Here is a 53,138-nt window from a genome sequence, read left to right as displayed (position 1 = left end):
TTTTTTCATCAGCCAGTTGTCGCTCAAGTCTTTTTATGATTTGGGCTGGGGTTTCTTTGTGTGGCATTCTTAGGCTCTTTGGCGGTGTATTCCAGTCTAATGTACCATGTTTCCTAAGCCAAGTTAGGACGGTACTACGTCCTTGTATGCCATAGTGCTTTTGGGCTTGTTTGTAGGTCATGTCGCCTTTTTCTACTTGCCCTACCACAGCTAATTTAAAGCCGAGTGTGTAATCTTTCTGTGTTCGTTTAATCCTTGATCTTTCTGCTTTGTCCATTTATAAGCTTCCTTTTCGTAAACTTATTTTAGGACGGGACATACTCATTAAAAAAGCCAAGCTATTAACTAGCTTGGCTTTTATTCAGTACTATTGACAACAAATTTTACTCAAAAATCATGAGTATTAACGGTTTTGTTGACGCTTTAGATAGTCCTGAATGCTGTTGGTCTTAGTCGTTGTCGGCTGAGACGGTGCAGCACTTGGCTGTGGATTACTACTGGTGTAGCTTTGGCCCTGTGCCTTTTGCTGACTGTTAAATGCGCTTGTATGCGTTTTAGGATCAACCGCATGGTTACTGTTAACTGAAGGCATAGGCTGCGGCTTTGGCTGATCTTTGGTTTCATCTAAAGTAAGACCCGTTGCAATAACTGTTACATGCAAATCTTCACCTAACTTCTCATCGATGACAGTACCGATAAAGATATTAGCCTCTTCGATATCTGTGATATCGTTAACCACTTCTGTGATTTCGTTTAACTCATCAAGCGTTACTGACTCAGAAGATACCACGTTGACAATCAGACCTTTGGCGTTTTCAAGCAATAAGTTGTCTAGTAGTGGTGAACGAATCGCCTTTTCAGTGGCTTGACGAGCACGATCTTCACCGCTTGCACGTCCGATACCCATCATCGCATGACCTTTAGCCGTCATTGCCGTGCGTATATCGTTAAAGTCAATGTTAATCACACCTTCGCTTGAGATAGTCTGAGCAATACCTTGTACCGCATGCATCAATACATCATCTGCTTTTTTGAAAGCATCTTGCATTGAGATGTTGCCGTACACTTTTAACAGCTTATCGTTTGGAATAGTGATGATAGAGTCAACGAAGTTAGACAACTGATCAATACCGGCTTTGGCTGCTTTAATACGCTTGCCACCTTCGAATTTAAATGGTGTGGTAACAACACCAACTGTCAAGATTTCCATCTCTTTTGCGATACGTGCCACAACAGGTGCTGCACCGGTACCGGTACCGCCGCCCATGCCAGCAGTGATGAACACCATGTCTGAATCTTCAAGAAGCTTACGGATAGACTCCTCTTCTTGCTCGGCAGCTTCACGGCCAACTTCTGGGTTAGCACCCGCACCAAGACCACGGTTTGTATTGGCACCCAACTGCAATTTATGCTCAGCAGTTAGTCTATCTAAGGCTTGCTTGTCTGTATTTGCACAAACAAAAGTCACGCCTTTAACGCCTTGCTGAACCATATGCTCAACCGCGTTACCGCCGCCACCGCCCACACCGAAAACAGTGAAATGGGCTTGACCGTTATTTAAATCTTGGCTATTAACCGCCATCGTGTATTTAGACATTATCACTCCTTGTGGTCACCTCACCAATTTACCAATAATTTATTCACTTAGTAACTAAGCTATAAGGTAGGTGGTGACTGTGAAATATGAAAATTGGGTTATATAATATTTTTAAGAAAATTGTTCAGACTGTGCTTAAACTTGGCAATTTTACTGACCTTAAGCGCATCCGGCGAGCTTTTCTCACTGTGCTTAAATTGATCACTTTGACTGTATAATAAAGCACCAAATGCCGTTTGCAACTCACGCTGAGTCACTCGGCGATTTAGCTCTTTAAACTTCTCATCATCATCAAAGCAGTCATAGGCAGAGATGGCCTCATGCTGCGTAGTGCTCATTACCGGCATGCCAAGTAGGCGTTTTGAGAAACGTACCATATCTTTTACTTGACTACCACCGCCCGTCAATACGACACCTCGCTGTATATAATCCATAAGACCCGCGTCAGACAGCTCTTGAAACAACACTCGATAAAGCTCAATATAACGAGCTTCAATAATTTGTGCCAACTGCAAGATACTAATCGGCTTATCTTCTGCTTTACCAATACGCTGGAATGTCTCAAAACGGCTAGGATCAACACTGCGTGTATCAACCGTACCTTTTTGGATTTTTAATCGTTCCGCTTCCATCATTGTCAGTCCCAGCTCCGCTGAGATATCCATGGTGACTTTGGCACCGCCGTCAGGAATACAGTGGGTAAAAATTAACTTATTTTCGCGGTAGATACAAACGCTCGTGGTGCTCGCGCCAATATCAATCAAGCAAACGCCTTGCTCACGCTCTTCAGGAAGCAAACTATACTCTGCACTCGATACCGCATCAAATAACATATGATCGATACTAACGTCACATGCCTGTATCAGCTTCTGAATATTTTGTCTGCTTGCCACCGGCATCATCATTAAATGATACATAACCGTTAATTTATTGGCGTGCATACCAATGGCATCATCAACCATCTGATCTTTATCATCTATAAAGATACCTTGTTGGCAATGATGCATTAAGTAATGGGTATTAGGCTGTGAATTGGTCTTGGCAATAGTAAGTGCATTGACAATATGCTGGGTCTCGACCGTACCCTCTGTTAAGTCAACCGTACCAAAGCCATTGGTACTGGTAAGCTCTGGTGTCGATAAAGTTAGCCAAACACTATGGATACGGCAATTTGCCATCTCCTCAGCTTGGTTAATCGCTTCACGAATAAGGCTTTTTAGACGATCAAAGTTTCTGATTTGACCCTGCTGAAAATCCTCTGTCTTAACCTCACCCACGCCTTTAATACGAATATCGTTTACAGCAACAATATCGCCAACGACTACATACACTGCAGTGGCGCTTAAATGAATGACGGCTAAGAGATTTTCAGATTTACTCATAAAGTTTAGAACATATATGTGTACTGTAGTGGACAAGGGGCATAATGAGCGTGCTTTTTGTCTTCATTCAAACAGTAAGGTTAGAATAGGGTCTATTAATAAGATGCTGCCATTTACGGGTACTAATTCATTCAAATACGTCAATGATGATATCTATATAACTACGTCTAGATACTCCCATTAAATCATGTTTATTTTTTTGTCTTTGCAATGCTAACGCTTAGTCCATCTCATTGTGATCAGCATTAACATCAATATTGCTACTAATACTATCAGTATCGTCTTGATTAATCTCAGAAACAGACATTAACTCAACCGGAGCAACCGGCTCATCTTTCCAAGCAATAACAAAACCATTTTTATATCTTAAATCTAACGAGGCAATATTCTCTCGTTTGTCAGCAAGTTGATTTTGCAATAATTGACTGACATTCATCAGCTTTTGCGAGGTATGTTCGTTGTCGACGATAATACGCATACCATTATTAAAGCGAATAACCCACGTCATGCGTGGGGTCAAAATCATATCTTCAACCTGCATATCAAGCGGGCCAAACCACTGACTTACTTGCTGCATCTGCTGCATAATCAAGTTAGATTGATCAGCATCGCCTTGTAGCATGATGAGATTGTCTTGCTGCAGGTCCGCTTCATTCACGGGCTGAAAGACTTGACCTTGCGCATCAATCAGATGCTCACTACCAAACTTCGCAATAGGCGCTCGAGGCAGTGCAGTAATTACAATCCCCTCACCCCATTTACGCTCAATATCAACTTGACTGACCCAGTCTTGAGCCATTACCTCATCTTTGAGCTGTGGCAGTTTAGCGGTAAAGAAGCTACCGGCTTCTTTTTTATCCATCGCCTCGCTTAATACACGATACTCTGCCGGATTTAGACTAGTGGGATTAACCACAATATCGGCCGGCTGCGAATTATAAATTTGACTCGATACCAAGAAGAATATTGCTATAAATAACAATATTCCGATAGCCATCCACGATTTTGCGGATAATAATTTACTTGGATTCAGCGAAACTTTATTCACAGAGGCAGCCATCGTGTCCACTTAGTCTATATCTCTTATAATTGTAACGCATTTGCTATAGTAGCGATAGCGCCTAGGCTTAATGAGCATGTATCAATTTATGACAATATATTACATAAGTATTAAACACTGAAAATTTAAATAGCTTATGACGCTTAAGTAATAAATTTGTCAGGATGAGCTTAAAGGTAACACTCTTAAGCTCGTCTTGCTACTGTGTTCATTAAATAATCAGAAAATGGGTCTAATCTCTACAGCGTTTGCGCTAGGATATGCCAACATAATTGCTCAAAATTCATACCGCGTGCCTTAGCAGCCATAGGTACTAGGCTATGACTGGTCATACCTGGTACCGTATTAATCTCAAGCAGCCAGAAGTTACCTTCTTCGTCCTGCATGGCATCGATACGCCCCCACCCTTTTGCATCTACAGCTTTGAATGCAGCCACACTTAACCCTTGAAGATGTGCTTCTTCTTCCTGTGATAGGCCACAAGGAATATGGTACGCCGTGTCATTGCGATTATACTTAGCTTCATAGTCATAGAAGTTAGAGATATCCGCCGGCTCTAGACGAATAACAGGATACGCTTCATCATCGATAATTACGATGGTGAATTCACGACCCGTAATCCACTTTTCTGCCATAACAACATCACCACAGCCTGCCGCCATTTCATAAGCTTTAGGCAGTTCATCTAAACTATTAACCTTACTCATGCCAATACTTGAGCCTTCATGAACCGGTTTAACCATCAGCGGTAAGCCTAATGTATTAACAATTTGCTGCCAATCGGTATCCGCGGTCAAAATAGAGAAAGGTGCCGTTGATAAGCCGCAGCCCTGCCACAATTGTTTGGTACGTACTTTGTCCATACCAATCGCTGAAGCTAAGACGCCAGAACCCGTTTGCGGGATACCGAACCAATCTAGCAGACCTTGCAATTGACCATCCTCACCACCGCGGCCATGCAATACATTAAATACACGGTCATAACCTTTAAGCTCAGTCATGTCCTGATTTTTTGGATCAAAATGTGTGGCATCAACGCCTTGCGACTGTAGTGCTTTTAATACAGCATTACCACTGTCTAAAGAAACATCGCGTTCATTGCTGTTGCCGCCATAAATCACAGCGACTTTGCCAAATACGCTTGGGTCTTGAGTAGCTGCGTTTTTAGTGGCTTGAGAATCAGAAGAATGTGTCATAGTTATTGGCATCTTAACGGTAAATAGGTGGGAATAAAGGGTAATAAAATAAACGTAAGACTTGCGATTTAAGAAGTAAGATACAACTGGTTCGCTGCTAATTCTTGGCTTAGCTGACCCACATTACCCGCACCTTGAGTAATCAGCATGTCACCTGCTCTTAATACGCGCTGCATAACAGGCGCTAGGTCATCTTTGTCAACTAAAACAGGCTCAACTTCGCCGCGCAGACGGATACTGCGCGCCAATGCTCGCGTATCTGCACCAACGATAGGGGCTTCGCCAGCACTGTAAACATCTAATAATAACAGCTCATCAACTTGCGACAATACCTCAACGAAATCATCATAGCAATCACGAGTACGGCTATAACGGTGTGGCTGGAACAGCATCACTAGACGGCGTTCTGGATAACTTTCACGAGCCGCCTTAATTGTTGCAGCTACTTCTACTGGATGATGACCATAATCGTCAATTAGCAGAATATCGCCATCATCTTTAGCAACAAGAGCTTGCTGTTCAAAACGGCGACCAACGCCTGCAAATTTTGCCAAGGCGCGCTTAATGGCTTCATCATCGACGCCCTCATCCGTAGCCATGGTAATCGCTGCTAATGCATTTAACACATTATGCTGACCGGGAATATTAAGCGTTAGCTGAAGTGGCTCGTGGTCTTTACGTAATACGGTGAAATGGGTTTTGGTACCCTCGACACGTACATTAGTGGCTTGCACATTGTTATGTGGCTCAAAACCAAATGTCTGTACTGGGCGGCCGATGTCATCAATCATAGCGTACAGCTCTTTGTCATCGCCGCATACTACAGCAAGGCCATAAAACGGCATGTTCTGTAGGAACTGAATATAAGCTGCTTTTAATTTATCAAAGCTGTTCTCGTAGGTATCCATGTGATCTTGGTCGATATTGGTCACAATAGCGGCCATTGGATGCAAGGTTAAGAAAGACGCATCGGACTCATCGGCTTCAGCGATAAGATAACGACTCTCCCCTAATGAGGCATTTTTGCCCGAAGCATTTAGCTTACCGCCAATCACATAAGTGGGGTCAAACCCTGCTTCGGTCATCATCATGGTCAACAAACTAGTTGTAGTTGTTTTTCCATGAGCACCAGCAACGGCAATGCCATGACGGTAACGCATTAATTCACCCAGCATATCGGCACGACGTACAACAGGTAGCTGTGCCTTTAGTGCCGCTTGAATCTCAGGGTTGCTGCGGTCAATTGCCGATGACACCACGATCACATCTGCATTGGCGATATTTTTAGAGTCATGACCCACAAAAACGTCAATATCAAGGCTTTCAAGGCGCTTGGTTACTGGACTTTCTTTAATATCAGAGCCGCTTACGCCGTAGCCTTGGTTTTTCATGACCTCAGCAATACCACACATCCCTGCTCCGCCAATTCCAATAAAGTGAATGCTTTTGATTCGGCGCATTTCTGGAATTTCTATCAATCGTTTGGGCAGGGCTGCTTTTGACATAGATATCTCTTTTTATTACTGATAAAGGATTAACGAACTAACTTCTCAAATCAGGCATTGTCCAAATGAATGTATGGGTTTACCTGACTTATATTTTCTATCACCAAGAATGGAGTGATTATAAGACAATACAAATAACTGCACCAGTGGCTGAGTCAGTCAATTTGATAAATATGACTGGTTTAACTCAAGCTATTTTGACAGCTCTGACCAAATATAGTCTGCGGTCATCACTGTGGATCCTGGATTAGCCAGTGCTTTGCCTTTTTTGGCCATGGTCTGACATTTCTCACGATCTAAATCGAGTAGAATCTCTGATAAGTGCTCTGGCGTAAACTTGCTTTGTGGAATTAAGTAAGCAGCATCTTCAATGGCGAGTGATCGAGCATTAGCAGTCTGATGGTCATCTACTGCATGCGGTAATGGCACAAATATCGCGGCTAAACCGACATTTTGAATTTCAGTCACTGTCAGGGCGCCAGCACGGCAAACGATAATATCCGCCCACGCATAGGCTGCTGCCATATTATCAATAAATGGTTTAACCGTTACATCATGCACTGATTTATCGACTATTTCATAATTGGTCTGAGTAGTGGCAAAGTTGTTATGGCCACACTGATGATGCACTGCAATTGGCTTATCAATTTGAGCCAGTGCTGCCGGCACAGTCTGATTAAGTATTTGCGCACCCAATGAGCCGCCCACGACCAATAGCTTTAATGGGCTGTCATCTTCCACATCATAACGCGTCTCTGGCGGCTCAATATTAGAAATCGCTTCTCGAACCGGATTACCGACGGTTTCAAGCTTAGGATTATCCTCACTTTCACTATCCCCAAAGGTATTCGGGAAGGCTTGCAGTACTTTGGTGGACAATTTTGCTAAATAACGATTACTCATACCTGAAATGGCATTTTGCTCATGAATAATAAGCGGCGTACCAGTTGCTTTTGCAGCCAGTCCACCCGGTGCGCTCACATAACCGCCAAAGCCGACGACCACATCAATACGATTGCTTTTAATCACTTTGATACTGGCAAGTACCGCTTGCGACAGCGTAAACGGCATTTTTAGCAACCGCCCCATGCCTTTGCCGCGCAGACCTTGCATATTAATAGTATGAAATGTATAGCCAACAGGCTTAACCAAATTATTTTCCATGCCTTGCGGTGTCCCTAACCAGTGTACTACTGCACCGCGTCTCGTCAACTCTTCCGCAACAGCCAAAGCTGGGAAGACATGACCACCGGTACCCGCTGCCATCATCAATACATTCGGGGCTGCTTTGGTAGTGACTTGAGTGGTCGCCGGTTCAGTAGGACGACTCACAGTTGAGGACTCTGACACAAAAAATCTCCTAAATTTTATACAAGAAAATAGGGCACAAATAAATCAGAAAAATCATAGCATAAATCACATGCTTAGGCGATGACATCCACCGTTTAAAGAGAATTAATGTACAACAAAGTACACAACTGTTTCGATTCTGTAGGGTCTGCCGTTATAAGGATTGTCTAAACGCAAAAAACCAAGCAGCGAAATATCGTTGCTTGGTTCTAAAGTTGCTTGATTATAAAATAGCAGCATATCGTTATGTCTACCGACTTATTTTATAAAGGCTATAGCCTCTATAAAATAGTTAGTTAGCAACTCAAAAGAATCGATAAAATTAACGACGTTTAAGGGTACGGGTCTTACCTAACAATGAAATACCTTTGTAGCCACGAAGCTTTAAAGTATTGCCTTTTAACTCTGCTTTACCTGAGAAGGTCGTACCCGTTTCAGGTTCGATACCTGAGCCATTGATGTATTTATTAGGATTTTTTGGATCGGCTTCTAAATCCCAAATAACCGTTGCTCCGGTTAAAGGCTTGTTTTTGAATTTACCTCTACAGGTATCACACACACTCTTACCTGCGGCGCGTGGATCTAATACTTTAACGATTTTGGCCGATAACTTACCGTTGTTTTGCTCAACGAATTGCAATACTGAGTCAGGCTGACCTTTATCATTGAAGGTCGTCCATTTTGTGTTGTTTAATTGATCTGCTGCATTTGCGGCAAACCCAAAGGCTAAACCGGCTGATAATACTAAAGTTTTCGCTAGCATTTTCATAATACATCCTTGTTAAAAGTTAATTGAGGTTGGTGCCTGTCGTGATTAGACAGGCGGTTATTAATAATTACTTAAAACCACTCACCTCTTTATCCTAAAGAATTGAGTATCGTCTGTCTTATCTGAGCTTGGAATCAAATAAGAAGAATCGGTAATAAATAATTTAATACCAACTATTCATTAAGTCATGTTAATTGACTCTTTCATAATATAAGAGTCTGACAGAAAATCAACTCCTAACACAGCGCTTGACCCATTAATTTGTAAAAAACAGCTCTATTTATTAATAGTTGAGTAATATTAGCGCAATATCACCTATTAAATGGAAATTAGCCCAACTACTGTCTACTTTTAGCGATTAATCAGCTTATTCTCAATCGCAATCATCAAGTCAATGGCGATGTCTGTACCGCACTGATCATTAATCTCACGAATACAAGTTGGGCTTGTCACATTAATCTCGGTAATTTTGCCGCCAATGACATCAAGGCCGACAAACATTAGCCCTTTGTCTTTCACAATCGGCGCTACCTGTTTGGCAACTTTCATTTCAGCATCTGTAACGGGCATTGCCACTCCTTGACCGCCGGCTGCTAGATTGCCTCGAGTCTCGCCTTTCGTCGGAATACGCGCTAGGCTAAAAGGCACAATCTCACCGTCAACAATCAAAATGCGCTTATCGCCGTCTTTGATCTCTGGCAAATAACGCTGCGCCATAATCGGCAGAGTCTCAAGTTCGGTTAGCATCTCAAGTGTTGCACCAATATTAGGACTGTCTTCGGTCAATCTAAAGATACCAGTACCGCCCATACCATCTAGCGGTTTAACGATGACGTCATGCTGCTCTTTGATAAACTGACGAATATGCGACTGTTTGCTAGTCACAATCGTTGGGCTCATCAAATCACTAAACCATGTGGCAAACAGTTTCTCGTTGCAGTCACGAATCGCTTGCGGGTCATTAACCACCAACACGCCAGCCTCTTTGGCATGATCAAGCATATAGGTGCTATATAAAAAACGCATGTTAAACGGTGGGTCTTTGCGCATTAAAATAACGTCATAATCAGTAATCGGCTGAGTTACCTTCTGCTCAAGACTATAGAAGTCTTCAGGGTCACGGCGCACAGTCACTGCTTGAGCATCGATTTTTAAAGCGCCTTCATCAAGCCATAAGTCATGAATCTGACAATAACCCAGCTTATGCCCGCGGTCACTTGCCGCCCACATCATTGCCAGTGTACTATCTTTTTTATAATTGACCGTCTCAATCGGATCCATCACCACCAATACATTAAGTGATTTGCCCATTAAATTTTGACTCATGCTACATTACTCCGTTATGACTACCCTATTATTGAGAATCGTCCCAGCGATTGGCATTGTTATAATATTGACGCTGATGGTGATTTTAACTCTACAATAGTGTTAATGCTTAGATACCGTATTGCTCACGGTAATGGCGCATTTTTGCTAATTGGGTGCTGTCGCCATTTTTGGCAACATAATCAATAATATCATCAATAGTGACCAAAGCTTGTACAGGAACGTTTAACGTTTCAGCAAGCTCTTGAATAGCAGATTGCTCATTTTGACCACGCTCTTTACGATCTAATGCCACGATAATACCGGCCACAGTGGCGCCTGCTTTATCTAAAATCTCCACCACTTCACGCATAGCCGTGCCTGCGGTAATTACATCGTCTAACACCCAAACCGCCTTACCTTTGATATCGGCGCCAACTAGATTACCGCCCTCGCCATGATCTTTGGCCTCTTTACGGTTATAGCCCCATTTGGCATTAATACCATGATTGTTCCAAAGCGCTTGTGCCGTCGCTGCCACAAAAGGAATACCTTTATATGCAGCACCAAAGATAACCAGCTCATCACTGCCCGTGTCTTTTACTTGTTCTGCTAAGACATCAGCATAACCATTGGCCAATAATGATAAGGTTTCACCTGTTGCCAATAAGCCGGCATTAAAAAAATAAGGGCTAATGCGACCTGATTTCAGCACATATTCGCCAAATTTTAATACGTTGTTTGATAAAGCAAGGTCGATAAATGCGTTAGAGCTAAAAGGTTGCACGGACATGAGCATTCCTATAAAAGTAAATAAAATTCAAGATTAAAAGCTTACAGTATATTTAAAGAGGGCTATCTTAGTCATTCAGACCAATAGGTGCAAACTATTTTTATCGCTATCGCACCCATAAATAAACCCATGCACTTAATCACTAATAATCAGCTGTTTATTGTGATTACGACCAGCCGTTAATATAGTAATCACTGATATTTGGATAACGGGTCAACAAAGCAGTACGTGATGAGATATTAAGGTAAATAGGCTGACCTAAATTGGCACTCGGCTTACCTTTAACATTGGTATGTGACGCATGGTCGTGATGCGCAGCATGGGTAATTTTTAGTCCCAGATAATGCGCTGCTACTACCACATGACCCACAAACAAACGTATTTGACGGTATTGCTGTTCATATTGCGGATGAATATTACACTGACTGAGTACGTAGCTGCGCATGTGCTGACAGATTTGCTGCGCGGTGATGCTGCGATTAACCGATTGACGTGTCTGACATTGCTTTAAAATATGCACCGCCACGCTACAGGCTAAGATATCGGTGCTTAGGCTGTCTACGCCATTATCAAAACGCTCTGGATATAAGATAAGCTCCCAATTTGGCGCAAATATATCATTAATCATCTCTGGCATGGTCGCTGATAACTGTGAGATACCCGCTAAGGTAGGCTTAGTCTCTGTATCAGCACTTACCTTGAAGCCATAACGTGTGAGCGATGGATATTGCTGACAGACACGGTAAATATCTGACATATCCAGTAGCGTCATTTCTGTCAAAGGAGACAGCAGCTCTAGTGGCTCTTTAACAGTCGTAGCTTTAGTAGCAATAGCACTAGATGCCGTTGTTGTATTTACCATCTCATGCGCGGCAACTGGTTCAAAAAATGCGGCAGGCAGATTAATCAATCCGCCCAATTGCAATAACTCCAAATGTGAAGCTAGCGCTGGTGAGGCAATAAGCGCCCACCTTGATGCATTATCGTATTGCCCTTGTTGAGACAAATCAGGCTCGGTAAGTTGATTGGCATCATGAATGACTTTGGTTAACGCTTTATTGTCAGCAATCATTTCGTGCAAAAGCTTTTTGATAGGCTGCTGATAACGCGGTGAAGGCGCTGGAATATCGCTAAGCGGTCTATCAGGATCTAAAGCAGAATCTTTGGTTTTGGGGTTAAAGTCTGGATGCGCAATTCGTGGATGTGCCACATCAAACTGCCCGCTAATCTGTGACACGCGGTCTGGTTGCGGCTTGGCTGTTTTATAAGTCGTCGCTTCTTTATTTAAAGCCCGAGAAGTGCGGCTATTAGGATTAACGGCACTGTCTACCGTCGTCCCTAATAATGGCTCATTTAGCTTTTTTGTCACATCTTTGATAGGAAGAGAATCTGTTTGCTCTGCTTTATTGAGGTTTGAGTCCGGTTTATTAGACTTTGTTTGATTGGCGTCTTGTTGACTTGGTTGCTGCTCAGAATTAGCGTCAAGCTTTTTGTCTGTTGATGAGCTTTGTTGCGCATCGTCTTGCGAATTTCCCATTGATGACATACGCCCTCCTACAAGCTTAACCTAAAAATGGTTTTGAGCGGTTTAGTCTATCAAAACCACTTCAATTAGCAACTTAAGATATACAGATTTTGTGTTTATTAGTTTTAATCAAAGTAATTCTATGTGAATTCATTCGATTGGCTATTTTAATGTGCATGCATGATTTATAGCGTTATCTCCACCCTGCCTTTAGCTTATCTTCAATTCTGCCAATATATAACGATATCCACTTTGCCAATCTGGATATCTTAGCCAGTCACGTGGAATATTACTGTGCAAACGTTTACCGCTCATGACATCGCTGCTCTGTTGACCCTCCTTCAATACAGTAGGCTGTGAGCTACCTAACTTATCAGCCAGCCAACAGGTCAATTCAAAAGAGGTAACAGGCGCATAATCTGTTGCCAAATATACAGGTTTTAGTTGTGCATTATCGACCATTAATACTTGCACGATAATATTGACAAGGTCTGTGTCCATAATGCGATTGCTCCATGCATATTTTGGCATCGGCTCTTTATTGCTCTCGCTCGCTTTACGGATACGCATTAAACGCCGCTTACCGTAAATACCGCTAGGACGGATAACCACCGCCTTTTTGCCGTAAGCGAATTGTAGTGCTTGCTCAGCTTGCAGAATATAGCGAGAAGCTTCTCGCTTTGGTGTCTTTGGAATAACTGTCTCATCTATCCATTCGCCATTATCCTGACCGTATACTCCAGTGGATGAAATAAATACCACGCGCTCAAGCTCTGGCAGACTGTCCGCTAACGTCGCAATATGTTCGGCAATACCTAAATAAGTTTGCTGATAATCGATTGCCTGATAGTTATCAGGGGCGACAATAATAGCGATATGAGTAAACTGACTAAGCTGCTCGGCTGTTAGTTCACGAGAATCTGCTTGTATGTATTTAGCCGTATCCGCCAGTTCATATTGATGACGCTCACCGCGTGCTAGCCCTGTGACTTTGACACCTTTGTTGGCTAAGACATTCGTCACTGCCAGACCGATATCGCCTTGACCGATGATAAGTAAGTTGCGCTTGAGAGGTGCGTTCATATTAATCTCGTTATTATTATTTCGATAATAGGGTCTGTTGACAAGGATTGGATATGGTGAAAAGGATTATTCTATTTTCAGAAAAGCTGTCGAATGCTTCGACATCACCTGTTTTATTAAACATCAAGTCATACTTAGGCAGTACAGCAGACTCACTGTCGCCACGTGTCTGTACTAAATCAATGCGGTTTTCTGAGAAAAAGGGAGCGGCAACCCACATTTTCTTATCATAGTCGTACTCTACAGCACATTGTGTCTCTGTATCAAAGTCAGAGAAAAGCTCAAAGTATTGTTCGTGGCCATTTCGACCCACAAGTATAAAATTACCACACTGCGTTCCACAGCTTAATGAGAATAGATAAATATCATCGTTTAACTTTTTAATTCGGGAATGTGACCACCCATATCCGTCGTATTCATCCATAAATTGTGACTCGACAACCGTACCATCACTTAGTGTTTCAACTTTTAATATATAGCCTGCCTCACAATCCATCATATCCAAATCCATATGAACAGGTTTTGTGCAAATCTTAGTTAAATAAAAAGGCAGCGAGTCTGATGTATCTACTTTTGATTTATCAATGTCAGCTTGAGTGGCTAACTGGTTGGGCGTATTGCTATGTGCCTGAAGTAGGCTAATATTAGAGACAGCGACAGCAGAACCAATAAAAAATAAGCGCCAAAACCCTCGAATACTAAGTACATTATCCATCAAGACTTTCGGTAATAATCTTTTAGCGGACATCCGATGAGGCATTTTTAGCATCCTGTAGTCTGTTATATATCATAGGCTTTATAACGTTATTATTAATCCCTAATACACCATATTTACCAGAATCCTCAACGATAAACACGCCGTTATAATCAATGATGTCGTCATAAAAAAACGGAATCAGAACCGTATCGCCATGAAATACGCCATACTTTTTATCGCTACTGGCAATATACGCTTTGGGAGTAACCGCTTCATAATAGTCATGACTTATTGGGTTACCGACAGAATGTATATTATGATTGCCACCACTTATAAGATAGGTCTCCTTTGGAAACGGATAACTTGTATCTAAGACAGCCTCTGCCTCGAACTCTAAGCTCTCTTCATTCCATGTCAGATTTTCTTCAGCTCGCTTGATATCGTCAACATCGACACTCAATGCCGGTTGTAACGTATCAAAATAACGCTTTACCCATAAGGCTGTATCTGACTGATCGACATATACCACACCCAATTTTCCCTCACGCTCAGCCATAAACACCTGATTAGGTTTGACTATAATTCTATTGTAATTAGCATCTAATACTATCCTAGCCCAATTATTAATGATGCCAACCTTGCCATTTTTTGAAAACTGATACAAGTCGCCACGTAAATCTTTTATAGGCTCATCTGAGGTAAGTAGCACTTCTCCTTTCAGCGTTATTAGATTTTCCCTAATCGTATCTTTTTCCTGAGGTCGCCAATAGACAGAGTCCACTTCACCTTGATTGGCTTCAATATGGTTTAGAATAAAAGGCGTAAAGGTTTGAAAGTTGAAATAAATAATCGACTGCATAGGCGCTAGGGGAACACTCCATTGGCCATTAGGCTGAATCAATCCTAGTTTATTATCGATACGTACTTTTAGCGCATTAGTCTTATCAATATCAAAAACAGATTCACATATGTCGTTCATGACACTCATTTCATCATAAATAAGGGGGATAACCATTTCCCCTTGCTGATTAATCACGCCAGACTTATCGCTGTTATCAACTTGAAAATAACCTTGCTGACTTTCAGTATCATAATGAATGGCGGTAATGTGAACCGCTGGATTTTTCTTATCAGCACCAAGATTTATGCCCGTATCCAATTTGGCAGGGTAAATAACGTGTCCGTCATGCGTCATCAAAGTATCGCTTTGTTGCCCTTGGTGTTCTGTGGTTAAAATCGCCAGTTCATCGTCCACCAAATCAATACTTTGATATTTAAAGTCATAAATGAGCTTGCCGGTCGGATCGATTAGTCCATAGTTGGCATCGCCTCTATTGCTGCCTTTGCTATCAACACCTTTTCTATCGTCGTCTTACGGCCTATCACCCTTTGCTTGCTTTGCAATAATGTAGCCGTTGGTATAGACCTCAATATCATATAATCTTTGATATAGCGGCGTTTCTTGAGCATCTTTAACGATGAAGAAATCGCCCTTTTTTTCTAAATAAATATCTTTTAAAGTCTCATTCATATCAAACACAGTATCAGCTGGTACTATAAACTTGTTTTTATTATCACTATAATTTACGCCAAACTCTCGATAATAACAGCTATTGATTTCGGCATAGGTCATGGTGGCAAAACCCATTAATACAGCAGAGACAATCAATGATTTAATAGCCACAAAAACGCTATTTAATTGACAGTTGTTATCATTTTTGATGCTATTGCTTTCGTTGACGTTTCCGCTAATAGTGAAAGTCATAATGAGGGTAAACACCTGATTGTTAGATATAAATTTGAAGTTTTAGCTTGAATACAGCTGTTTTGTTTACAATCAAAAAGCGCTTAGTTACTCTTCCAGCAACCACTCAACAGCCTGACTGATAACACGTTCATTGGTTAATAACGCTAAATGACTTACCTCATAAAACACCGCTTTATGCGCATCTGGTATATCTAGAGTGTGCTCGTTAGTATGCTCTCCCAAAGCAGATGGAATATTAACCAGACCATCGCCCAATAACTGACTCATGTCTGACTCATCCTCCGCCTGACTTAAGCTACCTGCTAAAAAATAACTGCTAATATGCTCAGGCAATGCTGTGAAGTGACGCGCCTCATCAGGCAATACGCTGCGTGTCTGTAGCGACTGCCAGTCCTCATCTCGAATACTACCATGACGCAAATCGATAATCCCCGCACTGCGTATATCACCAAGTTTGGCTAATGCACCCGCAAAAGGCAGTTTGGCGATACTTTGTTGCACAAAATCACCGATACGCTCTAGCACCGCCCCATGATGCGGCGTACCTAAAGTAATTAGCTTATCTACCTTCTTTACCCAGTTGTATTGAGCTTGAGTACCATAATAAAGCGCACTACGTGAGACCAGCCCGCCCATACTATGCCCAACTAAATCAATTTGTGTGATATCAGGATATTGGGTAGTTAATCCATGTAAGAGCTCAGCAAACTGATGACCATTGGTAGAGATACGCTGTCCGGTATTGTAGTTTAAGTACAACAGGGTCACATCCGGCAACTCTTTTAAAATCCTATGTCCTAGCGATTGCTCGCTATCCGGTTGCCAGTTTAGATAGCCCATGCATAAACCATGTAGCAGGATAATGACTCTACCACAGAGCGGCTTGTGGCCTTGGTTAGATGAGGCGTTATCAGTAGGATTTGTTTTGACGTCAGGCGTTAGAGAGAGATAAATAGGCTGAATTTGATGCTGATTATTTAGGCCATACAGCGTCATAGGCAAAGCAATAGGGTTGTTGTGACTAACCAGATGATCGCCCATGACCCCATTGATGACATTTACCACCATGTTCAGCGTCTTAGGTAGCGGCTGAGACGGTGCATGGCGTGCGAGCCGATTATATTGAGTGATACCCATTGCAAGACTATGTCCCACAAGCGAGGTTACCCCTTTGACCACCCCATAAACACGTCCGCTAATGCCTTTATTCCAAAATCTACCGTATCTATGGTTAAGTAGCCCTAAGGGGCGCAGCACTATCTCACGATGTATCGCTTCAACGATGCCCGTGGTTTCAATCACACCGATGACCGCTAGCTGACTAACCCCAGCTAAAAAGTCACTCATCGAGAGCTGACTATTAGCAGTATTAGTATGTGTTTTAATAGTAGCGACCGATACTTCATTGATATTGGCATCAACATGCTCACTTGGTTTCTGAGCGTCTATATCAGAGTCCATGATTTCTTAACATCCTTATTGTGTGGTTAGCCATGAAAGACCCGTCTAACCTTAATACTACCCTGATTTAAAAGTGGCTGCTAAAAATATTTTACGTAGGCCAATTGCACATCATCACGACCGTCAACACGATTTTGCAACTCATAACTACCTTTTAGTCTGATGGCTTGGTTTTGCCCCAAATCATATTGCGCGCCTAGACTGAGTATTGGCTGCCAGTAATGGCCTTTGCCTTGGTCTGAATCCATATCACCGTGGAACCAATAAGGCGCTTCAATCTCGCCCACTAGACGAGCGTTACGAGAGAACTGATAGCGGCAACCGACATTGACGCCAGCTCCAACACGGTAGCCTTTAACAAGTCCTTTACCGATCTGCGCTGCACCTGTACCAAAGGCATAACACAGATGCGGTGGCAATTCACCGGAGCCGGCGGTTGGTGTACCAAAAGCTGCCGAGATACCTTTTTCATAAGTGACGCTACCGACAAGATGGCTGCTGTCATTATTATAGCGGCTCATGCCCGCGTTCGATCCATCCTTTACCTGTTTGGCTTGAACATTTACGCCCCAACTTGATAATAATGAATCGCCTTTTTTGGCGGTATTGATGGGGTTAAATGCACGTCCTCGAAATACAGTTAATTGTTGCAGTTCTACGTTTTTATGATCGCCTTTATTCTTGTCATCATCACCGTAAGCTCGCAGTTCAACCGAACCAGCTTCTAGATGGAAGTTCTGCGGATAGCCACTAGGACTGTCCAAAAATCCATTAAAACCACCACGATACGCCAAACTTAGATAGCCGGTATCGTCTTGCCTACCAGCGCCCACCATCACTCGCTGCAAAGAATGGGCGTTAAGCGGGTTGTTGTCTGCAGCTGTTAAATGCGTTGGCACAAACTTGTGGTCTGGACTGATACTACTATCTGGTAAATTTATCAGCTGAGGGTCATTGAGCTTAGCCTGAGCTAAGGTTTTATCTGCCGGTATATAGTTTTGCTGATTAATCAGCCCCTCTTTTTGCAATAAACGGATGACATCAGAGGGCACCACGGCTACTTTGAATTCATCCAATAAATGACCCTCAGGGCGCACGATATCTATATAGCGCAGAATCTCGGAGGCACAGTTATCCATGGTAAAGTAATAAGGCAGCTCTAAATCTTTGCTCTCATAGACATGACGCATGATTTGCTGTACCTCTTCAGTGCTTAAATCAAGCGCATAGGTCCATACATCGCGGCTGTCTCTTTGCAGATAATCGGCCAACTTGACAGGATATGGCTCGATAGTAATGTCATTTGGATAACCGCCTGTTGCAGATTTTAGAGCATATATCGGCGCTGAGTCGTCAGGATTACCTGCGACTGAGTCATTCAAAGCATGCGCCTTATCAATCGCTTTTGGGTTCGCCAAACTTGCAGTTGAATCAATGAGCATCAGCGTATGACCAAAGGCTGAAACCGCTCGGTTGGGGTATTCTTCAGCAAAGACTACTGACAAACGCTGCGGATCAATCTTTTGTAACCAAGCATCAAAATCTGGACAATTAGGCTGAATCTCCTCCATCCCCAGCTGTGTCTTTAACCAATGTGTACGCGCAGGAAAACGACAAGCAACGCTGTCATCGCCATCAATACCTTGAGTGACTGTTGCTTTGATAAAGGCATCTAGCTCTGCTTGCGGATCGGTTCTGCCTTTTTCGCTGACAAAAAAATCTTTATTATCTACGCTGCTACGATAGTGTTTGTGGTCATCACTGCCACTGTTTTCATAAAAATGTAGGCGTAGCCAAGTAGGATGCTGCGCTAAATTCTTTTGCCGCGCCCTTTCGATTAAGCTATTCACTTGTGCATCTTGCTCGGTATTGCTAACTGCAGTAGAAGAAGACTGCGCTGACCGCTCTGGAAATACTTGAGAGTTGGTCTGTGCTGCATGCGTGGAGAGCGCCACACTGCTGATAGCAGCTACTAATGCAATTTGACCCATGCTTTTTTTGAAGCGCTTATGAGCTGTACTTTGATTTGAGATAGAATGAGAGGCAAACATAGTCAACCTTATTTATAATTGAGTGACGATTAATGTATAGATAGTCAAATACTGATGTATATTAATATCACTTCAATTGCTAAGTCGCTTTGATGATTAAGTTATCTTCATTGCTAAATACATTGAATGACTAAAACAGATAGTCGCTTTTTAGCCTGCTGTGATACGGCTACTATTTTCTTATGTTTATGAGACTAGAGAGCTTAAGCTTACGATGATACCATGTTGGCTATTTAAAGCCATGCTCCCCGCTCACCTTGATACTTTTGATGTGATACCTTTATGAAAAAACCTATTTTCTCTTCAAAATCAGCATCACTCACCTCTTTCACGATTACAGATGGCCGCTTGATGCAAGCCGATTGGTTACCCTCGCCCAACTTCAATCAGCGTCCTGTAGATAGTGAGATTAACGCAATTGTCATTCATAACATTAGTCTACCGCCCAATGAATTTGAGCAAACCGATGCCAATGGGCTGCACTATGTTAAAGCGCTATTTACCAACACTCTAGACTGGAATGAGCACCCTTATTTTAAGAGTATTGAGGGTATGGAAGTATCAGCACACCTCTTTATTGAGCGCAGTGGACAAGCAACTCAGCTAGTCAACTTTGAAGACAGAGCGTGGCATGCCGGCCGTTCAAGCTATCTAGGCAAACCAGAGTGCAACGACTATAGTATTGGTATCGAGCTTGAAGGCTCAGATTTCCAGGGCTTTACTAACAAACAATACAATACACTAGCCGCCGCCGTTGCCGCTTTGCATAAAGCATATCCCAAAACACGCCGTCATCTGACTGGTCATAGCGATATTGCGCCGGGCCGTAAAACCGACCCAGGTGAGTACTTTGATTGGGCTAAATTACGTCAAAAAGTTCATGACTTATTGGGCTAACTATTATTGACGATACTCAAAGCAAATACTGTGTTTGGTAGCGTGTGTGAAAACACACTGCCTTCTCAAACTCTGCTTCATAATATTTTCATCTGAGGTCGTCAAGAACGCATTGAGATAATGCTATAATCTGCACAATTTTTGAACCCATTAAAAACCATAGGCGTTAACATTACATGGCAAAAAGCAAACTGTTTCGCTCGACGATGATTGTCAGCTCCATGACAATGCTCTCTCGAATCCTAGGCCTAGTACGTGATATTGTGCTGATGGGTGTGTTTGGTGCAGGCGGACTAATGGACGCCTTTTTGGTAGCGTTTAAGATTCCCAACTTTTTGCGCCGCTTATTTGCAGAAGGTGCCTTCAGCCAAGCCTTTGTTCCCGTATTATCTGAATATAAAGAGCGCTTTACGCTACAAGAGGTGCAGATTTTAATCAGTCGCACCTCAGGCGCTCTACTGTCTATCTTATCGGTGCTCACCGTCGTGGTTATGATTGCATCGCCTTGGGTCATTACCTTATTTGCCCCAGGCTTTGCTGATGAGCCAGAGAAATTTAATACGGCCGCTGACTTGCTGCGTCTGACCTTCCCGTATCTATTATTTATCTCGATGACCGCATTTGCCGGTAGTATTTTGCAAAGCTATGGCCGCTTTGCCGCGCCTGCCATTGCACCAGTGCTGCTTAACTTATGTATGATTGCCGGTGCACTAATTTTTGCGCCGATGTTTGATAAGCCAATTATGGCGCTTGGTTATGCCGTTGCTATCGCCGGTCTATTGCAGTTCTTTATTCAGCTACCACAGCTTTATCAACAAAAGCTATTAGTCGGGCCAAAGATTGACTTTCAGCATGAAGGTGTGCGCCGTATCTTAAAGTTGATGCTACCGGCCATCTTTGGTGTGTCCGTTACTCAAATTAACTTACTGCTCAATACCATTCTTGCATCACTGATGATGACCGGCTCTGTATCTTGGCTTTATGCTGCAGAGCGATTGACTGAGCTGCCATTAGGTCTCATTGGTGTCGCGATTGGTACGGTTATTCTACCTAGCCTGTCTGCCAGTGAAGCCAAAAAAGACGATGTCACTTTTCGTAAGACACTCGACTGGGCGGCACGCCTGATTATCGTGGTCGGTATCCCTGCAGCCTGTGCGCTATTTGTGCTAGCAGATGTACTCATGCAGACTCTGTTTATGCGCGGCGAATTTGCATTAAATGATGCCAATATGAGCGGCTTTGCACTGCGTAGTATGGCAGGCGGCATTTTAGGCTTTATGCTTATTAAGATTTTTGCTCCGGCCTTCTTTGCCCGTCAAGATACCAAAACACCGGTCCAAATCGGTATTGTGACCGTCATTGCCAACATGGTCTTTAGCTTACTATTTGTGGGTATTTTCTATTACTTCAAGTTGCCACTACACGGCGGTCTAGCACTTGCTACCACAGCTGCATCCTTTGTGAACGCAGGTCTGTTGTACTATCTGCTACATAAGCGTAATTTGTTCAAATTCGGCCCGCAGTGGAAAAAGCTGATGGCGCAATTTGTGTTCGCCAGTGCGGTGATGGTTGCTACGCTTTATACGGTGTTACCTTACTTTCCAACTCATTCATCGCAGCTTCATCGAGTCATAGCACTGCTATTAATATGTGCATTAGGCGCTGTCGTTTATGGCGTTTGTCTATTGCTATCTGGCTTCCGTCCACGTCAGTTAAAACATGGTTAGTTAAATATATTACCCGCAAAAAATACCAGCTATTAGAGCTGGTATTTTTTTGGCCTAAATATTTGTTTATTCTGAGCCATCTATTTTGATAATGAATTGGTACAAAAAAAACCACCGCAAGCGGTGGTTTTTTATGCTGAAGACTAACAACAGAATAATTTAAAATTACTCAGCGTCAGTAGTCTTAGCCTTGCTACGGCCACCAAACGCGCCAAAGCGTTTGTTGAAGCTTGCAACACGACCTTCGTTAGAGGTTTTACGTTGCTCGCCAGTGTAGAAAGGATGTGAAGCGCTAGAAATATCTAGTGGATAGTAAGGATATTCTTTGCCTTCATATTCGCGAGTGGCTTTGGTTTTAGCAGTTGAACGAATTAAGAAGAAAGCGTCCGCGTTAGTGTCGTGGAACAATACTTCTTGGTATTCTGGGTGGATATCTTTACGCATAATTAATTCTCTCTATGTCCGATATACAGCGTTGCTGTACGTAACTGAGGCACTAGCGCAATGAGTGGTTAGCCACCGTGTCACTGGCTTATTCCAGCACAAGATACCAACCATTTGCAATTCTAGCCTTCCTCAGCGGGAAGTTAAGGCGGTGATTCTACCGATTTATCGTCGTTGTTGCAAGTCTTAATCACATAACACAACCTATCATCACCGCCTCTATTATAAATAAAAATGACTTTCCAAGCATCTTGAAAAGTCATTTTATCAATTAGACGATTGTGTTTAATAAGCCCAACTCTAAAGAGCCAAACTTAAAATAACCTCAAAATCTATTTGTCAGACGCTTTATCATCTTTATTGCTGTCATCTTGGCTGTCTTTTTTAGACTCGTCTGATTTAGTGTCTTCAGACTTGTCTTCCTCGCTCGTCTCAGACTTATCCTTTTCATTATCATCCGCTTTTTTGTCTGCGTCTGATTTGTCTTCGATACCCTCTTTGGCAGGGATAGGCTCAGGACCAAAGGTTGCTTTTGCTACACCGATTACTTGGTCAATTAAATGACTGTTGTAATGCGCGGCAACGGCTACTGACGTTAGCGGTAAGAATTTTAATAACCAGCTTAAATCAATACCGTCTAAATCAAAATTAAACTGCTTAGCGATATTGTCGACTTGCTCAGCGTAGAACTGTACGCTGCTACCGCCAACGCCCATATTCTTAAGCTCATCACGTAGGCCAGAATTATTGGCACTACCTAATAAACCTTTGGCCATACCCAGACCTGCTAGAATCGTTTGCTTCTCTTGCATCTTGCTTAGATCAGCATGAGATAGCACAGCATACGCCATTTTCACGCCCTGCTTACCAGTTAACGGCTTGTCGTACACGGTCGCTAACTGATAAACGGTACGTAGCGATACCAGCAATAACCATAGCGTATCAGCGAACATACCTGGCAAGCCTGCTAAACCTGACACACCGCCGCCAATGGTAGCAAGCGCACGGTTTTGGTTAGCGATATCACGGGCTAGTGCATTGCGCTCTTGATCGCTTAAACCTTGAATGCCCTCAAAACGCTGCTCGCTTGGTAAATCAATTTGACTCCACGTTGCCGCTAATTTACCTACTTGAGTAAAAGCACTGTCTGTCGCTTTGTTAAACACACTATTTGGCACCACTTTTTTGGCGTATTTACCATAAGTGGCAAAGCGCTTACCGATTAGCTGCTGCGATGCTTTTAGGGTTTGTTGGCTAAATAAATTGTCTACTGATTTGGTTTCGTAGTTTGATAAATCTACTGCTTTAAATTGACTAGCTTTACCGGACTTGGCACTTAAACCATCTAAAAATGAGCCTAAACGCTCTAAATTATTACGCGCCAAATGACCGGCTGCATCTAATCCTTTAGCAATACCCTGAGCGTTATTTGATTTTTTTGATTTGTTACTCATACTATAATTCTCCTAAATTTAATGTCAGTTAAATAAATATCGTTTAAATAAAAATAAGTCACACAAGATTTAATGTCGCAGCAGAGTTATAACATCCTACTAAACAAACTATCCTGTCCAAAATAAGCGAGTAATATTGGTTATTAAGTCAATTTTATGTAACTTGGGCACAAGTATCAGTTTAAACAGTGTTATCAGCCTTTGGTGCAATGTAAAATATTGCGTTAATTATAGGTTATTTAGCAGCCGCTTCATCTTTTTTAAGCTATTGAGTGTTTATGACTTTTCATATCTTCTCGTTTAACCACCTGCCTGCGCACAAGCTTGTTCCGTATTTGGTTAGGCTTGGGTCTTTATATCAAACACAAAACGAGCATAATTCGTTATCTCAAACTAAAGCGAATACCGTTTTGCCTTGGCATATTTGCTGGTTGAACAATGACAGCCTGCCCGTGATTGGGTTATTACCTAAAGTCGCTTGGACAGTGAGTCCTACTGAGCCTGTTGATGAGGATAATGGCGTTAGTGACTCTGTTTATATTGAAATACTCAAGACCGCGCGTCAAGCTTTGCCAGATAAATCAGATAACTCAAATAACCCAGATAACTGCTCTAACTTAACTTGCACTTACGATAATCAGACATATAAGTGCAGCTATGCCGAGTGGATTAGCAAGCTTATTGATTATTCAAATGCGCAGCAACCACAAAACAGTGTGACAAATACCAATAGCTATCAAAACGGGCTAATGGGATTTATTGGCTATGATTTAAGTGCCAAAGCGCTTAGCCCGACTAACGCTATTGCCGTAGCTAATCAGCACAGTGCATTCATGGGTCATTACGATATCTATCTCACCTATGAAGCAAATCAAGGCTGGCTATTACATACTCAGCAAGACACCAGTGACAACGCCATCAATACTGTTAAAGCATTTCTGCAGTTTGTAGAACAGCAGTTATCTAATCCTGATAGCACTAGGCAAGATAATCAAAAGAAGTTATTACCACCTCCTCCACCATTAGTTCTAGAAGCCAATTGGCATATTGACGACTATACGGCTGCCTTCGAAAAAACCCAGTACTTTTTATACCAAGGCGACAGCTATCAGATTAACCTCACCCAAAAGTGGCAAGGACAACTGCCTAGCGCTTTCAACAATACAGTGAATTTGGTTGATTACTTACCGTCATTACATCAGCAAACACAGGCACCTTTTGCCGGTTATTTAGGTATTAACACCAAATCCAAAGAGTTCAAAATAGACGATATCAACAGCTCGTCTTTAGCCTTTGAGCTACTCAGCTGCTCACCTGAACTATTTGTGGTATTTACCAGTAACGATCAAGGCGAACAGCAAATATTAACAAAACCCATTAAAGGTACCATGCCACGCGGCACCACTCCTGAAAAAGATGAAGCGCTTAAGCAGCAATTAATCAATAGCGACAAAGACCGTGCTGAAAATGTAATGATTGTTGATTTACTGCGCAATGATTTAGGCCGATATGCCAAGACAGGCAGCGTACAGGTGCCGCATTTATTCGCCATTGAAAGCTTTAGCAATGTGCATCATATGGTCAGCTCCATCACTGCCACCATTAAAGACAATATCCACCCGTTGACCGTGCTTTTTGATAGCTTGCCTGCCGGCTCCATTACGGGCACGCCCAAAAAACGCGCCGTCGAGATTATTAGCGAGCTTGAATCAGGCCCTCGCGGTGCTTACTGTGGCACATTGGGTTATATGAATTTTGATGGCTACGGTCAATGGAATGTCTTGATTCGATCATTACAAGCTAATAGACAAGGTCATGTCGAATTGTGGGCAGGCGGCGGTATTACTGTTAGTTCAGAATACGCAGCAGAATACCAAGAGTGCAAAGACAAAGTGGGCAATTTACTGTCTATACTAAGTCATCCAAACCCATAAAAAAAGACAGCCGACTGAGGACTGTCCTTTTTTATAACTCATTATTAGCAAGCGTTTTTTCGCTTAAACTTAATGACACCCAATTAAAAAGCCAGTAGTTTTAATGCATCAACAAGACGCTGATTCTGCTCTGCTGTACCAACTGTAATACGCAGATAGTCATTTACTCTTGGCTGACTAAAGTGACGCACGATGATGCCTTCATCACGTAAGCTTTGAGCAATTTCTGCAGCGTCACCACTTTTAGGGCGAGCCAGCACGAAGTTGGCCTGTGACGGCACTACCTCAAAGTCCAGCTCGGTTAACGAAGCAGTTAGCGCATCACGCAGCTTAATTACCTTGTCACAAGTCTCTTTAAAGTATGCGGCATCCTGCACACTGGCAAGCGCACCTGCTTGCGCTAAACGATCGAGCGGGTAGCTATTAAAGCTATTCTTCATACGTGTTAGTGCTTCAATCAATGATGAATCACCAAAAGCCATACCAACACGCAGGCCTGCAAGCGAGCGCGATTTTGAGAACGTTTGAGTGACTAAAACGTTCTCAAACTCATTAATTAAGCTAATCGCCGATACCTCGCCCTCATCGCTACGCGCAAAGTCAATATAAGCTTCATCAATGACCACAACCGCATTAGGATGCTCGGTTGCCAGTTTACGAATGGATTCTAATGACAATAGCAGCCCCGTTGGCGCATTTGGGTTAGCAATCAAAATACCTGAGCAAGGCTGACGATAATCATCAGGCTCAATCGAGAAATCATCACGTAGGGCAATCTTCACTAAATCAACATCGAATGTCTCAGCGTAAACTGGATAGAAGCTATAGCTGATATCTGGCGCTAATAACGGACGCTCTTTGGTAAAGAAACAAGCAAATACCAACGCCAATACTTCATCTGAGCCATTACCAACAAAAACTTGATCGATATCAAGATGGTGATTATCCGCCAGTGCTTGTCTTAACTTATCAGACTCAGGCTCTGGATACAGACGTAGCTCATCAGCCTGATTGACCAAAGCCCGACTGATTGCTTCAGCAACCTTAGGCGATGGCGCAAATGGATTCTCATTGGTATTTAACTTACATAAATTGTCATGCACTGGCTGTTCGCCCGGTACATAAGGCATTAAATTACGGGCCTTATTCGACCATAATCGAGTATCTGGTTTTTGTTCCATAGTTTTTATCATCTTTTCATCAGTGTCTGAGTATTGCTGCGGGTGGTAGAGGTAGCGATAAGCTTACTTCTCTCTTAACCCCGCTCGAACTGTCCTTTATATGCGCTAATTTGACCTGCCTTATCATTATCAATTATTTGGCAAGCTGTTTATCAGGTTGCCCAGCTTATCCCTTATATTAGCATGACGTCCATGAGCAACCTGCTATATTACATAAGAATTATGAATAATATATAAATTAAACGACAGCTGATGTCGTAGTAATTTGAAACGGCCAACAGTGCAGTGGGTTAATATCTTATGCTAACCTTCGCTGCGATAACGGGCTGAGCGCGCGTGTGCTTCTAGATTTTCTTGCATCGCCAAAGTATCGGCGACTTTTGCTAACGGTTTTGCGCCCTCTGATGAGCAATATATTAAAGAGGATTTCTTCTGGAAATCATATACCCCTAAAGGCGAAGAGAAGCGCGCAGTGCCAGATGTTGGCAGTACATGGTTTGGACCCGCACAATAATCGCCAATGGCCTCTGGCGTGTGACGGCCCATAAAGATAGCACCAGCATGACGAATATCATCAATCAGCGCATCTGGATTATCGACGGACAGCTCTAAATGCTCAGGTGCAATACGGTTAATCACCTCAAGCCCCTCATTTCGGTCCTTGACCAATATCAGTGCACCACGATTCTCAAGCGCTTCACGAGCGATATCTGCTTTTGGTAATTGCTCAAGCGCAGTCTCAATGGCTTTGGCCACCTCATCTAATTGCTCACGGCTGGTCGTTACAAAAATGGCCTGAGCGACCGTATCATGCTCCGCTTGCGATAATAAATCCATTGCCAACCAATCTGCGTTATCCGCCGCCTCACCTTCAGCATAAACCAACACTTCAGAGGGGCCAGCAATCATATCAATACCGACCTGACCGAACACTGCACGCTTAGCAGCAGCAACGTATTTGTTACCTGGCCCAGTGACCTTATCTACTTGAGGAATAGTATCTGTGCCATACGCCAGAGCAGCCACAGCTTGCGCACCACCGATGGTAAATACCTTATCCACACCTGACAAATACGCCGCAGCTAGCACTAACGAATTCAGCTCGCCTTTCGGTGCAGGTACTACCATAATCACTTCTTGCACGCCGGCCACTTTGGCAGGAATAGCATTCATCAATACAGAAGATGGATAAGAGGCCAAGCCGCCCGGCACATAGATACCAACACGATCGAGCGGCGTTACTTTTTGACCCAAACGATTGCCTAGCTCATCGGTATATTCCCACGTTTCTTGTACTTGGCGCTGATGGAAGCTTTTTACCCGCTTCGCTGCGGTATCTAGCGCCTCTTTAATAGGTGTATCGAGTGCTTCATATGCCTCTTTTAACTCTGCTGACGTTAGCATCAAATCTTGCATACTGGTCGCCGGATGTGAGTCAAACTTCTGGGTCAACTCGAGTACTGCTTTATCCCCTGTTTGGCGTACCTGATGAATAATATCATCCACTGTGTGTAGCAATGCACTGTCATTGACGGTTTCAAAAGCCAATAAGTCATTTAACTGAGTATCAAAGCTGGTATCACTACTGTTCAGAATACGCATAAACCATCCTCTAAATATTTATCATAATAAAAATCAGTTTAGCACAAGATTATTATAGTCGCCTAAATGCATCGGTCATTAAAAACACTACTCGGTCTAATTCTCATCCATTTAAAAATAGCGGCTCAACGCTTACCTAGCTAACACAAGCCGATTAAAACAAAGGCATCCATATTAATCTCCTACCTTCATGATACTGAAACACACTTCTAGTATGGTTTAGTGATTAAAATAATGCACCTTGTCTATCCTGTTATCTGCAGCATGATAAGGTCTATTTTACGTCTTCAAATTTCATGCCTGCTAATTATTAATACTACTTACTAGAATCCACTTTGGAATGATGACATGACTTTAGCACCAAAATTCTCTAAAAAACGATTATCGACCTGCTTAATGAGCTTTACCTTATTTAGCGTAACCGGTTGCCAAAGTATCGATTATGATAATAACAACAATCATTCCAACACGGCTGCAAACAATCAGCTTAATACAATTATCGCCAACTTCAAGCAAGGGACTAGCCTACCCTTTACCGTATTAGATGACAGCGTGGACAATGGCTTAAAATCTGGCCAAAAAATGCTAATTCGTAACGGCGGTTATGGCTCTGATGCCGCCGCTCATCCAACAAACACAAGACAATTCTATGCTCTCACCGATCGTGGGCCGAATGCCAAATTTAACGGATCTATCGGTAACGGTAAGAAGTTCCCAACCCCTGACTACACGCCGCGCATTGGCCTGTTTGAGTTACAAAATGATGGTAGCATTGCTAAGGTAAAAGAGATTCTGCTGAAAGACACTCAAGGCTATAACATCTCAGGACTGCCCAATTCAGCGAATTTAGGTGGCACCGGTGAGACCGCCTATGACAAATACGGTAAGCCAATTTTGGTTAACCCTAACAAACCTTATGACAAAACCACCAACCCGATTAAAACGGATAACTTCGGTCTAGATGGTGAAGGCTTGGTCGCATTAAAAGACGGCAGCTTTTGGGTAAGTGACGAATATGGTCCGCATATGGTTCATTTTGATAAAACCGGTCGTGAAATCAATCGTATTAATGCCTTTACTAGCGATAATCGAAACAACCTAGTGATTAATGGTAAAGCCATTACCCTACCTGCTGAGTTTGCCAATCGTCGCCCCAATCGTGGTATGGAGGGGTTAGCAATTACCCCAGATGAGACAACGCTGGTTGGTATCATGCAATCGACACTGGATAATCCAACCAAGGCCGTGCGTAAACAGAATATAACCCGTATCGTTACCGTCAATCTTGTAACCGGTGAGATTGCACAATACTTATATCAACAAGAAAAAACGCAAAACTCAAACTCTGGTATTGTGGCGCTAGATAACAGTCACTTTTTGGTGATTGAACGTGATGGCGGATTTGAGTGTAAAAAGCCGGGCGCACAAAAGCATATCTATAAAATATCGCTAGACAATGCCACCAATATCGAAGCGATAGCGCCAACCGCAGATATGGACCAAGATGACAAGCTTGGGCTAACCATTAATGGTAAAACGCTTGAGCAAGTGGTGACAGATAGCAAAGGTAGCTGGAACACGTTAACGACTCACGGTATCAAACCAGTGAGTAAAGCGTTGGTGTTAGATGCGGTTAAACAGTTCCACTATCCACATGACAAATTGGAAGGCATGTGGCTAATGGGTGATGGCCGCTTAGGACTGATTAACGATGATGATTTTGCGACTTGGTCAACCGATGGCGTTCTTGAGCAGAAGTATATAGACAATGCGATGACAGATGAAGATAGCAACCGTTTGTATATCGCTACAGGACTGGATTATTAATAGTGTCAGCGATACTTTGAACAATTCTAACGTCAGTATTCTGTGACCTTTATTGCCACTTAATCTGCCAAAAACAAAAAAAACTGCTCATTTGAGCAGTTTTTTGTGATGTTAATTTAGCAAGCTATATCCGCATCTTAACCAACGCTTTTTTTGAAGCTCTCTAAAATAGGCTCAAGCAGGCTAAATTTACGCTTATAACTGACTTGGTTCACAATCAGGCGTGATGACACATCACAAATATGCTCGCGTGGCTCAAGACCATTAGCACGCAGTGTATTACCGGTATCCACCACATCCACAATCAAGTCGCCAAGACCAACCAAAGGCGCTAACTCCATTGAGCCATATAGTTTAATCAAGTCCACTTGCTGACCTTGACTGGCAAAATAAGCACGAGCCACGTTGACGTATTTGGTTGCAATACGTAGACGACGGTTTGGCAGCTCTGCGCCTTTGATACCAGCGGTCATCAGCTTACACTGAGCAATTTTCAAATCCAGCAGCTCATACACGTGTTTCGCACCATACTCTAATAAAACATCTTTACCGGCCACACCGAAGTCCGCCGCGCCGTGCTCTACATAAGTTGGCACGTCACTAGCACGCAAGATAAGCACGCGTACATCTTCATGCGATGTTGGGAAAATCAGTTTACGCGATTTATCTGGATCTTCTAATAGCTCAATACCGGCATCTTTTAGTAGCGGTAAGGTTTCTTTTAGAATACGGCCTTTTGATAGCGCCAGGGTTAGCCCTTTATAATTGCTGTCTGCTTGATTAAGTAGTTCATTTTGTTCAGTCATAGTGTGCCGTGTCTTAATATTGAGAGTGATTTAAATATAAGTGCGATTGGCTCAGCAATTAGTCATCACTGTCTTGACCATCTGTCACTGGGTTAATGCGTTCAATATTAACGCCAAGACCGCGCAGCTTCTCTTCTACATTTTCATAGCCGCGATCAATGTGATAAATACGATCAATCACACTTTCGCCTTCGGCTGCGGCGGCTGCCATCACAAGTGACATAGAGGCGCGCAAATCAGTCGCCATCACAGGTGCTGAATTAAAGGATTCAACACCTCGGACCACGGCTGTGTGCCCATCAACTTTAATATTAGCGCCCAAACGTTGCAATTCAGGCACATGCATATAGCGATTTTCAAAAATATTTTCGCTAATTGTGCTGGTACCATCGGCTAGACAGCAAACAGCCATCAGCTGTGCTTGCATATCGGTTGGGAAACCAGGATGCGGCTGCGTACGGATATCAACAGGCTTAGGACGACCCGTCATTTGCGCACGAATCCAGTCATCGCCCGTGGTGATGATTGCGCCCATCTCCTCAAATTTCTGTAATACAGGAAGCAGTAATTGAGAGTCCGTATTGCGTGTGGTCACGTCGCCTTCGGTCATTAGTGCACCAGCAAGGTATGAGCCTGTCTCGATACGATCCGGTACCACAGCGTATTCACAGCCTTTCAAGCTGTCAACGCCTTCGATAGTCATGGTTGAGGTACCAATACCGTTGATTTTGGCACCCATCGCGACCAACATATTCGCTAAGTCAACAACTTCTGGCTCACGCGCGCAGTTTTCTAATACCGTCGTGCCTTTGGCTAGCGTCGCTGCGATAATGACATTTTCTGTCCCGCCAACGGTCACCATATCAAAGCTGTATTCGCAGCCGATTAAGCGACCGCCTTCTGGTGCTTTGGCAATCACATAGCCATTTTCTACATTGATTTCTGCACCCATTGCTCTAAATGCCTTTAGATGCTGATCCACAGGGCGTGATCCAATCGCGCAGCCGCCTGGTAAGGACACTTCTGCTTCACCAAAGCGTGCTAATAATGGGCCAAGCACTAAAATAGAGGCGCGCATGGTTTTTACCAAATCATATGGCGCAAAGTAGTTCTCAATGGTACTGGTATCACAAGTAACGGTATCGCCTTTTTTCTCAATAGTAATACCCATGCCAGCAATCAGCTTAATCAGGGTACGCACGTCTTGCAAGGAAGGGACATTTGTCAATGTTGTGGGCGTTTCTGCCAAAATCATGGCCGCTAATAGAGGAAGCGCCGCGTTTTTTGCGCCTGAAATAGTAACTTCGCCTGCAATGCGGCTACGGCCGGTAATTAAAAACTGATCCATTGAATACTGTCCTAAACTGGAATGACGATAAAATTATATAACGAGGATAAAGAAGGCGTTAGACCTAATGACCTTCTAAGGCTGAGCTAAAATCCAACAAAAAAAGCCGTTTAAGTGGTCTTATTGACCGGCTTGTTTGGCTTCCCACTCAGCAGGGGTTAGTGCTTGAATGTTAAGGGCATGAATGTCGCCGCGAGCGATAATATCATTCACCAAAGCATAAACGGCTTGCTGGCGCTGCACGGCACGTTTGCCCTCAAAGCTTGCATCTACTACACGCACATCAAATTTATTGCCCTGATTGGCCGCTTGAATAAAAGCGTCTGGGTAATGCGGTTGTAAAAATGCGATTAAATCATCAGCGTTCATGCTCATGTAAACTACCTATAATTAAAATGGGGTGAAAGTTTAACGAATAAATCTAATAAATAAAGAGGCCCAGCCTAATAGTGGCCACATATTTTTTGATTATAACAAGTGTTTAAGCTATTTGCCTTAAACATATTTGACTAAGCTGCCTTTGGCTTCGCCACTGATAACCCAACTACTTTTAGTTAAGTGGCTTTTAGCTTAGTCATTTAACGTAGTCCTTATTTGCTAACCGACTACCAACCAGGCACTTGGTTTTTATACATTTCGATATAAGGGCTGGCATAAGGCTCGCCCGATCTTGGCCTACTCGGGCCTTGAGTAATCGGTTGCTGGTTGGTGGTAGGCTGAGTGTTATTTACGCTGCCTTGTGTCTGGGCGTTATTGTTTTGCGGTACAGCTGTATTAGCAGCTTGCTGCGTGGCAGGATAGGCCACCGGTTCAGGCGCAGTAGTATAGAATCTATCGGGCGGCTCAAGCTGCGTCTCTTGAATAACACTGGACTCATCAATTGGCACGCCATTGTTATCAATCAGTTCGGTCAATAGCACCAATTCCTTGATACCGACCGTGCTCTCAACGATATTCATTAAATGGCCACGCTGCGTTGGGGTTAGCTTGCCCATCACATAGACGATACCATCATCGCTCACTACTTTAATTTGCGAGCTACTAATGGCGTTATTGGCAATAATCTTGGCATTAATCTTTGACGAGATATAGCCATCATGCACAGTATAACTGGTGCCCTTTTGCGGACCCACTGTCAGCTTATCATGGACTTCTTTCACATCCGGCATAGCAGAGACAATCTGTACCACTTTCTTTTTGGTGTCCTCATCAGGCACCTCACCGGTCAGCAGCACCTGACTATAAAAGCTATCAACGCCAATACGGCTACGCTTATATAAAGTGGGATCCATCGCATTAATATTGGTTTTGGCTGTATTTACGATACTTTGATCTAAGATGCGCTGAGCAATGGTACGGTCCGTCACGGGCACACCATAAGAGCCTGCCGGCGCACTACTCTGTAAGGTCGCACAGCCTGTCAATGCTGCTATGCTTAATACGCACGCACTGAGTAAGCCATAAACTACACTGCGACTAAACCGCTTATTATCCGCTAACCGAGATTTCACCATGTTCTAATGTCCTTATTGATAGCCTGACTGCTTTATACCGCTTATAAAAGATAGATAATAAGTATAAACACCGGCTCATAATCAGTAGCAAATGCGGCACAATAAATTGACCTATCTAATAAAAGTCATTTTATTGATAAGCACTTACCCTATTCACTGCTATTAACTTACAGTATGTTTCTGCAAATAAATCTTTTAGTGTAACCATAAAAACTTTCGCTAAATGCCCGCTTTAGTAACAAAAGTGTAGCGTTGATTCAACGCGCTTATCTAGTGCCTTATTGCATAGCACCTCATTAACCTCCTATTAAACCATCAGCTTAAATGCCAATGCTCTAATCTAAATAAAATAAATTACCAAGCACGGCTGATAAAAGCGCTTTGTATCCATTCTGGAAAACACGCTTGCTCTGCCATATCGCTTGAGGCAAGTTTTGCGGGTGAATTAAATCCCACCACATCAAAACGGCATTCTAAATTGGCATACTGCGGATACTGCTGCAAAAAATAGCGCGCGGTTTTAATCAATTTTCGCTGCTTGCTCGCTGTTACGCTCATAAAGGCATCGCCAAAACCAGATACCTGACGCTTGCGAACTTCAGCGAACACTAACGTATCCCATGCGGCGCCAGGATGCAATAATACCAAATCTATTTCCCCCACTTTCGGCTGCTGCCAATTTTGACTAATAATTTGCAGCCCATTGGATTGCAAAAATTCAGCCGCAAGCTGCTCATAATGCCCTCCGTTCCGCTGTTTGGGCGATTTTAATAATGAGGGATTTGCAGGCATAAAAGCAACTTAAGTGTAGGTGAATAGCAGACCACTCTCAATTATTTATCGATAGGCGGCACAAAAGCAAAGCAGTGATATATTAGCACATCATGGTAAACTGGTAACACCTAACCTATTTTCTCTTTTTGTTCGTGATTAAGGTCTTTTATGACAGCGCAAGATAACACCTCGCATACCACCCAAGCCGCAAGCTCTGTGGCCAAAGCCTACCTTTTTATCGTCGCCACCCCAATTGGGAATATGGGCGACATCACTGCTCGCGCCATTGAAACGCTTAAACAGGTCGATATCATTGCCTGCGAAGACACGCGCACCTCAGGCAAGCTTTTATCCAACTTTGGTATTGATACCCAGACGTGGGCCTATCATGAGCACAATAGCGAAATCCAAACACCTAAAATTATCGAAATGATTCAGCGTGGCCATTCTATTGCCCTTATCAGTGATGCCGGCACGCCGCTTATTAGCGATCCTGGCTATCAATTAGTACAAGCGGCCCATGCGGCCGGCGTAGCGGTTGTGCCTATCGTTGGCGCCAGTGCTGCCATTGCAGCGCTCAGTGTTGCCGGTCTACCCTCTGATAAATTCAGCTTTGTAGGCTTTTTGCCGGCTAAGACTCATGGCCGCGTCAAACAGCTGGAGCACTATGCGGATCGTACCGAGACGCTTATCTTTTATGAAGCGCCGCATCGCATCGTGGTAAGCCTAAAAGATATGGCCGCTGTCTTCGGCGACAACCGCCCTGCCACCTTATGCCGTGAATTGACCAAAACCTTTGAAACGGTGAAAAAATCAACTTTAGGCGAATTAGCCGCCTTTGTCGAAGCTGACAATAACCAGCAAAAAGGTGAAATTGTCGTGGTCGTTGGCGGTAATGTGAATAATGTCGCCGACGATGACAGTATTCATGACAAATTACTACTGCGTTTGCTTGAGGACTTATCCGTCAAAAAAGCCGCCGCTTTGGCATCCGATATTACCGGCATTAAGAAAAATGCCTTGTATCAAAGATTGCTTGAGCTGCAAAAACAAGGATAGACAGTAGCCGCTAACCGACAAATGGCACAATAAGCAGGTTTTTAAATGCTTATTGTGCCTTTTCCATTTTATAACAACAAGTAGAACGACTGGTTTATTAAACCAGTCTTACAATAAGTTAAGTTTAATTAAATATAATCATTTGTTATATTTTCTAATAAAACAGCGCAATCGCCTACTACCACTTAATCTAAAATACTTGCATAATACTTTGTAATCAAATGTAATTGCGAGTATTATGTAAATACTTCTCTTAATGATATTTATTAAATTATGCCAAATCCAAGCACGAACAAATGCACAGCTTTTCAAAATATTGGGGCATTATCCAGTACTAGACGATTATTAAATAAAAACACAGGTAACCAAAAACTGCCTTACGCTCTACTGACGATTTGCTTTATCACCTTCCTCGCAAGCTTCGATTTTACGATCTTTATCTTCCTATCAGATACCCTTAATTTGACCTTTTTTGCTAAATCAGGCGACCTATCTTCTGAACAACTTAAATTAGTCAGCTTATTTGCCATTGGCTTTATTGCACGGCCTATTGGTGCGCTGCTCATTGGTCGTTATGGAGATAACAAAGGACGTAAACCTGCCTTACATGTCGGTCTTATTTTATTATTCTTGACCTCATTAGTAGCGGCTTGCCTGCCAACTTACGCAAACATTGGGGTAACAGCCTCTGTGCTTATTATCCTAGTTCGTCTTTTCCAAGGTGCTGCAGTTGCCAATCAACTAAGCCTAAGCTGGGTATATTTGGCTGAAAGCTATAGTTATAAAGAGATTGCCGCTTATATCAGTATGGTCTGTGCCAGCTTTGTGCTTGGTGCCGTTGTTTGCGCTCTGTTTATCGCCTGTTTAACCTTTCTCTTTACTGCCGAACAACTCACTGCCTATGCATGGCGTATTCCATTTATATGCAGCGGTGTTATGGGGTTACTTGGCTATCTACTAGTACGTCACCTTAGTGAGACGGATGCCTTTTTGACACAAACTACCGCCATCATCTCTCCTAAAAAGATGACCTTATCACCAGTCACTGACAGTCTTAATCGTTTTAACGCCATCTTACTAACGTGCTTTTTGGCGCTTATCTATGCCAGTTCAATCATTATGTTTTTATTGTTACTGCCCAAGCTTATTAACAGCCAAGTTAATGTAGATGATTCGTCACTTCGTTTTTTGACCGTTGTTGGTATGAGCTGTATGGCGCTGGGTATGATTTTCTTCGGCAAGCTTGCTGACAAATTAGATGTGGGCCGCGCACTGATGCTCGGCGCAGCGTTGATGTGCTTTCAAACTTTGATGTTTTATTACTATTTATCAAATGGAGATGGTACGTACTTAGTACCTATTTATGCACTAATGGGGTTTTGTAGTGGCTTTATCAGCCTTTGCCCTATGATATTCTTGCAGTTATTTCCAACCCATATTCGCCTGACTGCTATTAGCGTCATCTTTCACTCAACGACTGTATTTACTGGCGTTATTTTACCAATCTCTTTATTATTTATTACAGAAACCGTTAGTTTCGCACCGGCACTTTATCTTGTGTTTATTAGCATCTGTGCCTTCTTTATCGGTATTTATGTGTATCAGGCACCGCAGGTTCCTGAATATGAGACAGCGATTGCCTAGATAATAAGTCCCTATAGCAGATAATATTTTATACCGGCACTGCATCCCTAGCTTTAAGCCAGCCATAATGTTCCCAAAGTAGTAAACTTGCGGCGCTGCGATACGGTGACCAGCTCTGGGTTAACTGTTTAAGTTGTTTTGGGGTCGGTCTGCTATCCAGCTGTAGCAAATCCATCGCACCAACTTTAATCGCTAAATCATCTACTGCCAATACATCGGCGCGGCCTAAACTAAACAGCATATACATCTCTGCCGTCCATTTGCCAATACCCGTCACCGCCGTCAGAGTTTCAATCACCTCAGTATCTGACATCTGCTCAAGTGCTTTAAAATCAATATCATGCTCGACCAAAGATTGAATATAACGAATTTTCTGTCGTGATAACCCCTGAGCCCGTAATTGCTTATCATTCGCCTGCAAAATGGCTTTAGGCGTCGTCAGATCTGCCGTCTCTAGCTTATTCCAGATACTGCGAGCCGCTGCCACAGATAACTGCTGTCCGACCATTGCCCGCATCAACTGCTCAAATCCCCCTTGATTACGGCGTAAATCAGGCACTCCCACCTGTTGATACACCGCATCAAAACGTGGCTCAATGTCAATCAACGCTTCAATATGACGCTGCAACTGCTGTTCGTCCTTGATTACTCGTATCTGTGACTTGCTGTTTATCTGCTGATTCATCTTATTCGTTTTAGCCTCTAGAAATTTATTGACATCATTTACGACCGCTCATCTACTGTGAATACTTAATACATATTAATTGGTCATTATCTCTCAGCTGCCTACTGCTTTAACAGCACCACACTTGATACTCATAACACCCATCATGACATCAAGCCTATCATACCTTGCCAGCCCACTCGTAAACCAAGCACAGTTAGAATGACCAATACTAGTTGGCGAAAGCGGGCTTGAGATAAATGATGACGTAGCCGAATACCGAACAGTAAGCAGGCTATAGAGACTGCTGTCAGCATGATAATCAGCAGCCACTCACTGGCAGGTAGCGCCATAATAGGCTCACGCAGGACGATGATTTGTGCCACCTTGCCCAGTAAATAACACATGTTGCCGACTTTGGCGATGGTGTTCTTATCATCGGTAGCAGACAGCAGATACATCAGCAAAATAGTCGACATAGCGTTGGTTGAACCACCAATAATACCAGCAGTAAGACCGATAATAATGAGTACTGGCGTGGTGGCCGGTAGAATGATTTTTTTGCCTAACGCATTACTGATGACATAAAAAGCAATCACTGCAGCAAGTAACAATAAGATATAGCTGCTATCAACCCACATAAGCAGCTTAACACCAAATAAGCTGCCCAGAAGACTCATCAGTGCAAGTAGCCAATAGTGCTTAAGATAGTAGGTAAAATTACCCCAGATACTGCGCTCACCGCCAATCAGCCAAGTCATCAGATTCAGCGCAAAGGATGGTAGGATGATAAGAATAATAGCGTGCTGTAGCGGGTACATGCTCGCCAGTGCCGTAGTAGTAACCAAGGTTACGCCAAGACCACTAATACCGTGTAATAGTGAAGCAATCGCAAATATAAGACTTAAAATGACGTGCTCAGTATCAACCATAACTCATGTCCTACTGCCCTCACTGTCAGTTCCGTAAATGAATTCTATACAGGCCCTAATGTAAAAAGGTATATTAAAACCTGCGTTTTAATATACCTTTAGTGAGTGCAATAAGACAATCTTTGTTTTAATACATCTTTGAGTACGCTTTTACATGTTAGAGCTTATGCTTGTAGGCTAGTACTGAGTATAAGCTATTAAATAACAGCTACTTAGCGTTTTGCATAACCTTGTTCGTTAACATAAGCCATGACTTCTGGGCGCACTGGTCCACCAAAGGTTTTAGTAACCTGTTCTTTCCAGTCTTTGTGGTTTGGCTCGCCGCGCTTATTATAGTACTCAATAACTTTATTATTGAACGCTTCGATTTGCTCTTCAGTCACTGGCTGATAGGTATTTTCTGATACCAATGTAGACAGCGACCATCTTGGTTTTTGCAACGTGGTTTCAGGCGTATCACTTGGGTGACCTAAGCACATACCAAATAAAGGAAGCACATGTTTAGGCGCATTAATCACTTCACCAGCACGGCGAATATCGTTACGCATACTACCGATATAAACACCGCCTAAGCCGAGAGATTCAGCAGCAGCCATGATGTTTTGCGCCATGATGCCAGCGTCTACTGTACCGATAAACACCACTTCCATCCAGTCTAATTGCGAGTCTGGGTCTATTTTATGATGGCGATGATTGTCCATGCAGAATACAAAATATTCTGCACATTCAATGATATACGGGTGCTTAAGCTCTTTACCATCTGCAACGGCTTGATTGTACTCTTCTTCGCTCAAACCATTTGAGATTTGGTGGAATTTCTTGCGCTGCTCAGGATCGGTAATACGCACAATGCTCACCGAACCCATATAGTTAGATGTTGATGACGCACGCCCTGCTTCTAAAATGGCCTCTAGCATTTTCGGGCTAATCGGCTCATCGGTAAAATTACGCACAGAGCGGTGGTTTAACATAGTTTTTAGGGTTGGGCTCATCTCTTTTAAATCGTTCGATGCGTCAGTCATATCTCATCCTTTATTTATATTGTTATTGATTAGGCTTAAATATATAAGTTAAATCCAGTACGCCTCATGACTCATAAATACACTAAGTGGTCTTAGTTGTTTCTATTAATAGATAAATAGCACTAAACGCAGCGCGCTGATTTATTGACTTATATCTTGCTTAATATACTGTTTGACTTATCAATTAGCCAAGCTGTATTTTAAATGTAAACTTAACCGATTACGGTACTTATTAAGTTTACCAAATGTTCTGCTATGTTATTTTTACTCATCTTTTCTAAATCAACCGCCGGTTTCTGATACTTTTCTGCAAAAAACACTGTCATTGCATTCTCATCACTAGCAAAACCAATATCTTGTCTTGAAACATCATTACAGGCAATCATGTCCAAATTCTTGGTTTTGAGCTTACCCTTAGCATAGGTCTCAATATCTTGCGTCTCAGCGGCAAAACCCACCACAAATAAGTTGGGATAATTATGCGAAATGGTCGCTAAAATATCAGGGTTTTTGACCAGTTCGAGTGTCATCTTATCTTGCGTCTTTTTAATCTTTTGCGGCGCCGCATCTCGAGTACGATAATCAGCCACAGCGGCAGTAGCAATAAACACATCTGTACCTGCCTGCGCTAGGCTTTCCGCCGCCGCCAACATATCATTAGCCGAGAGCACATCCACACGCTGCACGCCAAACGGAGTTTCTAGGCCCACTTTACCCCCTGCAATTAAGGTCACTTCTGCGCCAGCATCACGGCAAGCACGCGCCAAAGCAAAACCCATCTTGCCAGTGGAGTGATTAGATAAAAAACGAACTGGGTCAATGGCCTCAACCGTCGGGCCTGCGGTGATTGTGACCTTTTTCCCTGTTAAAGACTGCGGGATACTCTGTTTTGCTCGTGCATATAACATATGTTGTAATAACGTTTCTGGCTCAGGCAAACGCCCTGCGCCTACATCGCCGCAAGCCTGAACACCACTATCCGGCGTAATAACTTCATAGCCCAAGTCGCCCAAGGTTTGGATATTAAGCTGAACCGCAGGATGTGCCCACATTTGCTGATTCATTGCCGGTGCAATCATTACTGGCGCCGCTGTTGCCAAACAGACCGTGGCTAATAAATCATCAGCCATACCCATCGCCAAGCGCGCTAAGGTATTGGCAGAAGCAGGCGCAATCATCATTAAATCTGCCCACTTAGCCAGTTCAATATGACCCATGCCCAACTCTGCATTGGTATCTAACAGCTCAGTATGTACCTCATTGCCGGTCAATGCTTGCAGTGTCAACGGTGTAATAAATTGCTGCGCGCCGGCGGTCATAATAACCCGCACCTCAAATCCCTCTTTAACCAACAATCGTGCCAGTAAAGCTGATTTATAGGCCGCAATACCGCCTGTAATCGCAAGAAGAATGTTTTTGATGTCTTTTGCCGGCGCATGGACAGGTGTGAATATCATGCTCATAAGTGGGTGTTACCTTAAGGATGTCGAATATTTAGAATATGAATAAAATGCGCTTATGGTATCAAGTTTAATAAACATTTAGATAGGGTTTATTGTATTAGTTGCATGATAAACATCTGCTGAATCTGACTGGCTAAAGCTTTTATATAAAGGACTATTATTTATAAATTATGACGGTATTGCACCATATCGGTTTGTTGAGCGATAGAGTCATATAGCTTACGTGCTGTTTTATTACCCACTTGGGTTGTCCAATATACTCGATTGCAGTTTTTATCCGCCGCAAACTCATAAACCGCCTCAATTAAGGCACGGCCTGCCCCTTGCCCACGTACGATACTATCAACGTACAAATCTTCTAGGTAGCAACAATCAGTCGTATTCCATGTATTGGGATGTAGCACCACATGAGCGAAGCCGACCAACGTCTTTGCTTGATAAGCACCGAAGCCATGAACAGGCGCTGTATCAGACAGCAGCTTCTTCCAAGTCGCTTGCGTCACCTCTTGGCTAAGGGTCGTTTCATAAAAGGTTAGATATCCCTGCCATAACGCTAGCCACTGTTCATAATCAGAGTGCGCTAAAGGACGGATAGATAATTCAGATGGTGCTATACTCATGGCAAAAGCCTTATAGGTGGATAACTTAAAGGGGGTGACTTAGGATACTGTAGCTCTATACTTCTATCAACTTACTTCTACTAACTTTCTTTATTAAATGAATAACTTAGCTATAGGTTAATACTATTAAACTTTTAATTTAGTATTTTATGCAAAAATTATATAGATAGCGACTATACTAAAGGCCCATTGTGCTTATGTTTAGAACCAATCATTCAAAGCACACTGTTTTAGACTACTTTGCCCTTCATCATACAAGTATTTGCATTTATGGCTATCAAAGATTGGCACGAAGATGACCGTCCACGAGAAAAGTTACTGAGACTCGGTGCAGAGCACCTAAGTGATGCCGAGATATTGGCCATATTTTTGCGAACAGGTACTAAAGACCAGTCAGCTATTGAGTTAGCACGCCAATTAATCGAACGCTTTGGCAGTATCGCTGGATTATTGGCAGCACCGCAACAAGACGTGCTGGACTGTCATGGTATCGGACCTGCTAAATATGCTCAGCTGTTTGCCAGCCTTGAGATGGGCAAACGCTACTTAAATAGTGAGTTGAAATCCGGCCACACGCTTAATCGCTCTCAGGTGGTGAAAGACTATATTACCACGCAGCTACGCCGTGAAAGTAATGAGGTGTTTGCAGTGCTATGTTTGGATAATGGACTCAATCTGCTCGATTATAAGGTGTTATTTACAGGCGGTCTATCTTCTTGCTCTGTCTGCATCAAGCAAGTGCTGCGATACGCATTAGAGCAAGGCAGTAGTCAGCTTATCGTGGCACACAACCATCCCAATCAGGATGCGACGCCCTCGACAGCGGATATTCATTTGACCAAAACCCTAAAAGAGGCGTGTCAGTATATTGATATGACACTGGCCGATCACATTATCGTTGGCCGTAATCAAACCCTGTCTTTTGCAGAAACTGGCATCTCTCCTTTTTAGATCGGATAAATTAGGCCGGATAAAAATAGAGTTACCGTCATCAATATTAGTGATTGCCGTTCATCTCAATTATTTTGATTTAAGATAAGTGCAAGCAAGATAACAGTAGACAATTGTCCGTAGTTAACAATATAAGTATCTGACTCAAATATAAGAAAAACCTTAGCATTCATCATCTTATTAAAGAATTTATATACAAAACTAACTAATTGTAAAGATTTTAGTCTTGATTATCGCATTGCATCTACATACCCTGTAATGTAATTGTACCAAATTGCTATCTTTAGTCTTATCTTTGAGTTTTATTAGAAGTTTTTTTCAATAAGCATAAATATAACGCAAAATTTTATTAAAACCTTTAACCCTTATCTTTTTTAGGTTACTTATTATGACCACATTGTCTTTAGTTGGTTTATTTTTACTGGCCATCCTATTGCAGCTACTTGCGCTGTTGGTGGTGTTCTTATACGGAATGAGCCGTACCGTTGGCTCTGTTCTGCTTATTATTGTAGCAGTTATCGCTGCTGTGATTGCCCCTTGGTCGCTACTGCTGGGTGTGCCCATTATTCTGGCATGTTTAGTAGTATTGATTGCGCCGCTACGCCAAGCGCTTGTCAGCAAGCCTGTTTATAAAATGCTTGCCGGTGCCATGCCTAGCATGAGTGATACCGAGCGTGAAGCATTAGACGCGGGTACTAGCTGGTGGGAAAAAGAGCTGTTTATGGGTGCGCCAAACTGGGATACGTTTGCAAGCTACCCTTATCCAACCCTATCAGAAAAAGAACAATCTTTTATTGATAATGAAGTAGAAACCTTATGCGCTATGCTTGATGAATGGCAAATTCATCATCACGACAAAGACTTGTCACCTGAGGCTTGGCAGTATATTAAAGACAATGGCTTCTTAGGATTAATTATCCCTGAAAGCTACGGTGGTCGCGACTTTAGCTCATACGCACAAAGCCGGATCATGAGTAAAATTGGTTCACGCAGTTTGACAGCTGCAGTCACCTGTATGGTACCTAACTCATTAGGCCCAGGCGAGCTATTGATGCATTATGGTACCGAGGAACAAAAGCAGCGCTGGTTGCCGGGTCTTGCCAATGGTACTGAGATTCCATGCTTTGGCTTAACCGGTCCAGAAGCCGGCTCTGATGCGGGGGCAATTCCAGATACGGGGGTTGTCTGTTATGGCGACTATGAAGGCGAGCGTGTGCTTGGCCTGAATATGAACTTCTCAAAACGCTGGATTACACTAGCGCCAGTCGCTACCGTGGTTGGTTTGGCATTTAAGCTGCATGACCCAGATGGTCTACTTGGTGATAAAAATAAAACCGATTATGGCATTACCTGTGCCTTGGTTCCTGCAAATTATGAGGGCGTTGAGACCGGCCCTCGTCATAACCCAGGTTCACCATTCATGAACGGTACGGTTGTGGGTAAAGATGTGTTTATCCCGTTAGACTTTATTATCGGTGGTATTGAAAATGCCGGAAAAGGTTGGCGCATGCTGATGGAATGTCTAGGTGTCGGCCGTGGTATCTCACTGCCTGCCTTATCAACCGCAGCGGGTGAAATGAGCTACTTAAATGTGGGTGCATTTTCCAAAATTCGTGAGCAGTTCAAGATTTCTGTCGGTAAATTTGAAGGTGTTCAGGATGCTAGCAGTGATATCGCTAGCAAAACCTATATGCTTGAGTCGTTCCGTCATCTAGTCACTTGTGGTCTAAACCAAGGCGGTACCCCGTCTGTCATGACAGCTATGGCCAAATACTATGCTACCGAGACCATGCGTGAAGTAGTCAACCATGGTATGGATATCGTTGGTGGTCGTGCCATTCAGCATGGTCCACGCAATTTCTTAGCATTGCCTTATCAAGCCATCCCTGTATCTATTACTGTTGAGGGTGCCAACATCTTGACCCGCTCGTTGATGATTTTTGGACAAGGTGCGATGCGCTGCCATCCTTACTTATTTGATGAGCTTCAACTACTGCAAAGCGATGACAAAGCCAAAGCGCAAAAAGAATTTGATGATATGTTCTTTAAGCACTTGGGCTACACCTTTAACCGTGGTGCTAAATCATTTGTTGCCGGTTACTTCGGCGGTAGCGGCAAAGCCCCTGACTTTGCAGATAACTTTACCCGTCCGTATTACAAGAAAATCAACCGTTTAAGTGCCAACTTTGCGTTGACCGCTGATATGGCCTTGGGTCTTCTTGCCGGTGATCTAAAACGTAAAGAGTTGCTGTCTGGCCGTCTTGCTGATATTCACTCTCACTTATTCATCATGAGTGGTATCTTGCAATATTATGCTAACGGTACTCAGTCAGAGTCTGAGCAGTTACATGCCCGCTTGGCATTAGAAAAATCATTATTTGTGATTCAAGAAGCCTTCTTTGACTTCTATGACAACTTCCCAAATCGTATGGCGGCTGGTCTGGTGAAACTGGTTTGTTTCCCAGGTGGTAAGTTCGCTGACAAGCCAAGCGATGAATTAAAACGTAAACTTGGTGATTTAATCATGGAAGATGGTGAAAATAACCCATTCCGTGAGCAGCTTAAGAAGTTCGTTTATTACACCACAGATCCAGACAACACCACAGGCCGTGTTGAAAACGCCTATCAGATGCTGCTAAAAATTGAGCCACTATGGCAGAAGTTTAAGAAAGCAGAACACAAAGGCGAATTTGTGGGCTTAACCTTCGAAGACCACGTGTTAACAGCGCTGAAAGAAGGTACTATTACTGAGTCTGAATCAGAGCAGTTAATTGAATATAACTCAGTACGTTTTGATGCTCTGTTAACGGACGTATTTGATGAACATCTTAATGAGGCGCTACCCCGTCATAATCCGCATACGCTAGAGAATGCGGCTGAGAATTTAACGCCTTACGTGATTGATGAGATTGAAAATAATCCGAACCCGAAATCGAGTCAACCTGTTGAAGAAGAAACCGGCAGTGAGAACGCCGCACATGGCTATGAACAAGATGGTGATGTCGATACCGCAAGTGAGCAACTCACTTTAAATGAGCGTGTGGATCAAGCAGATTTCGATGAAGCTCATCCGGATGACGAAGCGTTAGATCACCGCGTACGTGATGCAGAGATGACGTTAGAGGAGCGCATGGCACGCAATCATCATAACGAGCAACTGCGCAAACGTAACCAAGATAATAGTCTAGAAGATTAATGGGTTATGTAACCGCTTAAATCATTATTATTGTATCGTGCTATTCATACTAAAAACCGTGCCAAAACTTTTGGCACGGTTTTTTATTATCCATCGTATTTGTTTAGGGTCAAATATAGTTGCCGTCATATAAATGAGGTATAAGTCAACTGAGTGCAAGTACTACTGTAGTAGTCTTAGCGAGGTTAACGCAATAACGCTTTTATAGGGCTGTGGCTATAACTCTAAAGTAAGTAGAAGAGTGAACCTTATAGAATGTACTAAAAACGAGTTTAACAATATAGCAGCTTTAAGCTTTTCTAGATTCTGGTTCAAAGAACAATTACACGGTTATTACACACAACAGAGGATATCGCTGTTTATACTGGATGCTTCATAATCCATTTTTTATTCGCTACCGAAATACCATGCCTATGCCAAACCCTTATTCAAATCAACCAAATGCTAAGCCGCCTGATTTTTTGCTGCGGCTCATATCTTTTATTTTTAGGACTGTATTATTGGTGGTGGTTGTCTATGGCTTGATTATCTTTGGTACAGACATTCGTCATGAAGCAGCGATGTCTCGTATGAAACAAACGATAACCCTACCCTTCAAATACACACAGCTGATGCAGCAGGAGGCGCCACAACCGAACAGCTTGCCGAATCCTATTACCAATGCGCATCTTACCGATACTTGGGGTGCTGCCCGTAGCAGCGGACGGCGTCATGAGGGTATTGATATCTTCGCTGAACGCAGTACGCCGATTCATAGTACCACTGCAGGCATTGTGCGCCGCGTGGGTACTGACTCGCTAGGCGGTAATGTGGTGTCTATCGTTGGACCCGGCGGTGTCGGGCATTATTATGCCCACTTAGAGGAATTTGCAGATATTAGCGAGGGCGACTGGGTGGAAACCGGCGATGTCATTGGCTATGTCGGTGACAGCGGTAATGCAAAGGGCACACCGCCACACGTACATTACGGTGTTTATATGAACTCTGGCGCGGTTAACCCGTATCCGTTACTGATAAAATAAATGGCTGTAAAACATTAAAAGTTAATGGCAGCTAACAAAACCACTATTACCCTCTTAGCCTCTAAGTCTCGATTACTCTATACGTTACTAAACTTTGAGTCTTTATTGCTCCTCAGGCTGTGGCGGTGCGTCTCTGCCTAACGTCGATAAATAAGCAATAATGTCCTTTCTGTCTTGCTCATTTGGCATCGGGTCAGAGAGCATACGTGTTTCAGGTAGGACGGCTTCTGGGTCAGCAATATAGTTATCTAAGGTCTGTGCGTCCCATACCCAACTCACTCCATCCATCGCATCGCTATAATTATAATCTTTAAGGGTGCCAGAGGGCGCGCCATATACGCCTAATAATTGCGGACCCTTCTTGTTACTGCCGGGGCGTAGCGTGTGGCACTGTGAACAATTCTCTTCGTACAGAGCCTCGCCATGTTTGCTGTCACCAAGCTCGTACACTGGCGCCATCACCTGAGCACGATAATCTGGTGGCGTGCGCGAGCAGCTAGCCATCGTTAAAGCAAGACAAGTGAAACCTAGTAAATTACCCAGTGTTTTAAGACTAGGAATAGAACTTAAGGCCATCGAACGACTATCAAATACGGACATAGTTTCCTCGCTTAATGCGAATTTTCCTGAAATAACTCAGGATATTGATATAAATTAACAGGGGTTTTAAACGGTTTGTTTGGCAGCTCTTGCACCAGTTTAGGCACTAAATATCCCGGCAATTCAGCCAACATTTGCCAATAAAGCGCTACCGCTTCTTTGAGCTCACTATCAAAGTGCGCTGCCCCCTCCACTTTATCTAAAAGATGTAAATAATACGGTAAGATACCCACGTCAAATAAACGCTCACTCAGCGCCACTTGAGCGCCAATAGTGTCATTCACACCAGCCAATAGAACGGCCTGATTGAGCAAGGTAATGCCCTGCTTTCTGGCTTCAAGAAGATACTTTGCGGTGTGCTCATCGATTTCATTGGCATGATTGGTATGCACCACCATCACAATGCGGCAACGGCTGAGCTGTAAGCGCTGTAATAATTCATCATCCAAGCGCTCAGGTATCACGATGGGCAGCCGCGTATGCAGCCGAATGGTCTGGATTTGCGGTAGAGCTTCTAGCGCATCTAGCCATAAAGACAAACGCCGATTCGAGACACTGAGCGGATCACCCCCACTTAAGATGACTTCATTAATCTCAGGGTGCTCAGCGATGTAGTCTTGAATAACCGACAATTGCTCAGACTTGGGCAGATTGGCATTGTAATCAAAGTGCTGCCTAAAGCAGTAACGGCAATGAATAGCGCAGGCACCGGTGACGGTCATCAATACCCGTGACTTATATTTGTGCAATAGGCCTTGAATGGGGTTTTGATGATTTTCATCTAAGGGATCGGTGACAAAGCCCGTAATCTTGGCCTGTTCACGCTTATCGGGCAGTACTTGGCGCAGCAATGGGTCGTTGGCATCGCCTGTTTTCATTTTTGACACAAAGCCTTTGGGCACGCGCAGTCCAAAGTTATCGGGCACATATAATGAGTCTTTTATATGGCTTAGATTCAATAACGTTAACAGCTCATCAATATCAGTCACTACGTCTGCAAGCTTGGTCTGCCATGTCGCTTTTTCTACAGGATTTGCTGTGGGGATAGTGATAATCTCTTGGTTTTTACTATGACTGGGCTGGCTTACATTTTCATCTGTAGACACAATCGATATTTGCCTATTTTTTTGTTGAGGTAAATGGTTTATCATGGGGCTCATTATATTTGATTTTTTGTCATTAATTTGAAAAGTATCAGGAGCAATATTGTGGCAAGTTTTTCAACCAACGAATTTAAAGCCGGTCTTAAGGTTATGTATGACGGTCACCCATGTGCCATCATTGATAACGAATTTGTAAAACCAGGTAAAGGTCAGGCTTTTAACCGTGTCAAACTACGTAATTTGCGTACTGGTAAAGTATTAGAGCAAACCTTCAAATCAGGTGAGAGCTTAGAAGCCGCTGACGTTATTGATACGGAAATGAACTATCTATATAGCGATGGTGAGTTCTGGCACTTTATGGATCCTGAGACCTTTGAGCAATTACAAGCTGATGCTACTGCAATGGCTGATGCGAAGCAATGGCTAAAAGAGAACGGTAACGATTTATGTACCATCACTTTGTTTAATGGTGTGCCTTTATCAGTCACTCCGCCTAACTTTGTTGAGCTTGAAATCGTTGAAACCGATCCAGGTGTTCGCGGTGATACTTCAGGCGGCGGCGGTAAGCCAGCTAAATTAGAAACAGGTGCAGTGGTTCGTGTGCCTTTGTTCGTTCAGCAAAATGAAGTGGTTCGTGTTGATACGCGTACTGGTGATTATCAAACTCGCGTAAGCTAATCACTCATTATTAAAGGATTAAAATAGCGACATTATTTTTCGCTATTGCCTTAAAGATACAGTCAATAGCCAGACTCAAAAACTTTGAATACGCCTTCATTTCGGTGGGGCAATCTCAAAGCCCATGAGTCTGGCTTTTTTTGTATGCCGCATAATGAGTGCCGTACATTGAGTGTCAATATCCGTTACACAAGCTCTATTTAAACCCTACCACAGCTTGTCTACACTTAATTCATTCACCCCTTTATATATAAGTAGTCGCCTTACCATGTCCTATCCTTTATTACTGTTGATTATTAGCCTTGTTGTTATTGTGCCTAGCGTATTTGTTGTGAGAAACAAATCTAAGCAGAACCTATTGACCAACAATAATAAAAACCAAAAAGCCCTAACAAATCGCTCGAATACTCAAGGCAACAATCCAAAAGCATCCGCAGAGCAGCTACAGATTGCCGAGACCATTCAAAAATATCGTAATCACCCTGCTTTGCCAATCAGCTTTCGTCAATTACTTGGCAAAATCCATGCGCAGTATGTGACCCTAAACTCAGTAAAACTATCGCCCGAACAGCGTTTTACGGTCGATAAACTTGCCGGCACCCGCCTTGCAGAGATATTAGAAGATTATCTGACTTTAGATCCTGATTATGCGCAAAATACGATTATTGATACCGAGCATGACTCGACCAGTGCCGATGTCACCTATGCACAATTGGTCTCTATTCTGGATTTTATGGGCCGCTCCCAAGAAGACGGGCAGGCGCAGGTGGCGAGCAATATCTTAGCAAACCGCAGTTATCTGCAGTCGGTATATGGCGAATTTGATCAAGATGAAGGTGGGAATAAGCATGCCAGTATCAAAGCGCCTGAAATAGAGGCGATACAAGCCGAAGATATGCCCAATCATGAGAAGCTTCTCGTACGTGGCATCGATTATCTTAAAGACTGTGATGAACAAGCATCGAATCAGCTATCGTTAGCGCAGCATTCAGATATTTTAGGCGATGACCTCTTAACCCAATTGGGTCATTTAACCCACTCTGCAGAACGTACCATTACTTTTAGCGATGCCCTAGTCAGCCATGACGGCAGTTATGCTGGAACGCCTGCCTTTGATCAGATTATTGCCCAAGCTATCCCCAATTTGTTACGTCAGGCGGTTAAAGGGCAATTAGCAAGTGTCACCAATTCAAATCAAAGTGATAAGAGTGCTCAGGTAGCACCGACATTAACGGCCAATCAGCACGCTTTAATTGAACAAAAGATTACCCGTATTCAGCAGCTGATTAATGATTGCTTAACGCGGCTTGAACGGGTTGCCAAGCAGCAATATGATACTGGCTCCACCACACCTGAGTCGATGCAAACTTTGCTTAGCACGTTAAAGAGCAAACAGTCGCAAGCACAGTATTTACTGGACAGTGGCTTTTTTAGCTTATAACTCTTGGGTTTATAATGACTTTGGCTTGTGATTCAATACACTCAGATACTTGATAGTTATGTATATGTGCTATTTACAATCAATCAACTGAATACTAGCCCTCCCCCATTATTCACTAAGAGGTTACGATGGCCTATTATCAAACCACGATTACTTTGCCTGCCCACCCACGCGGCGTACATATCATTACTAAAGATATCAAGCGCGCCTTAAAAGAGCTACTACCAAGTTCAGCGCAAACTGGTATGGTACATTTATTTTTGCAGCATACTTCTGCCAGTTTGACTATTAACGAGAATGCAGACCCTGACGTGCGTTTGGATACTGAAGATTGGCTCAACACCATCGCCCCTGCCGATCAGCCACATTATAGGCACACGCTAGAGGGCTCAGATGATCTGCCAGCTCATTTTAAAAGCATGATGTTTGGTGTAAGTCTTAATATACCGCTGGTTGAAGGGCGTCTTGGACTGGGCATGTGGCAAGGCATCTATCTGTGTGAACACCGTGACCACGCCAGTGGCCGCAGGCTTATTATTACTGTAAACGTATAATTTATATCACCCCTATCGCCTATTAATGATAAATGAGTACTCTATGTTAATCATGAATTGTTCCGACACACGTCTTTCTAAATTGATATTCGTTACATTTTTAAGCGGCAGCTTATTTGCGATAACGGCTTGTCAAAAATCTGATAATACAGACGAGTCTGAAGCAGCTCAGTCCAATGTTAAAGTCACTGAGATAACACCGCCTGAGGGCAATGATGTTGCAGCAAATGACAATGCCGCAGAAGTCACCCAAGAAGACGTCGAGTTGACCACACTAGATAGTGACATGGAAGCAGACCCTAATGCTGATTTAATGGATAGCACATATAATCAGGCAGCGGTTGATGGCTCAACGGTTGCAGAGATTGAAGAGGACAGCTCGGATATCGCTGCAAATAACAACTCAAACAAGAAAATCCAAGCCGAAACGCAAGTGACCGATGTTGAGTATCAAGACAAAAACGGTCAGAGCATCCATGTGACGTTCCAGACCTCAGCGGTTGATACACTAGAGGCAAATTTAATGCTGCCATCTGGCAAACGCGTGTTATTAACCGCGCCCACTGGTCAAGGCAACAACCCTACTTACGAGTCAAAAGATGGCAGTATTGAGCTGGTGACCCATGGCGGTGGCGGTTCTATTGATTTGCTATACGAGGGTAAATCAACAAGCTTTGAAGCAGTCAGCGCTGATGCCGAGGTTCTTACTCCTAAATAAGCGCTATCTATATCATTAAAATAGTGTTTTAAAAATATCTTTATAAACAAAAAAAGGTCTCTGCAAATAGTAGAGACCTTTTTTTGTTTCACTCTAAATAATACTGACTCATATACTAAGCCACTGTAACTATCCCCTAAAATAACACAGCTCAAACGTAGAATTTCTTATAAAATACCCATAAGGAGTTTTGATATGAGCAAACGAATGACTGAGACCCAAATCGTATCGATATTAAAAGAAGCAGAAGCTGGAATACCTGCTAAAGAGCTGTGCCGTAAATACGGGATTGCTAGCTCGACTTTCTATAAATGGCGTTCCAAGTACGGTGGTATGGAAGTCTCTGATGTTAAGCGATTAAAAGAGCTTGAAGAAGAAAACCGTAGGCTTAAACAGATGTTTGCTGATTTAAGCCTCAAAG

The 53,138-nt window shown here is 43.0% G+C and carries 47 protein-coding genes; 14 read left to right on the top strand and 33 right to left on the bottom strand.

Annotation, left to right across the window (positions count from 1 at the left end; genetic code table 11):
• From AC2SLM_RS09610 to AC2SLM_RS09530, 17 genes are all read right to left on the bottom strand, one after another.
• The coding region (locus AC2SLM_RS09610; RefSeq protein WP_486552477.1) for a helix-turn-helix domain-containing protein at positions 1-277 on the bottom strand (277 nt) is incomplete at its 3' end.
• A 126-nt stretch (positions 278-403) separates the two neighbouring features.
• Positions 404-1,597: a cell division protein FtsZ gene (gene ftsZ, locus AC2SLM_RS09605; RefSeq protein WP_486542397.1), complete on the bottom strand. Its 1,194-nt coding sequence runs from the start codon at positions 1,595-1,597 to the stop codon at positions 404-406.
• 98 nt (positions 1,598-1,695) lie between these two features.
• Entirely contained in the window at positions 1,696-2,979 is a 1,284-nt protein-coding gene (gene ftsA / locus AC2SLM_RS09600) for a cell division protein FtsA (protein WP_486542395.1), read from the bottom strand.
• 220 nt (positions 2,980-3,199) lie between these two features.
• Positions 3,200-4,027, bottom strand: coding sequence for a cell division protein FtsQ/DivIB (locus AC2SLM_RS09595; protein WP_486553503.1), 828 nt, complete (start codon positions 4,025-4,027; stop codon positions 3,200-3,202).
• Positions 4,028-4,278: 251 nt separating this feature from the next.
• Positions 4,279-5,235, bottom strand: coding sequence for a D-alanine--D-alanine ligase (locus AC2SLM_RS09590; RefSeq protein WP_486553501.1), 957 nt, complete (start codon positions 5,233-5,235; stop codon positions 4,279-4,281).
• Positions 5,236-5,303: 68 nt separating this feature from the next.
• Positions 5,304-6,746, bottom strand: coding sequence for a UDP-N-acetylmuramate--L-alanine ligase (gene murC / locus AC2SLM_RS09585; RefSeq protein WP_486542463.1), 1,443 nt, complete (start codon positions 6,744-6,746; stop codon positions 5,304-5,306).
• A gap of 186 nt (positions 6,747-6,932) precedes the next feature.
• Positions 6,933-8,009, bottom strand: a complete 1,077-nt coding sequence (gene murG / locus AC2SLM_RS09580) for an undecaprenyldiphospho-muramoylpentapeptide beta-N-acetylglucosaminyltransferase (RefSeq protein WP_486553507.1) — start codon at positions 8,007-8,009, stop codon at positions 6,933-6,935.
• Between the two features lie 403 nt (positions 8,010-8,412).
• Positions 8,413-8,859, bottom strand: coding sequence for a DUF2147 domain-containing protein (locus tag AC2SLM_RS09575; RefSeq protein ID WP_486542389.1), 447 nt, complete (start codon positions 8,857-8,859; stop codon positions 8,413-8,415).
• 351 nt (positions 8,860-9,210) lie between these two features.
• A complete protein-coding gene (gshB, locus tag AC2SLM_RS09570; RefSeq protein WP_486553500.1) occupies positions 9,211-10,185 on the bottom strand; it encodes a glutathione synthase in 975 nt (324 codons plus the stop codon).
• A 109-nt stretch (positions 10,186-10,294) separates the two neighbouring features.
• A complete protein-coding gene (pyrE, locus tag AC2SLM_RS09565; protein ID WP_486553499.1) occupies positions 10,295-10,957 on the bottom strand; it encodes an orotate phosphoribosyltransferase in 663 nt (220 codons plus the stop codon).
• 166 nt (positions 10,958-11,123) lie between these two features.
• Positions 11,124-12,503, bottom strand: a complete 1,380-nt coding sequence (locus AC2SLM_RS09560; protein WP_486553497.1) for a hypothetical protein — start codon at positions 12,501-12,503, stop codon at positions 11,124-11,126.
• A gap of 189 nt (positions 12,504-12,692) precedes the next feature.
• The gene (locus AC2SLM_RS09555; RefSeq protein ID WP_486553496.1) at positions 12,693-13,565 is read right to left on the bottom strand and encodes an SDR family oxidoreductase; all 873 of its coding nucleotides are present in this window, start codon (positions 13,563-13,565) and stop codon (positions 12,693-12,695) included.
• Between the two features lie 16 nt (positions 13,566-13,581).
• Positions 13,582-14,325, bottom strand: coding sequence for a hypothetical protein (locus AC2SLM_RS09550; RefSeq protein ID WP_486553495.1), 744 nt, complete (start codon positions 14,323-14,325; stop codon positions 13,582-13,584).
• Positions 14,303-15,571, bottom strand: a complete 1,269-nt coding sequence (locus AC2SLM_RS09545; protein ID WP_486553505.1) for a WG repeat-containing protein — start codon at positions 15,569-15,571, stop codon at positions 14,303-14,305. Before AC2SLM_RS09545 ends, AC2SLM_RS09550 begins: the two co-directional genes overlap by 23 nt.
• Before the next feature lie 63 nt (positions 15,572-15,634).
• Entirely contained in the window at positions 15,635-16,027 is a 393-nt protein-coding gene (locus AC2SLM_RS09540) for a hypothetical protein (RefSeq protein WP_486553493.1), read from the bottom strand.
• An 87-nt stretch (positions 16,028-16,114) separates the two neighbouring features.
• Positions 16,115-17,491, bottom strand: coding sequence for an esterase/lipase family protein (locus AC2SLM_RS09535; RefSeq protein ID WP_486553491.1), 1,377 nt, complete (start codon positions 17,489-17,491; stop codon positions 16,115-16,117).
• Positions 17,492-17,571: 80 nt separating this feature from the next.
• Entirely contained in the window at positions 17,572-19,542 is a 1,971-nt protein-coding gene (locus AC2SLM_RS09530) for an Lnb N-terminal periplasmic domain-containing protein (RefSeq protein WP_486553489.1), read from the bottom strand.
• Between the two features lie 282 nt (positions 19,543-19,824).
• On the opposite strand from AC2SLM_RS09530, the gene ampD reads away from it, so the two are divergent.
• Both ampD and murJ read left to right on the top strand, forming a co-directional pair.
• Positions 19,825-20,439 carry a 1,6-anhydro-N-acetylmuramyl-L-alanine amidase AmpD gene (gene ampD, locus AC2SLM_RS09525; protein ID WP_486553488.1) on the top strand — a complete coding sequence of 205 codons (615 nt, stop codon included), beginning with the start codon at positions 19,825-19,827 and terminating at the stop codon, positions 20,437-20,439.
• Between the two features lie 176 nt (positions 20,440-20,615).
• Positions 20,616-22,166 carry a murein biosynthesis integral membrane protein MurJ gene (murJ, locus tag AC2SLM_RS09520; RefSeq protein ID WP_486542369.1) on the top strand — a complete coding sequence of 517 codons (1,551 nt, stop codon included), beginning with the start codon at positions 20,616-20,618 and terminating at the stop codon, positions 22,164-22,166.
• Positions 22,167-22,331: 165 nt separating this feature from the next.
• Here murJ and AC2SLM_RS09515 read toward each other — a convergent pair whose 3' ends face one another.
• Positions 22,332-22,610: a type B 50S ribosomal protein L31 gene (locus tag AC2SLM_RS09515; RefSeq protein ID WP_486542367.1), complete on the bottom strand. Its 279-nt coding sequence runs from the start codon at positions 22,608-22,610 to the stop codon at positions 22,332-22,334.
• A gap of 332 nt (positions 22,611-22,942) precedes the next feature.
• The gene (locus AC2SLM_RS09510) at positions 22,943-24,064 is read right to left on the bottom strand and encodes an EcsC family protein (protein ID WP_486553486.1); all 1,122 of its coding nucleotides are present in this window, start codon (positions 24,062-24,064) and stop codon (positions 22,943-22,945) included.
• A 278-nt stretch (positions 24,065-24,342) separates the two neighbouring features.
• Between AC2SLM_RS09510 and AC2SLM_RS09505 the strand changes: the two genes are divergently transcribed.
• Positions 24,343-25,998 carry an anthranilate synthase component I family protein gene (locus AC2SLM_RS09505; RefSeq protein WP_486553485.1) on the top strand — a complete coding sequence of 552 codons (1,656 nt, stop codon included), beginning with the start codon at positions 24,343-24,345 and terminating at the stop codon, positions 25,996-25,998.
• Between the two features lie 83 nt (positions 25,999-26,081).
• On the opposite strand, the gene hisC is transcribed toward AC2SLM_RS09505, so the two are convergent.
• Positions 26,082-27,191 carry a histidinol-phosphate transaminase gene (hisC, locus tag AC2SLM_RS09500; protein WP_486553483.1) on the bottom strand — a complete coding sequence of 370 codons (1,110 nt, stop codon included), beginning with the start codon at positions 27,189-27,191 and terminating at the stop codon, positions 26,082-26,084.
• A gap of 291 nt (positions 27,192-27,482) precedes the next feature.
• A complete protein-coding gene (hisD, locus tag AC2SLM_RS09495) occupies positions 27,483-28,781 on the bottom strand; it encodes a histidinol dehydrogenase (RefSeq protein ID WP_486553482.1) in 1,299 nt (432 codons plus the stop codon).
• Positions 28,782-29,129: 348 nt separating this feature from the next.
• On the opposite strand from hisD, the gene AC2SLM_RS09490 reads away from it, so the two are divergent.
• A complete protein-coding gene (locus AC2SLM_RS09490) occupies positions 29,130-30,608 on the top strand; it encodes an esterase-like activity of phytase family protein (RefSeq protein WP_486553480.1) in 1,479 nt (492 codons plus the stop codon).
• 137 nt (positions 30,609-30,745) lie between these two features.
• Here the strand turns inward: AC2SLM_RS09490 and hisG are convergent, their stop codons facing one another.
• From hisG to AC2SLM_RS09465, 5 genes are all read right to left on the bottom strand, one after another.
• On the bottom strand, positions 30,746-31,414 hold the full coding sequence (gene hisG, locus AC2SLM_RS09485; RefSeq protein ID WP_486542355.1) for an ATP phosphoribosyltransferase: 669 nt from the start codon (positions 31,412-31,414) through the stop codon (positions 30,746-30,748).
• A 58-nt stretch (positions 31,415-31,472) separates the two neighbouring features.
• A complete protein-coding gene (gene murA / locus AC2SLM_RS09480; RefSeq protein ID WP_486553479.1) occupies positions 31,473-32,762 on the bottom strand; it encodes a UDP-N-acetylglucosamine 1-carboxyvinyltransferase in 1,290 nt (429 codons plus the stop codon).
• A gap of 120 nt (positions 32,763-32,882) precedes the next feature.
• The gene (locus AC2SLM_RS09475) at positions 32,883-33,137 is read right to left on the bottom strand and encodes a BolA family protein (RefSeq protein WP_486542351.1); all 255 of its coding nucleotides are present in this window, start codon (positions 33,135-33,137) and stop codon (positions 32,883-32,885) included.
• A 230-nt stretch (positions 33,138-33,367) separates the two neighbouring features.
• A complete protein-coding gene (locus tag AC2SLM_RS09470) occupies positions 33,368-34,276 on the bottom strand; it encodes a BON domain-containing protein (RefSeq protein ID WP_486553477.1) in 909 nt (302 codons plus the stop codon).
• Between the two features lie 354 nt (positions 34,277-34,630).
• Complete coding sequence (locus AC2SLM_RS09465) at positions 34,631-35,068, bottom strand: YraN family protein (protein WP_486553475.1); 438 nt, start codon at positions 35,066-35,068, stop codon at positions 34,631-34,633.
• A 150-nt stretch (positions 35,069-35,218) separates the two neighbouring features.
• Between AC2SLM_RS09465 and rsmI the strand changes: the two genes are divergently transcribed.
• A complete protein-coding gene (gene rsmI / locus AC2SLM_RS09460) occupies positions 35,219-36,109 on the top strand; it encodes a 16S rRNA (cytidine(1402)-2'-O)-methyltransferase (protein WP_486553474.1) in 891 nt (296 codons plus the stop codon).
• Positions 36,110-36,382: 273 nt separating this feature from the next.
• Entirely contained in the window at positions 36,383-37,753 is a 1,371-nt protein-coding gene (locus AC2SLM_RS09455; protein ID WP_486553473.1) for an MFS transporter, read from the top strand.
• Between the two features lie 28 nt (positions 37,754-37,781).
• On the opposite strand, the gene AC2SLM_RS09450 is transcribed toward AC2SLM_RS09455, so the two are convergent.
• The 5 genes from AC2SLM_RS09450 to AC2SLM_RS09430 all read right to left on the bottom strand — a co-directional run bounded on the left by AC2SLM_RS09450 (position 37,782) and on the right by AC2SLM_RS09430 (position 42,454).
• Positions 37,782-38,438: a DNA-3-methyladenine glycosylase family protein gene (locus AC2SLM_RS09450; RefSeq protein ID WP_486553472.1), complete on the bottom strand. Its 657-nt coding sequence runs from the start codon at positions 38,436-38,438 to the stop codon at positions 37,782-37,784.
• Positions 38,439-38,581: 143 nt separating this feature from the next.
• Positions 38,582-39,349, bottom strand: coding sequence for a sulfite exporter TauE/SafE family protein (locus tag AC2SLM_RS09445; protein WP_486553470.1), 768 nt, complete (start codon positions 39,347-39,349; stop codon positions 38,582-38,584).
• A gap of 212 nt (positions 39,350-39,561) precedes the next feature.
• Positions 39,562-40,371 carry an oxygen-insensitive NADPH nitroreductase gene (nfsA, locus tag AC2SLM_RS09440; RefSeq protein ID WP_486553469.1) on the bottom strand — a complete coding sequence of 270 codons (810 nt, stop codon included), beginning with the start codon at positions 40,369-40,371 and terminating at the stop codon, positions 39,562-39,564.
• A gap of 212 nt (positions 40,372-40,583) precedes the next feature.
• A complete protein-coding gene (gene coaBC / locus AC2SLM_RS09435; protein ID WP_486553467.1) occupies positions 40,584-41,834 on the bottom strand; it encodes a bifunctional phosphopantothenoylcysteine decarboxylase/phosphopantothenate--cysteine ligase CoaBC in 1,251 nt (416 codons plus the stop codon).
• Positions 41,835-41,995: 161 nt separating this feature from the next.
• Positions 41,996-42,454, bottom strand: a complete 459-nt coding sequence (locus AC2SLM_RS09430; RefSeq protein WP_486553465.1) for a GNAT family N-acetyltransferase — start codon at positions 42,452-42,454, stop codon at positions 41,996-41,998.
• A 270-nt stretch (positions 42,455-42,724) separates the two neighbouring features.
• Here AC2SLM_RS09430 and radC point away from each other — a divergent pair, with 270 nt between their 5' ends.
• The 3 genes from radC to AC2SLM_RS09415 all read left to right on the top strand — a co-directional run bounded on the left by radC (position 42,725) and on the right by AC2SLM_RS09415 (position 47,623).
• Entirely contained in the window at positions 42,725-43,405 is a 681-nt protein-coding gene (radC, locus tag AC2SLM_RS09425; RefSeq protein WP_486553463.1) for a RadC family protein, read from the top strand.
• 388 nt (positions 43,406-43,793) lie between these two features.
• A complete protein-coding gene (locus AC2SLM_RS09420) occupies positions 43,794-46,601 on the top strand; it encodes an acyl-CoA dehydrogenase (RefSeq protein WP_486553462.1) in 2,808 nt (935 codons plus the stop codon).
• A gap of 407 nt (positions 46,602-47,008) precedes the next feature.
• Entirely contained in the window at positions 47,009-47,623 is a 615-nt protein-coding gene (locus AC2SLM_RS09415) for a M23 family metallopeptidase (RefSeq protein ID WP_486553460.1), read from the top strand.
• Between the two features lie 102 nt (positions 47,624-47,725).
• Here AC2SLM_RS09415 and AC2SLM_RS09410 read toward each other — a convergent pair whose 3' ends face one another.
• On the bottom strand, positions 47,726-48,223 hold the full coding sequence (locus tag AC2SLM_RS09410; RefSeq protein WP_486553459.1) for a c-type cytochrome: 498 nt from the start codon (positions 48,221-48,223) through the stop codon (positions 47,726-47,728).
• A gap of 11 nt (positions 48,224-48,234) precedes the next feature.
• Positions 48,235-49,329, bottom strand: coding sequence for an EF-P beta-lysylation protein EpmB (epmB, locus tag AC2SLM_RS09405; protein ID WP_486553457.1), 1,095 nt, complete (start codon positions 49,327-49,329; stop codon positions 48,235-48,237).
• Between the two features lie 102 nt (positions 49,330-49,431).
• Between epmB and efp the strand changes: the two genes are divergently transcribed.
• The 5 genes from efp to AC2SLM_RS09380 all read left to right on the top strand — a co-directional run.
• Positions 49,432-50,004: an elongation factor P gene (gene efp, locus AC2SLM_RS09400; RefSeq protein WP_486542319.1), complete on the top strand. Its 573-nt coding sequence runs from the start codon at positions 49,432-49,434 to the stop codon at positions 50,002-50,004.
• A 358-nt stretch (positions 50,005-50,362) separates the two neighbouring features.
• Positions 50,363-51,445 carry a hypothetical protein gene (locus AC2SLM_RS09395; protein ID WP_486553455.1) on the top strand — a complete coding sequence of 361 codons (1,083 nt, stop codon included), beginning with the start codon at positions 50,363-50,365 and terminating at the stop codon, positions 51,443-51,445.
• Positions 51,446-51,573: 128 nt separating this feature from the next.
• Positions 51,574-51,999, top strand: a complete 426-nt coding sequence (locus AC2SLM_RS09390) for a secondary thiamine-phosphate synthase enzyme YjbQ (protein WP_486553454.1) — start codon at positions 51,574-51,576, stop codon at positions 51,997-51,999.
• Between the two features lie 43 nt (positions 52,000-52,042).
• Positions 52,043-52,717 carry a hypothetical protein gene (locus AC2SLM_RS09385; RefSeq protein ID WP_486553452.1) on the top strand — a complete coding sequence of 225 codons (675 nt, stop codon included), beginning with the start codon at positions 52,043-52,045 and terminating at the stop codon, positions 52,715-52,717.
• A 195-nt stretch (positions 52,718-52,912) separates the two neighbouring features.
• The coding region (locus AC2SLM_RS09380) for a transposase (protein ID WP_486551868.1) at positions 52,913-53,138 on the top strand (226 nt) is incomplete at its 3' end.

It is taken from the genome of Psychrobacter sp. CX16 (assembly GCF_057396245.1).
The sequence above is the reverse complement of the archived record's forward strand: the minus strand, read 5'-3'. Positions and strand labels throughout refer to the sequence as shown.

What these genes read in the sequence shown, in the direction of transcription:
- AC2SLM_RS09445 (WP_486553470.1), bottom strand. Translation starts at nt 39,349, where the DNA reads ATGGTTGATACTGAGCACGTCATTTTAAGTCTTATATTTGCGATTGCT.
- rsmI (WP_486553474.1), top strand. Translation starts at nt 35,219, where the DNA reads ATGACAGCGCAAGATAACACCTCGCATACCACCCAAGCCGCAAGCTCT.
- AC2SLM_RS09450 (WP_486553472.1), bottom strand. Translation starts at nt 38,438, where the DNA reads ATGAATCAGCAGATAAACAGCAAGTCACAGATACGAGTAATCAAGGAC.
- AC2SLM_RS09410 (WP_486553459.1), bottom strand. Translation starts at nt 48,223, where the DNA reads ATGTCCGTATTTGATAGTCGTTCGATGGCCTTAAGTTCTATTCCTAGT.
- AC2SLM_RS09540 (WP_486553493.1), bottom strand. Translation starts at nt 16,027, where the DNA reads ATGACTTTCACTATTAGCGGAAACGTCAACGAAAGCAATAGCATCAAA.
- murA (WP_486553479.1), bottom strand. Translation starts at nt 32,762, where the DNA reads ATGGATCAGTTTTTAATTACCGGCCGTAGCCGCATTGCAGGCGAAGTT.
- AC2SLM_RS09420 (WP_486553462.1), top strand. Translation starts at nt 43,794, where the DNA reads ATGACCACATTGTCTTTAGTTGGTTTATTTTTACTGGCCATCCTATTG.
- AC2SLM_RS09430 (WP_486553465.1), bottom strand. Translation starts at nt 42,454, where the DNA reads ATGAGTATAGCACCATCTGAATTATCTATCCGTCCTTTAGCGCACTCT.
- AC2SLM_RS09505 (WP_486553485.1), top strand. Translation starts at nt 24,343, where the DNA reads ATGACTTTTCATATCTTCTCGTTTAACCACCTGCCTGCGCACAAGCTT.
- hisC (WP_486553483.1), bottom strand. Translation starts at nt 27,191, where the DNA reads ATGATAAAAACTATGGAACAAAAACCAGATACTCGATTATGGTCGAAT.
- AC2SLM_RS09575 (WP_486542389.1), bottom strand. Translation starts at nt 8,859, where the DNA reads ATGAAAATGCTAGCGAAAACTTTAGTATTATCAGCCGGTTTAGCCTTT.
- ampD (WP_486553488.1), top strand. Translation starts at nt 19,825, where the DNA reads ATGAAAAAACCTATTTTCTCTTCAAAATCAGCATCACTCACCTCTTTC.
- AC2SLM_RS09455 (WP_486553473.1), top strand. Translation starts at nt 36,383, where the DNA reads ATGCCAAATCCAAGCACGAACAAATGCACAGCTTTTCAAAATATTGGG.
- AC2SLM_RS09490 (WP_486553480.1), top strand. Translation starts at nt 29,130, where the DNA reads ATGACTTTAGCACCAAAATTCTCTAAAAAACGATTATCGACCTGCTTA.
- AC2SLM_RS09535 (WP_486553491.1), bottom strand. Translation starts at nt 17,491, where the DNA reads ATGGACTCTGATATAGACGCTCAGAAACCAAGTGAGCATGTTGATGCC.
- AC2SLM_RS09550 (WP_486553495.1), bottom strand. Translation starts at nt 14,325, where the DNA reads ATGCCTCATCGGATGTCCGCTAAAAGATTATTACCGAAAGTCTTGATG.
- AC2SLM_RS09590 (WP_486553501.1), bottom strand. Translation starts at nt 5,235, where the DNA reads ATGACACATTCTTCTGATTCTCAAGCCACTAAAAACGCAGCTACTCAA.
- AC2SLM_RS09415 (WP_486553460.1), top strand. Translation starts at nt 47,009, where the DNA reads ATGCCTATGCCAAACCCTTATTCAAATCAACCAAATGCTAAGCCGCCT.
- AC2SLM_RS09530 (WP_486553489.1), bottom strand. Translation starts at nt 19,542, where the DNA reads ATGTTTGCCTCTCATTCTATCTCAAATCAAAGTACAGCTCATAAGCGC.
- murG (WP_486553507.1), bottom strand. Translation starts at nt 8,009, where the DNA reads ATGATGGCAGCGGGTACCGGTGGTCATGTCTTCCCAGCTTTGGCTGTT.
- nfsA (WP_486553469.1), bottom strand. Translation starts at nt 40,371, where the DNA reads ATGACTGACGCATCGAACGATTTAAAAGAGATGAGCCCAACCCTAAAA.
- AC2SLM_RS09560 (WP_486553497.1), bottom strand. Translation starts at nt 12,503, where the DNA reads ATGTCATCAATGGGAAATTCGCAAGACGATGCGCAACAAAGCTCATCA.
- AC2SLM_RS09510 (WP_486553486.1), bottom strand. Translation starts at nt 24,064, where the DNA reads ATGAGTAACAAATCAAAAAAATCAAATAACGCTCAGGGTATTGCTAAA.
- ftsZ (WP_486542397.1), bottom strand. Translation starts at nt 1,597, where the DNA reads ATGTCTAAATACACGATGGCGGTTAATAGCCAAGATTTAAATAACGGT.
- radC (WP_486553463.1), top strand. Translation starts at nt 42,725, where the DNA reads ATGGCTATCAAAGATTGGCACGAAGATGACCGTCCACGAGAAAAGTTA.
- hisD (WP_486553482.1), bottom strand. Translation starts at nt 28,781, where the DNA reads ATGCGTATTCTGAACAGTAGTGATACCAGCTTTGATACTCAGTTAAAT.
- pyrE (WP_486553499.1), bottom strand. Translation starts at nt 10,957, where the DNA reads ATGTCCGTGCAACCTTTTAGCTCTAACGCATTTATCGACCTTGCTTTA.
- AC2SLM_RS09515 (WP_486542367.1), bottom strand. Translation starts at nt 22,610, where the DNA reads ATGCGTAAAGATATCCACCCAGAATACCAAGAAGTATTGTTCCACGAC.
- AC2SLM_RS09390 (WP_486553454.1), top strand. Translation starts at nt 51,574, where the DNA reads ATGGCCTATTATCAAACCACGATTACTTTGCCTGCCCACCCACGCGGC.
- gshB (WP_486553500.1), bottom strand. Translation starts at nt 10,185, where the DNA reads ATGAGTCAAAATTTAATGGGCAAATCACTTAATGTATTGGTGGTGATG.
- coaBC (WP_486553467.1), bottom strand. Translation starts at nt 41,834, where the DNA reads ATGAGCATGATATTCACACCTGTCCATGCGCCGGCAAAAGACATCAAA.
- hisG (WP_486542355.1), bottom strand. Translation starts at nt 31,414, where the DNA reads ATGACTGAACAAAATGAACTACTTAATCAAGCAGACAGCAATTATAAA.
- murJ (WP_486542369.1), top strand. Translation starts at nt 20,616, where the DNA reads ATGGCAAAAAGCAAACTGTTTCGCTCGACGATGATTGTCAGCTCCATG.
- AC2SLM_RS09475 (WP_486542351.1), bottom strand. Translation starts at nt 33,137, where the DNA reads ATGAGCATGAACGCTGATGATTTAATCGCATTTTTACAACCGCATTAC.
- AC2SLM_RS09470 (WP_486553477.1), bottom strand. Translation starts at nt 34,276, where the DNA reads ATGGTGAAATCTCGGTTAGCGGATAATAAGCGGTTTAGTCGCAGTGTA.
- ftsA (WP_486542395.1), bottom strand. Translation starts at nt 2,979, where the DNA reads ATGAGTAAATCTGAAAATCTCTTAGCCGTCATTCATTTAAGCGCCACT.
- AC2SLM_RS09465 (WP_486553475.1), bottom strand. Translation starts at nt 35,068, where the DNA reads ATGCCTGCAAATCCCTCATTATTAAAATCGCCCAAACAGCGGAACGGA.
- AC2SLM_RS09555 (WP_486553496.1), bottom strand. Translation starts at nt 13,565, where the DNA reads ATGAACGCACCTCTCAAGCGCAACTTACTTATCATCGGTCAAGGCGAT.
- AC2SLM_RS09385 (WP_486553452.1), top strand. Translation starts at nt 52,043, where the DNA reads ATGTTAATCATGAATTGTTCCGACACACGTCTTTCTAAATTGATATTC.